This is a genomic window from Sphingomonas silueang (genome assembly GCF_040049155.1).
In the GTDB taxonomy this organism is placed as follows: domain Bacteria; phylum Pseudomonadota; class Alphaproteobacteria; order Sphingomonadales; family Sphingomonadaceae; genus Sphingomonas; species Sphingomonas silueang.
This window is the reverse complement of the sequence record NZ_JBDZDK010000002.1, coordinates 57,004-111,764: the sequence shown is the minus strand read 5'-3', so window position 1 is coordinate 111,764 and position 54,761 is coordinate 57,004. Positions and strand designations below refer to the sequence as shown.

The following is a 54,761-nucleotide window of genomic DNA, read 5'->3' as shown; positions in this document are numbered from 1 at the left end:
CATAGGCGAGGCCGTCCGCCAGCTTCAGCGCCGTCTCGAAACTCTCGGCAAGGCGCGTCGCGGCATCGGGGTTCACCACCAGCCGGTCGACGACGATCTCGACGTCGTGCTTGAACTTCTTGTCGAGCGCGGGCGCGTCCTCGATCAGATGGACCTCGCCGTTCACCCGCACCCGCTGGAACCCGGCCTTCTGCCATTCGGCCAGCTCTTTCCGAAACTCGCCCTTGCGCCCGCGCACCACCGGCGCGAGCAGCAGCAGCCGCGTCCCCTCGGGCAGCGCCAGCACCCGGTCGACCATCTGGCTGACCGTCTGCGCGCTGATCGGCAGGCCGGTGGCGGGCGAATAGGGCACGCCGACCCGCGCCCAGAGCAGGCGCATATAGTCGTAGATTTCGGTCACGGTCGCGACGGTCGAGCGCGGGTTGCGGCTCGTCGTCTTCTGCTCGATCGAGATGGCGGGGGACAGGCCCTCGATATGCTCGACATTGGGCTTCTGCATCAGCTCGAGGAACTGGCGTGCATAGGCCGACAGCGATTCGACATAGCGCCGCTGCCCCTCGGCATAGATGGTGTCGAAGGCGAGGCTCGACTTGCCCGACCCGGACAGGCCGGTGATGACCGTCAGCGTATCGCGCGGGATGTCGATGTCGACGCCCTTGAGGTTGTGCTCCCGCGCGCCGCGGACGGAGATATGGGTCAGGCTCATGCGGTCCGTTCTATCTTCGTTCTATTGGATTGGCAGAGCCGGAGATGGGGGCGGCAGCGCCCGGTTTCGAGGGGCCGCGCTTGCCGCGCCATTCGAGCGAGCGGCGGTCGAGTTCGGCCATGTCCTCGGTGCCCGCGATCGCCGCCTCGCCCAGCGCCACCGCCCGCGCGAGCGCCGCCGGATCGGCATGGGCATAGGCCGGGCGGCCCGCGACATGATCGTACCAACGCCCGCCGAACGCATTGTCGAGCAGGATGCGCTGGAAACAATGGTCCGCCCGCACCGGCCAGCCGCGCGCGGACGCCAGCGCGGGCAGTTCGCGCCGCGTCAGCTCCAGCCAGCGCGCCCGCACCGCATCGCCGCTCACGCGGGCAGGTCGACCGAGATGCGCCGCCAGCGCGCCTCGACGAAGCTGTAGATGCCGAAGGCGACGAAGCCGAGGCCCGTGGCGGTCAGCAGCCATTGCCCGCCGGTCTGGCGCTGGAGCGTGGCCAGCGCATGCGCCATGCCGCCCGCCTCGTCGGCATCGGCGACCCATGCAGCGGTCGCGAAGAACAGCGCGATCAGCGCGAATACCAGCGCCCGCGCGCCGTATCCGATCCGCCCGATGGTACAGACATGCTGCGGCACCGGCGTCCCGTGCGACAATTCGCGGGCGAAGCTGCCGTCCCATGCCTTCTTCGCCTGTTGCAGCGCCGCGCCGACCAGGCCTGCGGCGACCAGCGCCACCAGCACCCGCCCCATCGGCCGGTCGAGCAGCCATGCGGTCCAGTCGTGCGCGCTTTCCTCGCCGCCTACCCGTCCGCTTGCGCTGCGGCTGTGCAGCGCCAGCCGGGCGGCGGTCCATGCGAGCGCGACATGCGCGATGCCGCTGACCGCATGGCCCGCGCGGCGGAGGGCTCCCGACGCATCGTTCGCCCGCGCCTCGGGATCGGTGAGCGCCTCCACCAGCCGCCACAGCGCATAGCCCGCCAGCCCCGCCGCCATCGCCGCCAGCACGACTTCGCCGAACGGTTCGTCGGCGAGGCTGGCGATCGCGCCCTGATTGTCACCGATCTTGCCGCCGCGCAGCGCGGCGTCGATCGCGAACCAGCCGACCAGCAGATACACGATCCCGCGCGCGGCGAAGCCCAGCCGGGCGAGCAAGGTGGCACCGGTGCGGGTCGTCATGGGGCGGGGCTTTCAGAATCGTTGCGCGGTGCCAACAACCTGCAATGCCAAGGGTTCCGCCGCTTGCGGTTCGATCCCGTCGAGCGCGAGGCTGATCGACCGTCGCTGGGATCAGGCGCCTCATCCCCGCCCGAACGGCAGCAACGCCTCGTATACCTCGCGCGGCGGCTTGTCCGCCAGCCGTACCCCCTGCCGCAGCAGGAAGGCGTGGCGGACGATCTCGCCCTGCTGCTCGATGCCGTAGGCGTCGAACGGCTTGCCCGGCACGATCGTGTAGCGATAGGTGCAGAACGGGTGCCGCATCAGCGGCAGCCAGTAGCGGCCCCGGTGCTGCGTCTGGTGGACGTGCATCATCTCGTGCAGGAACAGCGCGGCCAGATCGCGCCCGGCGCGGGCGAAATCGTCGCGGTAGAGTGTGCCCTGCGGGTGGAAATGGATGCAGCCGGTCGGGGCCATCGCGACCTGCTTCGGCTGGAAGAACGCCCATTTGGCGTTGGCGACCCGCGCCCGGTCGTAATCGATCGTGTCGCCGAAGATGGTGCGGGCGAGTTCGACCTCGCCCGGCGTCAGCGCCCGTTTCGTCACGGCGCGGGATCGCCCGCGCCGACGAGCTTCGCATCGACCCAGATCTCGTCCCCCGAGCCCAGCCGGAACTTCAGCATGACCTTGCCGCCGGGGCGCAGGTCACCGGTCAGGTCGAACAGCATCGCGTGCAGCCCACCGGGGGCCAGCGTCACCGTTTTCCTGCTCGGGATCGGCAGGCGTTCGATCGGGCGCATCGTCATCGCGCCGTGATCGGTCGCCATGCTGTGGTGCAATTCGATCCGTCGCGCCGCCGGACTGGCGATGGCCGTGAGTACCGCGGGCTGGTTGCCCCCATGGATCGTGGCATAGGCGGCGGCGGGACGGCCCGGCACGGCGGGCAGGCGCACCCATGCGTCTTCGATTTCCGTGCCCCGCGAGCATCCCGTCGCCAGCAGCCCGCCCGCCAGCACTGCCCTCCACCGTGTCTTCACGCGCACGCTCCCGTTTCGATACGGTTCCCTATGCGGCCCACAATCTTGCGGCAAGGCGAACCCTGCCTATATCCGCCGACGTAACAACCCGTCGGCGTCTCCCCGGACGCACGGGTTTCCGGCATATTTCCAACCTTGGGGGCCAATGAGGGACCATGGCTAAAATTATCGGCATCGATCTGGGCACGACCAACAGCTGCGTCGCGGTGATGGAGGGCGGCAGCCCGAAGGTCATCGAGAATGCGGAAGGCGCGCGTACCACGCCGTCGATCGTCGCCTTCGCGAAGGACGGCGAGCGGCTGATCGGTCAGCCCGCCAAGCGGCAGGCGGTGACGAACGGCGACAACACCATCTTCGCGGTGAAGCGCCTGATCGGCCGCCGGTTCGACGATCCCGTCACCAAGAAGGACACCGAACTGGTGCCCTACACCATCGCGCGCGGTCCGAACGGCGACGCATGGGTGAAGGCGGGCGGCGAGGAATATTCGCCGTCGCAGATCAGCGCGTTCATCCTGCAGAAGATGAAGGAAACGGCGGAGTCGTATCTCGGCGAGACCGTGACCCAGGCGGTCATCACCGTTCCCGCCTATTTCAACGACGCCCAGCGTCAGGCGACCAAGGACGCAGGCAAGATCGCCGGCCTCGAAGTGCTGCGCATCATCAACGAGCCGACGGCAGCCGCGCTCGCCTATGGTCTCGACAAGGACAATAACAAGACGATCGCGGTCTATGACCTCGGCGGCGGCACCTTCGACATCTCGGTGCTCGAGATCGGCGACGGCGTGTTCGAGGTGAAGTCGACCAACGGCGACACCTTCCTCGGCGGCGAGGATTTCGATGCCAAGCTCGTCCAGTATCTGGCCGACGAGTTCAAGAAGGCCGAAGGCATCGACCTGACCAAGGACAAGCTGGCGCTCCAGCGGCTGAAGGAAGCCGCCGAAAAGGCCAAGATCGAGCTGTCCTCGACCCAGACGACCGAGGTGAACCTGCCGTTCATCACCGCCGACGCGACGGGTCCGAAGCACCTCGTCAAGTCGATCACCCGCGCCGATCTGGAGCGTCTGGTCGAGGATCTGGTGAAGCGCACGCTCGAGCCGTGCAAGAAGGCGCTGGCCGATGCGGGCGTGCAGGCGAACGCGATCGACGAGGTCGTGCTGGTCGGCGGCATGACCCGCATGCCCCGCGTCCGCGAGGTCGTGAAGCAGTTCTTCGGCAAGGAGCCGCACACCGGCGTGAACCCCGATGAGGTGGTCGCGATCGGCGCCGCGATCCAGGCGGGCGTGCTGCAGGGCGACGTCAAGGACGTGCTGCTGCTCGACGTGACCCCGCTGAGCCTCGGCATCGAGACGCTGGGCGGCATCATGACCCGCATGATCGATCGCAACACGACGATCCCGACCAAGAAGTCGCAGGTCTATTCGACCGCCGACGACAATCAGCAGGCGGTGACGATCCGCGTGTTCCAGGGCGAGCGCGAGATGGCCGCCGACAACAAGATGCTCGGCCAGTTCGATCTGGTCGGCATCCCGCCCGCGCCGCGCGGCGTGCCGCAGATCGAGGTCACCTTCGACATCGACGCCAACGGCATCGTCAACGTGTCGGCGAAGGACAAGGGCACCGGCAAGGAGCAGCAGATCCGCATCCAGGCTTCGGGCGGCCTGTCGGACAGCGACATCGACCAGATGGTCCGCGACGCCGAGCAGTTCGCGGAAGAGGATAAGAAGCGCCGTGCGTCGGCGGAGGCGAAGAACAACGCCGAATCGCTGATCCACACGACCGAGCGCCAGCTGGCCGACAACGGCGACAAGGTGGACGCATCGCTCAAGGCCGAGATCGAGGCGGCGATCGCCGACACCAAGGCGGCGGTCGACAGCGGCGACAGCGAGCGCATGACCGAGAAGAGTCAGGCGCTGGCGCAGGTCGCGATGAAGCTCGGCCAGGCGATCTACGAGAAGCAGCAGCAGGCGGAAAGCGCGCCCGCCGCCGATGCGGCCTCGGCCAAGACCGACGACGTGGTCGATGCCGAATTCTCGGAAGTCGACGACAGCCACAAGGCGTAAACCAACGCCCCTCCCTCTCCCCCTCGGGGGAGAGGGCCGGGGAGAGGGGGTGTCGGGCGGGTCGTTTTTCAGGCAACCCCCTCTCCCAACCCTCTCCCCTGAAGGGGAGAGGGCTATTTGATGACCACCGAAGTCGATTTCTACGAACTGCTCCAGTGCGAGCGCACCGCCGATGCCGCGACGATCAAGTCGGCGTATCGCAAGCTCGCGATCAAATATCACCCGGACAAGAACGCGGGCTGCAAGGACAGCGAGGCAAAGTTCAAGGCGATCAACGAAGCCTATGACTGCCTGAAGGACCCGCAGAAGCGCGCGGCGTACGACCGCTACGGCCATGCCGCCTTCCGTCAGGGCGCGGGCGGCCCCGGCGGCGGGGCGCAGGATTTCAACGGCTTCTCCGACATTTTCGAGAGTGTTTTCGGCGAATTCATGGGCGGCGGGCGACAGGGCCGTGCCGGGCCGCGGCGTGGCGCCGACCTGCGCTACGACATGGAGGTGACGCTCGAGGAGGCCTATCATGGCCACCAGACCGAGATCACCGTCGACGTCTCCGCCCCCTGCGCTCCCTGCGGCGGCAGCGGCGCGACGCCCGGCACCAAGGCGCGCACCTGCCAGACCTGCGCGGGCCACGGCAAGGTGCGCGCGCAGCAGGGCTTCTTCGTCGTCGAGCGTGCCTGCCCGACCTGCCACGGCGCGGGACAGGTGATCGCCGACCCGTGCCCCGCCTGCCACGGCGAAGGCCGGGTCGAACAGACCAAGACGTTGCAGGTCAACGTGCCACCCGGCGTCGACGAGGGCACGCGCATCCGCCTGACCGGCGAAGGCGAGGCGGGCGCGCGCGGCGCACCTTCGGGCGACCTCTACATCTTCCTCCACGTCAAGCGGCACGCGATCTTCGAGCGGGACGGCACCACGCTCTATGCCCGCGCGCCGATCAGCTTCACCACGGCGGCGCTCGGCGGATCGATCGACATTCCGGGGCTCGACGGTGCGAAGCACAGCATCCGCATCCCGGCGGGCATCCAGTCGGGCAAGGAACTGCGCCAGCGCGGCGCGGGCATGCCGGTGTTGCAGGGCCGCGGCCACGGCGACCTCGTGATCCGGATCGAGGTGGAGACGCCGACCCGCCTCTCTGCCCGCCAGCGCGAACTGCTGGAGGCGTTCCGCGAAACCGAAACCGGCGAGGAATGCCCCGAATCGAGCGGCTTCTTCGGTCGGCTCAAGACCGCCTTCGGTGGCTGAATGGCGTAGCGCGACGGCGGGGGACGCCCCTGCCGTCGCCGCGCTCGCCCGCGCCGCGCTGGGCGACTATGGCGAGGCGGCGGAACTCTATGCCGAACGCATCGCGCTGGCCCCCGCCGGGTGCCATGTGCTGACGGCGGGCGACCGGATCGTCGGGCACTGCATCAGCCATCCGTGGCGACGCTTCGCACCCCCGGCGATGCACGCACTGCTGGGCGCGATCCCCGACGACGCCGACTGCTGGTACCTCCACGACGTCGTCGTCGCGCCCGAGGCACGGGGGCAGGGCGCGGTCGAGCGGCTGCTGCCCGTACTGGCGGACGCCGCCCGCGCCGCCGGCATCGGCACGCTGGCGCTGATCGCGGTCGGCGGGGCGGATCGCTACTGGGCCAGGCTGGGCTTTCACGCCGCCGGGGGCGGGGCGACAGGCTTCGGGCCGGACGCCCGGTATATGGAGCGTCCGGTTGCGGACGCCTGACGCCGTTCATCGTGCCGAAAGGTTCCCGCGCGAACGCCGTGGTTGACTCGAAACCGTCACCTTCCTAAAGCGCGCGTGCCTTGGCGGGCTCGCCATCCGGCGTATTTCCGGCCCGGCCGAAAGGTCATGGGGAGGGATGATGGCGGAGAACGAGCCCGGACTGGACCCCTTGCCCGAAGACGCCCGGATCACCTCGCTCGACGCGCGGCTGAAGCAGGCGAAGACGGACGAGGCGGTCAGGACCGGCGGGGCGCGCGACGACGCGGGCGAGCGGAATTATCGCCTGGGCAACCGCGTGCTGGCCGAACTGATCGGGGGAATGGTCGGGGGAGCGGTGATCGGGGGAACCCTCGACTATCTGCTCGGCACCTCGCCTTGGCTCCTGCTCGTGCTGCTCTCTCTGGGGATCGTCAGCGCGTTCAGGAATATCATCAGGATTTCCAATCGGCGTCCGGACTGACGGTTTTCGGGCGCCTTGGCATATCGGGGCGAAGCGACGTGGCTGAGGCAGGCAAGATCGATCCGATGCACCAGTTCGAGGTGCAGACGATCTTCAACATTCCGCTCGGCGACCATGTCCTGCCGTTCACCAATTCGGCGCTGTGGATGCTGGTCGCGGCGGCGGCGCTGTTCGTGTTCATGATCGGCGGCATGAAGCAGGCACAGGTGCCGGGCCGCTGGCAGATGGCGGTCGAGGGCTTCACCGGCTTCATCGACAAGCTGCTGGCGGCGAACATCGGGCATGAGGGGCGCAAGTATCTGCCCTACGTCTTCTCGCTGTTCATGTTCATCCTGTTCGCCAACGTCGTCGGGCTGCTGCCCTTCGGCCTCGTCGGGCTGCACCCGTTCACCGTCACCAGCCACTTCACCGTCACCGGCGTGCTGGCGATCGCCAGCTTCTCGATCGTGCTGGTCGTCGGCCTGTTCAAGCACGGCCTGCGCTTCTTCAGCCTGTTCGCGCCCAAGGGCACGCCGATCCCGGTGCTGATCCTCGTCGCGCCGATCGAGTTCGTGTCGTTCATGGTGCGCCCGTTCAGCCTCGCGCTGCGGTTGTTCGTCGCCATGACCGCGGGCCACATCCTGCTGAAGGTGCTGGCCGGGTTCATCATCAATTCGACCGCGGCGGGCGCGGGCGTCGGCCTGCTGGTCAGCCTGCCCAGCTTCGCGCTGATGGTCGGCGTCTCGGCGCTCGAAATGCTGGTCGCGGGCGTGCAGGCCTATGTCTTCGCGCTGCTGACCTCGCTCTACATCAACGATGCCGTGCACCTGCACGACCATCACTGATCCCAACCCAACCAACTGATTTTTCCAAGGGAGTTTTCGACATGGAAGCAGACTCGATCAAGCTGCTCGGCGCCGGTCTGGCCGCGATCGGTGCGGGCCTCGCAGCACTCGGCGTGGGCAACGTGTTCGCCGCGTTCCTCCAGGGCGCGCTGCGCAACCCGTCGGCAGCGGCCGGCCAGCAGGGCAACATGTTCATCGGCTTCGCCGCCGCCGAACTTCTCGGCCTGCTCGCGTTCGTCGTCGCGGTGCTGCTGATCTTCGTCGCGTAACTTGCCGCGACGCCCGGCGTGGGGATGGTCCCGCGCCGGTTCGCCGGTTCCGCGAACGGAACCGGCTTCGGTCGGGCCGCGGGTCCGGCCGACCAGATAATACGGGACGTTTCATGCCGCAAATCGAGCAGCTTGCCGCGACGTGGGGGTCGCAGGTCTTCTGGCTGGTGCTGACCTTCGGCATCGTCTTCCTCGTCGTGGGCCTGGGCATGGTGCCCAAGGTGCAGGGCACGGTGGACAAGCGCGACCAGGGCATCGCCGCCGATCTCGCCGCCGCCGATGCGGCCCGCGCGCAGGCCGATGCGACCGAGGCGGCATGGCGCACCCGCGAGAACGCCAGCCGCGAGGCGGCGCAGAAGCTCCTCGCCGACGCCCGCGCGCGCGGTGCGGCGGCCGCGGCCGAGCGGATCGCCGCCGCCAATGCCGATGTGCAGGCGCGCGTCGCGCAGGCCGAGGCCGACATCGCCGCGCAGAAGTCCGCCGCGATGGACGAGATCGAAACCGTCGCGGTACAGGCGACCCAGGCGATCGTCGAGCGCGTCGCCGGGCTGCACGTCAGCGACCAGGACGCGCACGGCGCGGTGAAGGCGGTGCTCCATGGCTAATGCACGCATCGGCGGGGCCGCCGAGGAAAATCTGTCGCAGGTGGTCCATAACGAGGGCCTGCCGAAGACCGGCGCGGACGCGGTCGAGAGCGAGCACGGCGGCGTGACCGGGGTGCCGCATCAGGAACCGACCGCGCTGTTCCTCGACGCCACCGGCTGGGTCAGCGCGGCGATGCTGCTGTTCCTGATCGTGCTGGTGGTCAAGGGCGTGCCCGCCGTCATCGGCAAGCTGCTCGACGGGCAGATCGCCGCGATCCGCACCCGCCTCGACGAGGCGCGCGCACTGCGGGCCGAGGCCGAGGCGCTGCGCGACGAATATGCGTCGAAGATCGCCGGGATCGAGGCACAGGCCGCCGAGATGGTCGCCCATGCCGAGGCGGAGGCGCAGGGGTTGCTGGCCAAGGCGGAGGCCGACGCCGCCGACCTGACGCAGCGCCGCGCCAGGATGGCGAGCGACAAGATCGCCGCCGCCGAGCGCGCCGCCATCGCCGAGGTCCGCGCGACCGCTGCGGACGCCGCCGCCAAGGCCGCGGGCGTGCTGATCGCCGATCGCATGGCGGGCGGCGCCGATCGCGCGCTGGTCGACCGGACGATCGCGGGGCTGGGCGCCGGATCGGGTGGCGGTCGGCTGAACTGATCCCTTTCTCTTGTCGCGACGACGCCGCCCTGCCGACCGGCCGGGCGGCGTTTCGCGTTTTGCCGCAGCGTCTCTTCCGGGTTTCCGGCGTGCGGCCTGTATCCCGAGCCCGCGTGAAGGAGAACCGATATGGCATGGGCCATCTTGGGGGTCGCGGTGCTGTGCGAGATCGTCTGGGCGCTCAGCCTGAAATGGGCGGCGGGGCAGGGGACGCTCGCCGCATCGGCGGTGCCGATCACGCTGTCGTTCGTCAACATGGGGCTGCTGGCGCTGGCGATGCGCGGCATTCCGGCGGGCACCGCCTATGCGGTGTGGACCGGGCTGGGCGCGGTCGGGGTCATCATCGGCGGCACGATCCTGTTCGGCGAACGGATCGCGCCGATGCAGGCCGCCTTCATGGTGCTGACCGTCATCGGCGTGGTCGGCACCAAGCTGTTTGCGCAAGGGTAGGGCCGATCGGCGTTCGGGGAAGGTGCGGCATCTTCCCTTCCCGGAAGGATTCCTCCGCGAAAGTCGCGCGCTTGGTCCGAACCGGCCCCTACCCCGGCGAAGGCCGGGGTCCAGTTGGAAAGGCTTTTCCGTACCTTACCAACCTCCCCCCACTGGACCCCGGCCTTCGCCGGGGTACGGACGGGTGACTTCCGCAGAGGAATCCCGGAAGGGAGGGGGCAATCTGGTCCACCGTTCTGCCGAATGTCGATCGGCCCCAAGCCCCTGATTCGCCCGGTTCCGTCGCGCCGGGCGATGCTATAGCGTCGCCGCATGCGGGCGGTCCGGCCCGCATGGGGAGATGCCTGTGATGAAGTCCGTGTACGCCGCCCTGATCCTGCTCGCCGCGCCGGTGGCACTCACCGCGCAGACCTCGCCCGCCGCGCCTGCCGCCGCGCCGACGATCGACAGTTCGATCGAGACGATCGCCGCCGATCCGCGCGGCAAGGCGATCCTCGATGCGGTCTTTCCCAAGATGCTCGAGCATGAATCCTATCCGATGTTCAAGGGCATGACGCTGAAGCAGGTCCAGCCCTATGCCAACGGCCGCATCACCGACGAACAGGTGGCGAAGGTCGCCGTCGAACTGGCGAAGCTGAAGTAACATGGTGCGCGTCGGCCTGATCGGGTTCGGCCTTGCCGGCGCGTCCTTCCACGCCCCGCTGATCGCGGCGGTCGAGGGGATGGAACTGGCGGCGATCGCGACGTCGCGCCCGACCGATCGCTATCCCGCGGCGGTCCGCCATGCCGATCCCGCGACGCTGATCGCCGACGACAGTCTCGACCTCGTGGTCGTGGCGACCCCCAACGACAGCCATGTGCCGCTGGCGCAGGCGGCATTGGCGGCGGGGCGGCACGTCGTGGTCGACAAGCCGCTGGCGACCGACGACGGCGATGCGGTCGAGCTGGTGCAGCTCGCGCGCGGCGTCGGTCGGCTGCTCGGCGTGTTCCACAACCGGCGCTGGGACAGCGATTTCCTGACGGTCGAGGCGCTCTTGCGCGAAGGTCTGCTGGGCGAGGTGATGCTGGCCGAACTGCACTGGGACCGGTTCCGCCCCGCGATCAAGGCCGGATGGCGCGAGCATGGCGGCCCCGGCGGCGGGCTGCTGAGCGATCTCGGCCCGCACATGATCGATCAGGCGCTGCGGCTGTTCGGCATGCCCGATGCGGTGGCGGGCGACGTGGCGGTGCAGCGCGACGGCGCGCTCGCCGACGATTACTTCAGCATCACCCTGCGCTACGGCCATCGCCGGGTCGTGATCGGATCGGCCTCGCTGGTCGCCGCGCCGCGCCCGCGCTTCGCGCTGCACGGCACGAAGGGCAGCTTCGTCAAATACGGCATCGATCCGCAGGAGGCGGTGCTGCGCGCGGGAGGATCGCCGGACGATCCGGGCTATGGCATCGAGGAGGAAGCCGACCGGGGCGTGCTGACCGACGGCGCGGGCCATGCCCGGCGGATCGAATCGGCGCGCGGCGACTGGCGCGCCTTCTATGCCGGGATGCGCGACGCGATCCTGCACGGCGCGGCGGTGCCGGTCGATCCGGTCGATGCGGTGCGCGGCCTCCGGGTGCTGGCGGCGGCGCGGGGGTAACGACGCACGCGCGCCGCCGTCGGTCGCGACGGGATGTTAATCCCTTGTGGATAAAGGAACGACACGATGTTTCATCTGGTCGATCCGGCGACGCTGCGGCTCAGCAGCTTCCTGTCCAGCCTGGCGTTCGCGACCGTGTTCGCGGCGCTGGCGCGGGGGCGGCGCGATCCGTGGATGACGTGGTGGGCGGGGTCGTCGGCAGGCTATTGCGTCGTGCTGATCTGCTTCGACCTGACCGGGGGCGTGGTTTCCTCGCCATGGTCGGCGGTGATCGAGGGGATGATGGCGCTGTCCATCGCCATGGCCCTGTGCGGGGTGCGGCGGTTCGACGGCCTGCCTGCGTTCGCGTGGTGGATGTGGTTGCTGATCGTGGCGGCGACGGTGATACCGGCGGCGGCATGGCTGCTGCCCGCATCGATCGCGCCGGTGGCGGCGGAGCAGTTGTCGGCCCTCATGCTGGTGTCGTGCATGATCGCGTTCGGCCTGCCGATGGCGACCAGCCGGGCGATCGACGGAACCCGCCTCGGCCGGGTGGTCGCGGGGGGCGCGCTGATCGCCTATGTGCCCAGCTATGCGCTGGCGGCGCTGGGCGATGTCCTGTTCGGCAAGCCGATGGACCTGCTCGGCCTCATCCCGCTGGTCGCCGATCAGTTTCTGCTGGCGATCTGCAACCTCGCGCTGCTGTCGATACCGGGGCTTCGCGCCCGGATGCTGCTGCGCGAGGCGGCGCTGCGCGATCCGCTGACCGGGGCGTGGAACCGCGCGGGGCTGGCGGTGGGAGAGGCGGCGTTGCTGGTGCCGGGGCGGGTGGTGCTGCTGGTCGATGTCGATCATTTCAAGGCGGTCAACGATGCGCACGGGCACGACGTGGGCGACCGGGTGCTGCGCGCGATCGCCGACGGGCTGCACCGCGCCGTGGCGGGGGATTTCGTATGCCGGCTGGGCGGCGACGAGTTCCTCGTCGTGACCGATGCCGAGGATGCGGCGGCGGCGGCGGAGCGGGTGCGGACGCAGGCGGGCGGCCCGGTCGCCGGCTTGCCCGGCTGGGGGCTCAGTGTCGGGCTCAGCCGGATCGAACCGGGCGACACTGCGCTCGCCGGGGCGATCCAGCGCGCCGACCGGGCGATGTACCGGGCCAAGGCGGGCGGTCGCGGACGCATCGCCGCCTGATCGCCGAACCGGCTGGCGCGGGGGCGGGCGGCTCCCTAAATCGGGCGGGATGTCGGAAACACCCAACGCCCCCAATCGCTTCAACGAGGACAAGGCCAGCTTCACGGTGCGCGGATCGGACGCGCCGGACCTTGACGCCGGGGTGGCGGCGATCCGCAACGTGCTGGCCACGCTGCCGCTCCGGCCCGGCGTGTACCGGATGCAGGATGCGCGCGGCGAGGTGCTGTACGTCGGCAAGGCGCGCGCGCTGAAGAACCGCGTCGCCAACTACACGCAGGTATCGCGGCTGACGAAGCGGTTGCAGCGGATGGTCGCGCAGACCCGCTCGATGACCATCGTCACCACCAACAACGAGGCGGAGGCGCTGCTGCTCGAGGCGCAGCTCATCAAGCGCTATCGCCCGCCGTACAACGTGCTGCTGCGCGACGACAAGTCGTTCCCCTTCATCCTGCTGCGCGCCGACCATGAATTCCCGCGCATCCAGAAGCATCGCGGCGCGCGCCGCGCGAAGGGCAATTACTACGGCCCCTTCGCCAGTGCCGGATCGGTGACGCAGACGCTGAACGCGCTCCAGAAGCTGTTCCTGCTGCGCTCGTGCACCGACGGCTTCTTCAAGACGCGCGACCGGCCGTGCCTGCTGTACCAGATCAAGCGCTGTTCCGCGCCCTGTGTCGGGCGGATCGATGCCCCCGCCTATGCCGAGCTGATCGCCGATGCGAAGGACTTCCTCGCTGGCAAATCGACCAAGGTGCAGGCGAAGCTCGGCACCCAGATGCAGGCGGCGGCGGAGAACATGGACTTCGAGCTGGCGGCGGTGCTGCGCGATCGGCTGAAGGCGCTGACCTTCATCCAGGGCAGCCAGGCGATCAACGCCGACGGCATCGGCGACGCCGACGTGTTCGCGATGGCGTGCCTCGACGGGGTGATCGGCATCCAGGCGTTCTTCATCCGCGGCGGGCAGAACTGGGGCCACCGCAGCTTCTTCCCCGCGCACACCAGCGAGGTGCCGGAGGACGAGGTGTTCGCCGCCTTTCTGATGCAATTCTACGAAGAGGTGCCGCCGCCGCGCAACGTGTTCGTCGACCGCGACCTCGCCGAGGCGGAGGTGCTGGCCGAGGCGATGGCCGAGCGCGCCGGGTTCAAGGTCGCGCTGTCGGTGCCGCAGCGGGGCACGCGGCGGCGGCTGCTCGATCAGGCGAAGCGCAATGCGCAGGAGGCGCTGGAACGCCGCAACGCCGAATCGACGACGCAGGCGAAGCTGCTGCGCGAGGTGGCCGAGCTGTTCGATCTGGAAGGCCCGCCGAACCGGATCGAGGTGTACGACAACAGCCATATCCAGGGCACCAATGCGCTGGGCGCGATGGTCGTCGCCGGGCCGGAGGGGTTCCGCAAGGGCCAGTATCGCAAGTTCAACATCAAGCAGGCGCAGACCAACGACGACTTCGCGATGATGAAGGAGGTGCTCACCCGCCGCTTCGCCCGCGCGCAGGAGGAGAACCCCGACCGCGAGGTCGACCGCGACGGCAACGGCTGGCCGGACCTCGTGCTGATCGACGGCGGCAGGGGGCAGCTGAACGCGGCGAAGGCGGTGCTGGAGGATCTGGGGATCGAAGACGTCTGCATGGTCGGCGTGGCCAAGGGGCCGCATCACGGCCGCGACGGGCGCGAGGTGTTCCACCTGATGGACGGGCGCGAACTGATGCTGCCGGTCAATTCGCCGGTGCTGTTCTACCTCCAGCGGCTGCGCGACGAGGTGCACCGCTTCGTCATCGGCGCGCACCGCGACAAACGGTCGAAGGCGATCGGGGCCAGCCCGCTCGACGAGGTGCCCGGCATCGGCCCGGCGCGCAAGAAGGCGCTGCTGATGCATTTCGGTACCGCGCGCGCGGTGCGCAACGCCAGCCTCGCCGACCTGCAAAAGGCACCGGGCGTCAGCAAGGCCATGGCGCAGGGGGTGTATGACTTCTTCCATTCGCGGTAGGATGTCGCTGCAACGACGGAGGGTGGCATGGGCGCGGAAGGCAGGATCGACCCGGCGATGATCGCCGACGCGGAGTCGCTGGGGATCGACGTGGTCGCCGCGTGCGAGGCCGGGCTGGCGCAGGCGATCCGCCGGGTGCGCGAAGCGGAATGGCTGGCGCAGAATCGCGAGGCGATCGAGGCGTGGAACAGCTGGACGGAGACGAACGAACTGCCGCTGGCCGACCTCCGCCGGTTCTGATGGCCCGCTTCGATGTGATGCCCCGGCGACATGGGCAGTTGCTGGTCGTGGACTGTCAGGCGGACGTGCTGCGGCACCTGCCGACGCGGTTCGTCGTCCCGTTGCTCGATCCGGCGGAGATTCCCGCGCCTGTCACCCGACTGCATCCGTTAGTGGACGTTGACGGCAGGCGATGGGTGTTGGCGACGCACTTGGCCGCCGCCGTGCCGCTGCGTGAACTGGCCGCGCCGGTCGCATCGCTTTCCGCCGAGCAGGACCGGATCGTCGCGGCGCTCGACTTCCTGCTCAGCGGATTCTGACGCTCAGCTCCGGTCCGGCCATCGACCGGCGGATGAAGCGGCGAATCGTGCGCCAGCGCTTCGCCTCGTCGCGGTCGCCGCGGTCGGCGGCCTGGCTGCAATGACGGCCGGCAACCTCCGGGGCAGCGCGACCATGGCGGGCGACCAGGAAGATCGCCTCGATATGATCGTTGTCGTCCAGCATCTTCCTGTCCAAACGGTTAATGCCTGTCGCAACGGTGAACATTAACCGCCGTTCCCGTTTCGATCGGGTTCCCGTTCCGGAATTTGCGCAAATCGGGGAACGGCGTCGCGAAATTCCCGCAATACCGGGCGTCATCATGGTTAATATCGCGAATGTCCCCAGCGTACCGTCTATTTCGCCCGGTCGCGTCGGACGCCTACCGGATGTTTACCGGCTACGGTACAGCGATGGATCATGGCCACGCCCGTCTTCCTGACCATCGATACCGAACTGATGTGGCGGCATCATGCCGCCGGCATGGCGACGCAAGCGGTCGTCGCGCGCTCGCTCGATCCCGCCGGGGTCGGGGTGCGCTGGCAATTGTCGGTGCTGGCCGCGCACGGGCTGAAGGCATGTTTCTTCGTCGATCCGCTGCCGGTGGCGCTCTACGGCATGGATGCGATCGCGCCGACGATCGAGGCGATCCTGGCGGCGGGGCAGGAGGTGCAGCTCCATGCCCATCCCAACTGGATCGGCGCGGCGCTGCACGACGGCGGACAGGCGCATGGCCGGTTCGAGCTGATCGACCTGTCGACACCCGAGCAGCAGGCGGTGCTGGCCCGCGCGCGCGACCTGCTGACGGCCTGCGGCGCGCCGCCGCCGATCGCGTTCCGCGCGGGCAGCTATGGCGCGAACGACGATACGATCGATGCGCTGCGCGCGCTGGGCTTCGTCTATGACAGCAGCCACAACGGATCGGCGTATCCGTGGCCCAGCGCGATCGGCCTGTCGCCCGAACGCATCGCGCCGGTCGCGCATCGCGGGCTGATCGAGGTGCCGGTGACACTGATCGGCACGCCCGGCGGCGGGCGGCGGCATTTCCAGATCTGCGCGCTGTCGGTGTCGGAGATGCGCGCGGCGCTGCGCCATGCGATCGCGAACGATCATGCGGCGGTAACGATCGTCAGCCACGGCTTCGAGCTGGCGAACCGCGACGGCACCCATGCCAACCGCATCCACGTCCGCCGGTTCAGGGCACTGTGCCGAATGCTCGCCGAGCAGACGGCGACCTTGCCCACGGTGCATTTCGCGGATCGCCCCGCGCTCCGGCTCGGGCGCGACGACCGCCCGCTGCCGTCGCGCCGGATGCGCACCGGCTGGCGGCAGGCGCAACAGCTCTGGTCGAACCTTTTCGAGGAACGCCGCGCGTGACCGGTGCGGTCGCGTGGCCGATCCGCTTCCAGATCGGCGCGCGGACGCTGTTCGCGGTGCGGCGGCGGCTGGTGCGCGTGCCGCTCGATCTGCGCGCGGTGCTGGACGGGGTGGTGCCGGTGTTGCCGCCGCTGCCGCCGGGGGGGCATGGCTGGTCGATCACCTCGCTGCCTGCGCTGCACGAGGATGCGGTCCGGGCGCAGCGCGGCGGCATCGCCTTCGTGCGGCAACGCTACACCCGCTATCACACCGACCTGACGATCGGGCAGGCGGCGTGGATGGCGGGCCTGTCGGGCAACGCCCGCTCGTCGCTCAAGCGCAAGCGCAGGAAGCTGGCCGAGGCGAACGGCGGCATGATCGAGGTGCGCCGCTATCGCACGCCCGCCGAACTGGCGACGTTCCACCGCCACGCGCGTCGGGTCGCGGCGACGACCTATCAGGAAAAGCTGCTCGGCGCGGGCCTGCCCGACGATCCGGCGTTCCGTGCCGGCGTGGCGGCAAAGGCGGCGGCGGGCACCGCCTATGGCTGGCTGCTGTTCGTGCGCGGCGATCCGGTCGCCTATCTCTATTGCCCGCGGCACGGCGGCGACGTGCGCTACGACTATGTCGGGCACGATCCGGCATGGAGCGACTGGTCGCCGGGCAGCGTGCTTCACGCCGAAGCCTTCGCCGACCTGTTCGCCGACCGCCAGGCGCTGCGCTTCGACTTCACCGAGGGCGAGGGCCAGCACAAGCGCCAGTTCGCGACCGGCGGCACCGATTGCCTCGACCTGCTGCTGCTGCGCCCTACGCCCACGAACCGCGCGCTGGTGGCGGCGCTGGCGGCATTCGACGGCGCGGTGGAGACGGCGAAGCGGGTGCGGGACTGGCCGCTCGTCGGGCGGGTGGTGGACCGGGTGCGGCGGGGGTAGGGGGGCGCGCATGTGGCTATGGTTGCTGGCATTGCTGCTGGGGCAGGACGACGAGGTTGTCGTGACGGGGCAGCGACCGTCGATGACGCCGGGGCTGTGGCAGTTCGATCGGAGCGACACCAAGCGGGAAGGGATATCGGCAGCATCGAAGACGCGGGGCGGGGGGGCTTCGCAACCGCCCAAGGCCTATCGCTGGGGCTATTGCGTCGTATCGCCCGATATCCGGACCGCCTTGCCCTATGCGCTGGCGGGCAGTGGCGAATATCGCGGTGGGCCGGGGTGTCCCGCATTCCGGTTCACGATCGACGGCAACCAGATCGTGGCGAAACAGGAATGTCGTTTCCGCTGGGGTGAGACCGCGCATGTCCTGCGCGGAACGGCCAGCGGGGATCGGCTGTTGCTCCAATCGCGGATGACCTCGCCGCAGACGTCCTTGACCCTTACCCACAGCATCGAAGGCCGCCGCATCGGTGACTGTCCGCCCCGCCGCTGAACCATGCATCTGACCGCCACTGCCATCCTCCTGTCCGCTCGCGCGCATGGGGAGCATGGCGCGGTGGTGCGCGCACTCACCCCGCGCGACGGGGTGCAGCCCGGCTATGTCCGCGGCGGGCGCAGCCGGGCGCTGCGGCCGGTGCTGCAACCCGGCAACATCGTGCGCGGGGAATGGCGCGCGCGGACCGACACGCAGCTCCCGGCGCTCACGCTGGAACTGGTGACCAGCCGCGCGCCGCTGTTCGTCGAGCCGGTGGCGGCGGCGGCGATCGACTGGGTGTGCGCGCTGCTCGCCGCCGCGCTGCCCGAGGGGCAGCCCTACCCGCGCGTCCATGCCGCCGCCGAGGGACTGTTCGCCGCGATCGAGGCGGCCCCTGCGGCGCGCGACTGGATCGGCGCGCTGGTGCGCACCGAATTGCTGGTGCTGTCCGAACTCGGCTTCGGCCTCGCGCTCGACGAATGCGTCGTCAGCGGCGTGCGGGACGACCTGACCCATGTCAGCCCCAAAAGCGGCGGCGCGGTGAGCGCCGGCGCCGCCACCGGCCTCGAACACCGTCTGCTGCCGCTGCCCGCCTTCCTGCGCGACGGCGGCCCCGCCGATTGGGCGGCGGCGTTCGAGGGCCTTGCCCTGTCGGGCCATTTCCTGCGCCGCGACCTGCTGACCGGGCGGGCGGCGGTGGCGCTCGATGCGCGGGTGCGGCTGGTCGAGCGGTTGAAAAGGGCGGTTGCATGAAGGGCACGGCTTGGGGCAAGCGGCTGCCGACACAGCAATCCGCGCAATTTCCGTGCGCGACAGGGATGGAACACGCATGGCGTTGATCGCGATACTGCCCGGCGACGGGATCGGACCGGAAGTGACCGCGGCGGCGCGTCAGGTGCTGGAGGCGCTCGACCTCGACCTGACGTTCGAGGAAGGCGCGGTCGGCGGCGCGGCCTATCGCGCCCACGGCCACCCGCTGCCGCCCGAGACGCTGGAACTCGCCGGGCGGGCCGATGCGCTGCTGTTCGGCGCGGTCGGCGATCCCGAATTCGACAATGTCGAGCGGGCGCACCGCCCCGAACAGGCGATCCTCGGCCTGCGCAAGGCGCTGGGCCTGTTCGCCAACCTGCGCCCGGCCAAGCTGTTCGCGGGGCTGGAGGACGCCTCGGCGCTCCGCCCCGAAGTCGCGGCGGCGATCGACATGGTGATCGTGCGCGAGCTGACCGGCGACGTGTACTTCGGGGCCAAGGGCCGCGGCACCACCGACGAAGGCCTGCGCGAGGGCCATGACCTGATGCGCTATGACGAGGCCGAAGTGGCGCGCATCGCCCGCGTCGCGTTCGAGACGGCGCGGACCCGCAACCGCCGCCTGTGCTCGGTCGACAAGGCGAACGTCCTCGAAACCTCGCAACTGTGGCGCGACGTGGTGATCGAGGTGTCGGCGGACTATCCCGACGTGGCGCTGACCCATATGTATGTCGACAATGCCGCGATGCAGCTGGTGCGCAATCCGGGGCAGTTCGACGTGATCGTCACCGGCAACCTGTTCGGTGACATTCTCTCCGATCAGGCGAGCATGTGCGCCGGATCGATCGGCATGCTCCCCTCCGCCGCGATCAATCAGGACCGGAAGGGCCTGTACGAACCGATCCACGGATCGGCCCCCGATATCGCGGGGCAGGGCAAGGCGAACCCGCTGGCGACGATCCTGTCGGCGGCGATGATGCTGCGCCACTCGCTGGACATGCCGCAAGCCGCCGACCGGATCGAGGCGGCGGTCACGGCCGTCCTGAAGGCCGGGCACCGCACCCCCGATCTGGGCGGCAGCGCTACGACGCAGGACATGACGAACGCGGTGCTGGCCGCGCTGTGACGCCGGGCCGCAACAGTATCCCCGCGGAGGCGGGAATCCAGGGTAACGAACGGCAGCGCCCGCGGTTCTGGACCCCCGCCTGCGCGGGGGTACGGTAGCGCGGCGATGACCTCGCTCGACCTCGCCGTCGTCGTGCCGGTGTTCAACGAACGCGCCAACGTGCCGCTGCTGGTCGCAGCGCTCGACCGCGCGCTGGCCGGGCTGGCGTGGGAAGCGATCTTCGTCGACGACGACAGCCCGGACGGCACCGCCGATGCCGTGCGCGCCGTCGCCCGCCGCGATCCGCGCATCCGCGTGCTCCAGCGCATCGGACGGCGCGGCCTGTCGACCGCCTGTATCGAGGGGATGTGCGCCACCGCCGCGCCGCTCGTCGCGGTGATCGACGGCGATCTGCAACACGACGAGGCGCTGCTGCCGCGCATGGCGGAAGCCCTGCAAGCCGACCCCTCGCTCGACCTCGTGATCGGATCGCGCTTCGTGACCGGCGGCGGCACCGGCGCATGGGATGCGGATCGCGTCGCCAAGTCGGCGCTCGCCACCCGCCTGTCGCGCCGCGTGCTGAAGGCCGACCTGTCCGATCCGATGAGCGGCTTCTTCATGGTCCGCGCCGCCGTGGTGCGCGGCATCGTGCCGCGTCTGTCGGGGATCGGGTTCAAGATCCTGCTCGACATCCTCACCGCCGCGCCGCGCCCGTTGCGCTTCGTCGAACTGCCCTATGTGTTCCGCACCCGCGCGGTGGGGGAGAGCAAGCTCGATCATGTCGTCGCGCTCGAATATCTGATCGCGCTGTACGACCGGATGGCCGGGCGGGTGGTGCCGGTGCGCTTCGTGCTGTTCTCCGCGATCGGGGCGCTGGGGGCCATCGTGCATCTCGCGGCGCTCGGGCTGCTGCTGGAGGCGGGCGCGGGGTTCGTCGCCGCGACGATCGTGGCGACCATGGTCGCGATGACCTTCAACTTCTTCCTCAACAACCTGCTGACCTATCGCGACCGGCGGCTGCGGGGGGCAAGGGCGCTGTTCGACGGCTGGGTATCGTTCTGCGCGGTGTGCTCGGTCGGCGCGGTGGCGAACGTCGGCGTCGCGGCGTTCCTCTACGACGTGCGCGGCGGGGCATGGGCGCTCCCGGCGCTTGCCGGTATCGCCGTCGGCGCGGTGTGGAACTTCGCGCTGTCGTCGCGCTTCACCTGGGGCCGCTACGGGCGGCGGGCGGGGTGATGTTCCAGACCGAACCCCGACCGTTCATCCCGAGCGAAGTCGAGGGACGTGCCCCGGGCGTTGCGCAGGGTGTCTCGACTGCGCTCGACACGAACGGTCTGGCCGGCCCGAGACACCCTACCGCCAGCTGTCGAACCACATCCAGCGATTGAACGCCTGCGGCCCGCCCAGCGGCGCGGCGCTGATGACGGGATGGAAATACACGAACAGCGCGATCACCAGATAGGCGAACCATTCGTCGGCATGCCGCCACCGCCCCCGGCCAAAGGCATGATACGCCGCGCCGATCGCCACCGCCAGCAAGATGCTGGACAGGTGGTAATAATAATAGAATCCCAGCGACTTGGGGATCACTGCCCATATCGCGACCGATCCGATCCACAGCAGCGCCACGCCCGTCAGCGCTGCCGACCGCCGCCGCAGCCCCGCCCACAGGCACATCGCGACCGCGACCAGCCCGCCCCACATGACCGCCGGATTGCCGATCAGCAGCACCCCGCGCTGCACGCCGTCGTCGGGCTCGTAGAAATACCAGATCGGCCGGATCAGCAACGGCCAGCTCCACCAGCTCGACTGATAGGGGTGGGGGGCCAGTACCTGCGTCTGCCGCTGGTACATCTCCCACTGGAACGGCAGCAGCCGCGCGAACGTCATCGGTTCGCTCGCGTAGAAGAACGCCGGGGCGAAGGTCGCGAAATAGGTGGCGATGCTGACCCCGAACAGCAGCACCAGCGCCGGGACCAGCCCGACCCCCGGCCAATAGCGCCGCCCCCCGGTCTTCCCCCACAACACCAACAGCCCGGCCCCGGCGACATAGGGCACCGCCGCCCATTTGACCGCGACCGCCAGCCCGAACAGCACCGCCGCCAGCGCCAGTCGCGCGATGCCGCCCCGCCGCATCGCCCATAGCAGCGCGGCGATGGCGAGCGTGGTGAACGCCCCCAGATACACTTCGAGCATCGCGGTGCGCGCCTCGACGAGGATCGTCTGGTTGAGCAGCGCCATGCCCGCGCCGAACGCCGAGACGTGCGTCCGCCGGAACAGCAGCTGGAGGATCGCGAACACCCCCAGCACCGTGGCGGTGCCCGCCAGCGTGCCGAAGCTGCGCCAGCCCCACGGACTATCGCCGAACAGCCATATGCCCAGCGCGATCAGTTCCTTGGCGAGCAGCGGATGCTCGATGTTCACCGGCCCGGCCAGCGCCAGCAGCGTGCGCGCGGCGGGCACGTAATGCACCTCGTCGAACGACAGCCTGCCCGGTCGGCCCAGCCCCCACAGGAACAGCACCTGCGCCGCGATGCCGATCAGCAGGGCGGTGGTCCATGGTCGATCGCGCAGGCGGGAGAACATGGCCGCGCGGTGTAGCGGAACGGGGGGCGGGGGCAAGGGCGACCATGCTCCCCTCCCTGACAACGGAGGGGCCGGGGGTGGGTAGGCCCGCGAGGGAACGTAACGCCCTCCGACTACCCCCGCACGATCCGCAGATACGCATCGAGCACCGCCTGGTTCGCGGCATCCCATTGATAGCCCTGCGCCGCGTCATGCCCGGCGATGCCCATCTGCCAGCGCAGCGACGCATCCTCGCACAGCCGCGCGATGGCATCGGCATAGGCGGGCACGTCGCGCGGCCCCACGAGGAAGCCGGTACGCCTGTCCTCCACCAGCCCCACCGCGCCGCTCGCCCGTGCCGCGACCACCGGCACGCCCGCCGCCATCGCCTCCAGCGTGACGTTGCCGAACGTCTCGGTGATCGAGGGGTTGAAGAACACGTCCATCGACGCGACCGCGCGGCCCAGATCGTCGCCCGCCTGGAAACCCGCGAACACTGCATGCGGCACCGCTTCGGCGAACCAGTCGCGCGCCGGGCCTTCGCCGATTACGAGAATGCGGTGCTTGACGCCGCGCCGCTGCAATTCGGCGGCGACCTCCGAAAAGACGTCCAGCCCCTTTTCCAGCACCAGCCGCCCGAGGAAGCTGATCGCTACCTCATCGTCACCGATGCCCAGCGACCGCCGCCAGTCGAGGTCGCGCATCGACGGGTGGAACCGTTTGTGGTCCACCCCGCGCGACCAGATGCCGATCGGCGCGGTCACGCCCCATTCGCGCAGCAGCTCGGCCATGCCCTGTCCCGGCACCATCACCTGATCCGCGCGGTTGTAGAACCGCTTGGACAGCGCGACCGCGACGGGTTCGAGGAAGCCGATGCCGTAATATTGCGGATAGGTCTCGAACCGGGTGTGGAGCGAGGCGAGGGTGGCCACGCCCTTGTCCCGGCCCCATGTCAGCGCGCGGTGGCCGAGGATGTCGGGCGCGGAGACATGGACGACATTCGGGCGGAACGCCTCCAGATCGGCACGGGTCTTCGCCGTCAGCCCGCGCGCCAGCTTGTATTCGCCGCGTCCGCCCGGCATGCCGAAGGCGGGCACGCTCACCAGATCGCCGGTGGGGGGAAAGGCGGGCCTGGCGACGGTCGGCGAATAGACGCGCAGCGTCACGCCGCGGTCGAGCAGGTGGCGCGCCAGCCGGTTCAGCGCCTGATTCGCGCCGTCGCGCACGTAATTATAGTTTCCGCTGAACATGGCGACGCGGAGTTCGGAAGGCTTCATGGCCGCGCCATAGCGCCGGAACGCCGCGTACGCCACCGGAACGCTCCACCCCGTCCGGCGGTTGACCCGCCCGACAACAGGAGCGGCAGATGAGCGACAGCTACAAGAAGGGCCAGACGGTGAAGTGGTCGTGGGGCAACGGCACCGCCGAGGGCAAGGTCGAGGAACGCTTCGACCGCCGCGTCCAGCGCACGATCAAGGGGTCGAAGATCACCAAGAACGGCACAAAGGACAACCCGGCCTATCTGATCGAACAGGAAGACGGCACCAAGGTGCTCAAACGCGGCAGCGAACTCGACTAAAGCTCCTCCCCGGCATGGGGAGGGGGACCAGCCGCAGGCTGGTGGAGGGGGGCATCCGCATACGGAACGGTTCCGCATGGGGCGATCCCCCTCCACCATCGCCTTCGGCGACGGTCCCCCTCCCCGTGCCGGGGAGGATCGGGCATATTCCCCTTTCGTTCCGCATCTGCTACCCCCTCGCCCATGGCAAAACCCCAGAAGCGCTATGTCTGCCAGCAATGCGGATCGGTCTCGTCCAAATGGGCGGGGCAGTGCGCCGACTGCGGCGACTGGAACACGCTGGTCGAGGATGCGGGGGCGGTCGTCACCCCCTTTTCGGCGCGGCACAATCTGCAAAGCGGCGGGCGGCCGATCCTGCTGTCGGGGCTGGATACCGAGATCGCGCTGCCCGAACGGCTGACGACCGGCATCGCCGAACTCGACCGCGCGCTGGGCGGCGGCTTCGTCGAGGGATCGGCGACGCTGATCGGCGGCGACCCCGGCATCGGCAAGTCCACGCTGCTGTTGCAGGCCGCCGCGAAACTGGCGCTGGCGGGCAAGTCGGTCGCCTATGTCTCGGGCGAGGAAGCGGCGGATCAGGTGCGGCTGCGCGCCCGCCGCCTCGGCCTCGGCACTGCGCCGGTGCAGCTCGCCGCGGCGACCTCGGTGCGCGACATCCTGACCACCTTCGGCGGCAGCGCCGCGCCCGACCTGCTCATCATCGATTCGATCCAGACGATGCACAGCGACCTGATCGAGGGCGCGCCGGGCACCGTCAGCCAGGTCCGCGCCTCCTCGGGCGAACTGATCCGCTTCGCCAAGGAACGCGGCACCGCCGTCGTGCTGGTGGGCCATGTCACCAAGGACGGGTCGATCGCCGGTCCGCGCGTGCTCGAACACATGGTCGACACGGTGCTGGCGTTCGAAGGCGAGCGCAGCCACCAGTATCGCATCCTGCGCGCGGTCAAGAACCGCTTTGGCGGCACCGACGAGATCGGCGTCTTCGCGATGGAGAGCGAGGGGCTGTCGGAGATCGCCAACCCCTCGTCGCTGTTCCTGACCAGCCGCGACGAGAATGTCACCGGCACCGTCGTCTTTCCCGCGCTGGAGGGCACGCGGCCGGTGCTGGTCGAGGTGCAGGCACTGACCGTGCGCCTCGCGTCCGGCGCGACGCCAAGGCGCGCGGTGGTGGGCTGGGATTCGGGGCGGCTGGCGATGATCCTCGCGGTGCTGGAGGCGCGCTGCGGCCTCGCCTTCGCGACCGCCGAAGTCTATCTCAACATCGCGGGCGGCTATCGCGTCACCGATCCCGCCGCCGACCTCGCGGTCGCCGCCGCGCTGGTGTCGGCGCTGTCCGAACGCCCGATCCCGTCGGACGCGATCGTGTTTGGCGAGATCGCGCTGTCGGGCGAGGTCCGCCCGGTCGCGCACGGCGCGCTCAGGCTCAAGGAAGCAGGCAAGCTCGGCTTCGCCCGCGCGCTCGTCCCCGCCGCGCAAGGGGCGGAGGGCAGGGCGGTGACGCTGTCCGGCTTCAAGGACCTGCCGAGGTTCGTCGACTATATGCTCGGCCGATAAAGCTCCTCCCCGGCACGGGGAGGGGGACCATGCGCAGCATGGTGGAGGGGGGCGCTCCGGACGTTACTGCTGCGTATGTGGACAGCCCCCTCCACCACGCCCTAGGGGCGCGGTCCTCCTCCGCGTGCCGGGGAGGAGCTTGCACGCCGTCCCGCGACCGGCCATACCCCGCCCCATGGGTCTCACCTCGCTCGACATCGCGGTCCTCCTCACCGTCGGGGGCGCGGGCGTGCTCGGGTTCCTGCGGGGCTTCGTCACCGAAATATTGTCGCTCGGCGCATGGGTGCTGGTCGTCGTGGCGCTCAAGCTGTTCCACACGCCGCTCGCCGCCGCGCTGGTCGGCCCCACCGGCACCGCGGGCGGCGCGGCGACGCTCGCCTTCGCGCTCATCAGCGGGGTCGGCTATTTCGGCGGACGGCTGGTCGCGAATGCGATCGGCAGCCGGACCCGTGCCTCGGTGCTCGGCCCCGTCGACCGCGCGCTCGGCCTCGGCTTCGGCGCGCTCAAAGGGCTGATCCTCGCCAGCCTCGCCTTTCTGCTGCTGCTGCTGGCGGCGGACTTCATCGGCGGCGGACCCACCCGCCGCCCGCTGTGGATTAAGGACGCGCGGACCTATCCGCTGCTCAACGCCACCAGCGCGGGCGTCGCCGATTTCGTCGCGCGCCGCCGCCGGGGCGAGCCGGTGTTCGGGGAATAGGGCGTTATCCGATCGGCCCATGCTGCCGATTCCCGTTCGTCCCGAGCGAAGTCGAGGGACGTGCCCCAAGCGTTACGCCCGGTGTCTCGACTGCGCTCGACACGAACGATCGGGAGCCGGATGACGCTTCGTCATTCCCGCGCAGGCGGAAATCGATAGACGCCGCTGTCTCGCCTTCGGCTTCGTCGCGCCCGAAACCATCTATCGACTCGCAACCGTCACGATCCCGCCCTACATCCGGTCGCGTGACCGCGCTCTACAACACCGAAATCCTCCGCCTAGCCGCCGAAACCGCGCGCGCGACGCGCCTCGCCGACGCCCATGCCTCCATCGAGAAGCGATCGCCGGTCTGCGGCAGCCGCGTGACCGTCGACATCGCGCTCGGCCCCGATGCCCGCGTCGCGGCGGTCGGCATGCTGGTGCGCGCGTGTGCGCTGGGGCAGGCGTCGTCGGCGCTGCTCGCGCGCGGGATCGTCGGGCGCACCCCCGCCGAACTGGCAACGGCACGCGACACGCTCGCCGCATGGCTGGCGGGGGAGGGCGACGCGCCCGACTGGCCCGGCCTGACGCTGTTCGATCCCGCCCGCCCGCACAGCGCGCGCCACGCCTCGATCCGCCTCGCCTTCGAGGCTGCGGCAGAGGCCGCTGCACAGGCCGCGCACGAACGGGCTGCCGTCTGATGGAGGAGCACGGCACCGCCTCGCTCCTCCACGATTTCGCGCCGCTGCTGGGCGCGGCGCTGGTGTTCGTGCTGATCTTCCGCAAGCTGGGATTGGGCGCCACGCTCGGCTATCTCGTCGCCGGGTCGGTGGTGGGGCCGCAGGTGCTGGGGCTGGTGGGCGATGCGGAGGCGAAGCTCGGCATCGCCGAACTGGGCATCACCCTGCTGCTGTTCCTCGTGGGCCTCGAACTATCGCCGACCCGCCTGTGGCGGATGAAGCAGGACATCTTCGGGCTGGGCCTGCTCCAGGTCGCGCTGTGCGGCGTGGCCGTCACCGGTGTCGTCTGGCTCGCCACCCATTTCAGCTGGGCGGCGGCGATCGCGCTCGGCCTGCCGCTGGCGCTGTCCTCGACCGCGCAGGTGCTGCCGATGCTGCAATCGGCGGGCCGCATGAAGACCCCGTTCGGCGAGCGTGCCTTCGCGATCCTGTTGTTCCAGGACCTGTCGATCGTCCCGCTCATCACCATCACCGCCGCATTGTCACGCAACCCCGCCGATGCCGGTGGTCCGCCGGGGTGGCAGCTGGGGCTGTGGACGCTGGGCGCGGTCGCCGGACTGATCCTTGCCGGGCGCTTCCTGCTGCGCCCCATGTTCCGCCTGATCGGCAACATGGGCGAGCGCGAGATGTTCGTCTTCGCCGGGCTGTTCACCGTCATCGCCAGCGCGGCGGTGATGGAGGCGCTGGGCCTGTCGACCGCGCTCGGCGCGTTCGTCGCGGGCGTGATGCTCGCCGACAGCCCGTACCGCCACGAGCTGGAGGCCGATGTCGAGCCGTTCCGCTCGATCCTGCTCGGCCTGTTCTTCCTCGCGGTCGGCATGATGCTCGATCTCGGCGCGATCGCCGAGCGCCCGGTGTTCGTCGTGGGGCTGGCGCTGGCGCTCATCGCGACCAAGGGGCTGGTGATCTTCGCGCTGGGGCGGCTGTTCGGCATGCCGTGGCGCGGCGCGCTGGCGCTGGGCCTGCTGCTCAGCCAGGGCGGCGAGTTCGGCTTCGTCCTGTTCGCACAGGCGCAGAACGCGCTGCTGATCGCGCCCGAGGCGGCGAGCGTGTTCGGCGCGATCGTCACCCTGTCGATGGCGACCACGCCGTTCCTGATGATGGCCACCCGCAAGTTCCGCGCCGAGCCGGAGCAGCGCGAGGGCGGCACTCCCGAAGGCCCGCGCCACGACGGGGCGAGCGCGGTCGTCGTCGGCTATGGCCGCTTCGGCCAGACGGTGGCGCAGATGCTGCTGGCGCAGGGGATCAGCGTCACCGTGATCGACCGCGATGTCGAGATGATCGAGATCGCCGACAGCTTCGGCATGAAGGTCTATTACGGCGACGGCAGCCGGATCGACCTGCTGCGGCTGGCCGGAGCGCAGGATGCCGAGCTGCTGCTGTTCTGCACCGACGGCGACCAGTTCGAGCGCGAAGCGATCGAGGCGATCCATCAGGCGTTCCCCAACCCCGGCATCTTCGTGCGCGCGTTCGATCGCCGCGCGGTAGTGAAGCTGGCGGGCGCGCCGGTCGAGGGCGTGTTCCGCGAGGTGCTCGATTCGGCGGTGACGATGGCGCGCGCGGCGATGGCCTGCGTCGGCGTCGACGACGGCGAGATCGACCGGACCGAAGACCTGTACCGCAAGACCGACGCCAGGCGCCTGTCGCAGCAGAGCGAGACGGGCGACCTGCGCACGGGGCGCGAGATGATCTTCACCCACGCCCGCGTCGCCGCCGCTCCCGGCACGGTGGCGGAGGATGCGGGGAAGGGCTGAGCGAACCGGCCGCTACCTGCCGCGCCCGGCACCCGTACGGGCGTTCGACCGGGGCCGGATCGACAATCCTGCCATTCCGCTCCAGTCGATGATTCCGTTGCGAAAGCCCCGCTTTCGTGTCCCGGCGAAGGCCGGGGTCCAGTCAGGGGGCGTCGGTCAGGTCCGTCGATCGGCGCTTCGGCTACGGCACGGACGCCGACGCTCAGCGCCGCCCGGGGATCAGCGCGCGGACGATCGGCTCGTTCCAGCGGTTCCGGTCCATGTCCCATGCGATGAAATCGCTGTCGAATTGCCAATAGGCCCAGCCGAAGCCCGCCGCCTCCGCCTCGCGCGCGACGGCATCGGTATAGCGCACGCGCATGTCGAGCGGCGCGCCGCCCCGGTCATAGGCGCCGAACTCGCCGAGCAGGACCGGGCGATCGTTGGCGCGTGCCCATGCCGCCACCTGTGCGAAGTCGGCGCGGATGCGGCTGCGTTCCTCCGGCAGCCACGACACGCCGCGCACGTCCTTCATGTCGGACCATGGCGCGCCCTGATGGGTGAAGCGGAACGGTTCGTAATAATGGAACGTCACCACGATGTTCCGGTCGTTCGCGGGCAGGCGAAGGTTCTTCAACTCGTTGAGGTTGTTCCACATCGCGGGGCCGATGATGACCTTGCGCGTCGGGTTGGTCCTGCGCACGACGGCGAGCAGTTCGGCGAGCAGCGCGTTCCATGTCGGCCCGTCGACCTGCTTGTTCGGTTCGTTCAGCAACTCGAAATAGACGCTGCCAGGCTGGCGGGCATAGCGCGCGGCGACCTGATCCCAAAACTCGCGCAGGCGGGGCCGACACCGCGCGACATCCTCGCCGCAGGGAACGAAATCATGTTCGTCGAGGATCACCTTCAACCCGGCGGCGCGGGCATTGGCGACGATCCAGTCGACCCGTTTGAACCATGCGTCCTTCAGCCTGCCGTCGGCATCCATATGGTCGAACGCCTGAAGGTTGACGCGGATGAAGTCGAACCCCGCGCGGCGGATTTCGGCGAAATGCCGCTTCCGGAAACGTGCCTTGGCGGGATCGTTCCAGATCGGGTCATAGCCGAGCACGTTGATCCCGCGGCGAAGCTCCGGCGTCGGCAGCCGCTGCTGCGCCACGGCCACGCCCGACAGTCCGCACAGCAGCAGTATCGCCGCAACCATTGCTTGCCGGATACGCATGTTCACGACCTCCCCCATTATCCTGTCCGCCCGCTGCCGGATCGGTGCCGATCGTACAGCAAGGGCGCATCGGGCGCATCGGGCGCATCGTGTTTCGCGGCCGTCATCCCCGCCCGCCGCGTCGTCGCGCTTGCGGCAGCGGGGCGGGCCGGGGCAATGGTGGCCGACACATTGGAGTCGCCGCGATGAACCTCCTCCTGCTTGCCGCCGCCCTGTCGGGCGCGATGGCCGTCGCCGCCGGGGCGTTCGGCGCGCATGGCGCGTCCAGCCCCGCCGCCGCCGAATGGCTGCGGACCGGCGCACAGTATCAGCTGGTCCATGCCGTCGCGGCGATCGTCGCGCTGCAACTGGGCACGCGCGGGCCGGGCTGGGCGTTCGTCGCGGGCGGGTTGCTGTTCGGCGGCTCGCTCTATGCGATGGCACTCGGCGGTCCGCGTGGGATTCTGGGGCCGGTCACGCCGCTCGGCGGGCTGGCGATGATCGTCGGCTGGCTATGGCTGGCGTGGCAGGCGCTCCGGCGCTGACGCCGATTCAGGCAGCGGCGAAGGTCAGCGCCTCGATCTTGTTGCCGTCGGGATCGCGGACGAACGCGGCGTAGTAATGCGCGTCATATTCGGGCCGCAGCCCCGGCGGGCCGTCCGCCGATCCGCCATGCGCCAGCGCCGCCGCGTAAAAGGCATCGACCGCGCCGCGATGCTCGACCTCGAACGCGACATGCACGCCGTTGCCGCTCGACGCGGCCCGTCCGTCCGCCGGGCGGTTGAGCGAGAAGCAGGTGATCCCCGCGCCATATCCGATCGCCTCCGGGTGATCGAGCGTCGGCAGCAGCCCGACCGTCCGCAGCACCGGGTCATAGAAGGCGCGGGCGCGTGCCAGATCGTTGGTGCCGAGCGATACATGGTGCAGCATAGGTGCTGAACCCGGCAACTTCGGGTGCGTTCCCGCCAACTTCCACGCCCGATCTGTCACCTACGAACCGCGGAATAGCGCGCCTTTTCTGCGGAAACGGCCCACCGGACGCGATGGTCCGCGCAACCTTCGCCAACTTCGGCAGCTATTGCCCGAACCGCCCCGATCCCGCCTGCCGCACCGCTTCGCGTGCCGCCGCCAGCAGCGCGCCCGCCTTCGCCTCGCACTCGCGCTGTTCATAGGCGGGGTCGCTGTCGGCGACGATGCCCGCGCCCGACTGGACGTGCATCACCCCGTCCTTGATGACGGCGGTGCGCAGCACGATGCACGAATCCATCGACCCGTCCGGGCTGAAATAGCCGACCCCGCCCGCATAGGCCCCGCGCTTGTCGCCCTCCAGCTCGGCGATGATCTGGCAGGCGCGGACCTTGGGTGCGCCGGAGACGGTGCCCGCCGGAAAGCCGGCGAACAGCGCGTCGAGCGCATCGGCCTTCGGGTCGAGCGTGCCGACCACGTTCGACACGATGTGCATGACATGGCTGTAGAATTCGACGGCATAGCTGTCGGTCACGCGCACGCTGCCCGGTGCCGCCACCCGGCCCACGTCGTTGCGGCCCAGATCGAGCAGCATCAGATGCTCGGCGCGCTCCTTGGGATCGGCGAGCAGGCTGGTCCGGTTCGCCTCGTCCTCCGCCGCCGTGGCGCCGCGCGGGCGGGTGCCCGCGATCGGGCGGATCGTCACCTCGCCGTCGCGCAGCCGCACGAGGATCTCGGGGCTCGACCCGGTCAGCGCGAAGCCGGGCAGGTCGAGGTGATAGAGGAACGGCGACGGGTTGATCCGCCGGAGCGCCCGGTACAGCTCGAACGGGGCCAGCGGAAACGGCACGGTAAACCGCTGTGCCAGCACCACCTGAAAAATGTCGCCCGCCGCGATATATTCCTTCGCCGCCGCGACCATCGCGCCATAGCGCCCCTCGGGCAGCGTCGGCGCGAGCGCGAGATCGGGCATATCGGCCAGCCGCGCCGGGGCGGGCAGGGCGGCGGCATCCAGCGCGGCACAGGTCGCCTCGATCCGCTCCGCCGCGGCTTCCGCGCTCGCCCCCGGCCATACGGGCGCCACGACGAACAGCGTGTCCGACAGCCGGTCGAACACCAGCAGCACCGTCGGCCGCACGAACATCATGTCGGGCAGCCCCAGCGGATCGTTCGCTGCCGCGGGCAGCGTCTCGACCAGCCCGACCGTCTCATAGCCGAAATAGCCGACGAGACAGGCCAGCGCGCGCGGCAGTTCGGACGGCACCTCCATCCGGCAGGCGGCGACCAGCGTGCGCAGCGCCGCCAGCGTCGGTTCGGCGCAGGGGGTGAAGGCGGTGCGGTCGGTCAGCCAGCGATCGTTGATCGCCGCTTGCCCACCGACGCCCCGGAACACGAGATCGGGGGCAAGGCCGAGCAGGCTGTAGCGCCCGCGCACCGACCCGCCCTCGACCGATTCGAGCAGGAAGTCGCCGCGCTCGGCCACCATCAGCTTCAGCGCGGCGGCGACCGGAGTCTCGGTATCGGCGACGCGGGCGGTCCACAGCAAGGCGGGCCGCCCCGCCGCGAGCGCCGCCTGCGCCGCCGCGAGCCCGTGGACGTCGCTCACTGCGCGGTGGGGGCGGCACCGCCCGCCAGCTCGCCGCGCACGCGGTTGATGGCGGCGGCATTGCGCTTCACGCCCACCTGACGCTGCACCGCCTCGACGAACTGTTCGGCATATTCATTGCCGGTCAGCCGCCCCAGCTCGCGCCCGACGCCGGTGATCGCCTGCGCATCCTTCGACGCATCGCCGCGCTGGATGCCGTCCAGATACACCACAATCCAGCCCGATCCGTCCGGCGCGGCGGTCAGCCGGGCCTTCTTCGGCGCCATCGAGAACAGCAGCGACAGCGCGGGCGGCACCTGTCCGCCCAGCTGCGACAGCTGCTGGCGCGAGGCGCCGAGCGGGCGGGGCGCGGGCAGGCGCGCGCCCGACTGCTGCACCGCCGTGCCGATCGGCGCACCGCCGTTGACCTTGGTCACGATCGCCTGCGCGATGGCGCGCGCCGCCTTCATCGCCTGATCCTGGCGATACTGGCCGATCACCTGGTCGCGGATCTCGGCCAGCGGGCGCGGCGCGGCGCGGGTCACGTCGCCGGTCGATACCAGCGCGAAGGTGCCGTCCGATCCGGTCTGCACCAGTTGCGGCGCGTCGCCCGCCTCGGCGGCGAACGCCGCCTGCACGATGGGGGCGAGCGTCGGGTCGGGCTGGGCGGGCTTCAGCGGATCGATGCCCTGCGCCGTCACCGGCGGGGTCGCCTGCGCGGTCAGCCCGGCATCCTTCACGATCTCGTCGAAGGTCGCGCCGTCGGTGATCCCGCCGTCGATCTTCTCCTGCACCGCGCCGAGGGCGGTCGCGCCCTTGGTCCTGGCCAGTTCGGCGACCAGTTCGGGGCGCGCCTGTTCCAGCGTCTTGCCGGGCACCTGCTTCACCGCCTCGACCTTCGCCACGACGAAGCCGAGCGGCCCGCGCACCGGCCCGACGACCGCGCCCTGCTGCGCCGCGAACGCGGCATCGGCCACCGCTGCGGAGGTGCGGGTGGCAAGCTGCTGCTTCGTCTGGTCGGTCAGCGTGGTCGCTTCCAGCCCGGCGGCGGCTGCTGCGGCGGTGATCGCCTGTCCGCCGCGCACGCCCTGCGCGATGCGGTTCGCCGCCGCCTGATCGGCGACGACGACCTGCGCCACGGTGCGGGTCTGCGACGGGGCGAAGCGCTGGGCATTGGCGCGGTACGCCGCCTGCACCTCCGCATCGGTCGGCTGGCTCTGCGCCGCGACGCTGGCCGGGGTCACGATCGCATAGCGGACCACCCGGCGTTCGGGGATGGTGTAGCGCGCGCGATTGGCGGTGTAATAGGCCTGCAACTGCTCGTCGGTGGGGGCGGCTGGCGCGGGCAGCGCGGCTACGGGCACGAACGCGACCTGGCCCGAACGCGCCTCCTTCGACAGCGAGGCATAGGGCAGCGCGATCTGGTTGGGCAGGAAGCTGCTCTCGATCGTGCGGGCGAGCATCAGCCTGGTCAGCGTGGCACGGCGGATATCGTCGCGCAGCTGCGCCTGGGTGATCCGCGCGCGGGCCAGCGCCTGCTCGAACGTGCGCTTGTCGAACTTGCCGTCCAGCCCCTGGAACGCCGGGATGCTGGCGATCTGCCCGTCGACATAGCGGTCGGACACGACCAGCCCATGGTCGCGCGCGAACTGCATCAGCGCCGCGTCGCTGATCGCGCGGTCGAGCGATCCGTCGAACCCGCCTGCCGCCATATACTGCGCGACGTCGAGGCCCGGCTGCCGCTGCGCCGCGACCTGAACGTCGTTGCGCACCCGTTCGATCAGTTGCGCATCGGTGATCTTCGTATCGCCGACGGTCGCGACGGTCGCGCCGTTTGCGCCGCCCGACGGGCGCAAGCCGTTGAGATCGGCCATGGCGAAGCCGACGGCGATGACCGCCAGTAGCGCGAGGCCGACGAAGATGCCGACCTTCGACTTGGTCATGCGCCTGAAGAAACCGAGCATCCGTGCAACCGATCGAAAGACTGTGAACCGCGTCGCTTTAGAAGCGCTGCGCCGTCGCTTCAAGGTTGCGCGCGGCCGGGAAGCCGCTATCGGGCGTATAACACGTAAAACACCGCGGGAGCGCATGGGGATGATTCGTCGCAAGCTGGTAGCGGGTAACTGGAAGATGCATGGCCTGCGCAGTGCGCTGGGCGAGATCGCGGCGATCGATGCCGCCGCCGCCGCCGCGCCGCAGGTCGATGTGGCGCTGTGCGTGCCCGCCACGCTGGTCCACCCCGCCGCGGAAGTCGCGCGCAAGGTGAAGATCGGCGGACAGGACGTGCACGCCAATGATCGCGGCGCGCACACCGGCTGCGTCTCGGCGGAAATGCTGCGCGAGGCGGGGGCGAGCGTCGTGATCGTCGGCCATAGCGAGCGCCGTACCGACCAGAACGAGACGAGCCACGACGCCTGGGCCAAGGCGGCGGCGGCGCGGCGGCACGGGCTGGACGTCATCCTGTGCTGCGGCGAGACCGAGGCGGAGCGCGACGCGGGCCGCGCCGAGCGCGTCGTGCAGGCGCAGATCGAGAAGTCGGTGCCCGAAGGGGCAAGCGGCGACTGGTTCACCCTCGCCTATGAACCGCGCTGGGCGATCGGCACCGGCCGCACCCCGTCGCCCGAGGAGATCGCACAGGTCCATGCGATCGCGCGTGCCAAGCTGCGCCAGATGGTCGGCGATGCGGCGGACGGTATCCGGCTCCTCTACGGCGGGTCGGTGACGGGGGCGAATGCCGCCGCGATCCTGTCGATCGAGGATGTCGACGGCGCACTGGTCGGCGGGGCCAGCCTGACCGCCGGGAAGTTCGTGCCGATCATCGAGGCCGCGGCCCGGCTCGGCTGAGCGCGCATCGCCGGGCCACGCATCCTTGCGGTCGGCAAGGCGTTGGGATGTCAGGCGGACCGCAGCGGCGGTAAGCCGCGGTTCAGCGGCGCCATGCTATGGCGTGGTCGTTCGCCAGCACAGGAACCCGTATCATGCGCCTGCCCCCCGCCTGTTCCCTCCTTCTCGTCGCCGCCGCATGCGGTGCCGCGCCCGCCATGGCACAGGATCGCGCCGCCGCGGGCGAGGCGGCGCTCGCCCGGATCACCGCCGATCGCACGGTCGGCAAGCCGGTGTCGTGCATCAACCTGCGCGATATCCGCTCGAGCGAGATCGTGCCCGACACCGCCATCGTCTATCGCATGCACAACGGCACGCTGATGGTGAACCGGCCCAACGGGGCGGGGATGCTGGATCGGGACAACATCCTCGTCACGCGGACGATCGGCACGCAATTGTGCTCGATCGATATCGTCAATCTGATCGACCGCACGTCGCAGTTTCCGCGCGGGTCGGTGGGGCTGAGCGAGTTCGTGCCCTATTCGCGCAGCCCCCGCCCGCGCGGCTGAGGCCACTTGCGTCCGCCGCGGGCTTCGCCCATATGGCGCCTGGGAGTCGGGCGGACGATGCCGTCGCCAACCCGGTCAGGTCCGGAAGGAAGCAGCCGCAACGATTTCGCAGCGGGTCGTCCGGCTCCCACCCATCCTATTTCGGCGCGGCGAGCGTGAGTGCGGTTTCGACCAGCCCCATGAACCGTAACTGGTCGACGTCCCTCGCGGTATCGTTCCACGTCGCCGACAGCGCGTACCAGCCGCCGTCCTTGCCTTGCAGCAGGAAGTTCATCGACAGGACGCCGGGTTCCGACCCGCCCTTGTAGCCGACATAGCGCCATGCGGCTGCCGGACCGGGCAGGCCGGGGTTCTTCGACAGCACCGCGCGCAGATCGGCGCCGCCCGGCCCGTCGCTGTGCCGCCGCAGCCAGTCGAACGTGCGGATCAGGTCGTTCGGGCTGGCGAACCACTCGATCTGCTCGATCGCGACGGGCTTCTTGTCCTGAAACAGGTCGCGCACGATCGCCGATACCGGCGTGGCAGCGACCTTGCCCGCCAGCATCCGCCGCCGTCCCGCCGGGTCGAGCGCGGCATATTCGCGCCCCAGCGCCGCGCCGTCCACGCCCTTCAGCTTGAACGCCTCCAGCGTGCCAAGGAAGGGCCGGTTGCGCCCGCCGCCGTCGGTCATGCCCACTACCGGCAGCATCGCCTCCACCTTGTCGCGGCCCAGATCGAACAGCAGGATGTCGGTCGCGCTGTTGTCGCTGACCGAAATCATCCGCTCGGCCAGTTCGCGGTACGACACCCGCGTGCCCTTGGGCTGCCGGGTATAGGCCCCACCGGGCAGCGGCGCGCCGTCGAGCGTTACCGTATCGCTCCACCTGCGCTCGCCCGCCGCGATCGATCGGGCGAGTTCGGCGAGGATCACCAGCTTGAACGCCGACCCGATCGCCAGCGGACGGGCCGCTTCATGGGCCTGCGCCGTGACCGGCGCTCCGTCGCCCAACCGGGCGAACGCGAAGCCGGTCGCACCGGGCAATGCCGCCAGTTGCGCGACCACCGCGTCGATCGAGGCCGCGGCAGCACCGCGTGGCTGCGCGCCCTTCAGCAACAACCCCGTGATCGCATGCGGCGCGGCCGGATCGACGGTGAGATCGGCGTTCAGCGTACCGCGCTCGAACCCGAAGCGGACGCGCGCCGACCATGGGCCGGTCGGCGCGATCGATTCGACTCCGGTCGGCTTGCCCAGCGATGTGGCGAGTTGCGCGTTGATCGCATCGATCTGCGCCTTGGGAACCCTGGCGCGAAAATCCGGGGCGAAGAGCGTGTCATATGTGCCTTCGCCCCCCAGGAACCGTGCCGCCTCCTCGGCGCGCGCCCGGAACGCCGGATCGGTCCTAACGGCCTCCGTCACCGCCGCCGGTGGCACGGGTACCGAGGCCGCGGCCTGGAGCGCAACGAGGATGAGCATCGTTCAGACCGTCGGGCTGGTCGGTTTCGGGGCGGCGGCACCCGCCGATGCCGACGGCTCTACCGACAGGTCGGTCATCTCGACCCGCGATACCGCCGAACGCTGCAGGAAGCGCGATCCGCTGATCTCCACCAGCGGCGCGGTCTTGGTGTAGCGTTCGACGCGGAACACGCCGGGCTGGCCGTCGACCAGCGTCAGCGGGGCATAGCGACGGGTACGGATCGACTTGAGCACCGCTTCGTCCCAGCCGCCGCTGAACGCATCGCTGGTACGCACGACCTCGATGTCCTGCGGCAACCCCTTGGCATCGATATAGAAGGCGACATCGACCCACTGGTCCTCCACCCGATCGGCGGAGGCGAGCGTCGTGACCGATCCGCTGTCCCGGCCGGTACGGGCGTTGTTGAGATCGACGCCCTCGCCATAGAGCAGCGTCGGCCGCGCGGTGGGGGTGCCCCCCTGGAGCGAGGCAAGCATCTGCGCCAGCTGTTCCGGCTTGGCGTTGCGCAGTTCGAGCCGCTTCAGCCCGGTGCGCGCGGCATCGGCGAACACCGCCAGTTCGGGCGCGGTGCTGGCGGCAAGGTCGCGCAACACGGCGCGGGCACGGACGGTATAGGGGTAATCGGCGCGCGCCAGCGACGACAGCACCATGCCATGGCGGAACCGGGCATAGCCCTCCACCTTCTTGTAGCCCGCCGCCTGCGCCGCCCTGGCGATATCGCGATAGTTCGCCTCGGCGATCTCGAACGCGCCCTGCTTGGCATAGACGTCGGCCAGTTCGATCCGCCCGACCAGCACATCGGCCTGGGTGTCGCCCAGCCCGGCGCGCAGCGCCTGCACCATGTCGGTCGCGCTCGACCGTTCCTGCTGCACCTCGCCCAGATTGGCCGACAGGCGCGAATGGGCGCGGAACAGCCCGGCTACCTCGCGCGGCAGTTCCTTCGCATGGCCGCGGTTGCGCCGGATCCCCGCCGCCGCGACGTTCTGCGCATTCTCATACTGGCCCGCGACGAACAGATTCTCGGTATGGGCGAGCGTGGCGGCGATGTCTTCCTTCGGCGGGCACCGCCGCGCGAGGCAGGCATCGAGCGCGTGCTTCGTATCGCTGAGCCGCACGCCGGTGACGACGATTTCGGGTTCCTTCGGCGGCGGCGCTTCCTGCGCTGCGGCGGGCGCGGCGAAGGCCAGAAGCGAAGCGAGTATCGGCTGCATCGTTGCGGATCCTTTGCATCGGGTCCCATCCCCATTCGCGAAGGTGCGCCGCGCGATGTCAGGCGTCAATCACCTCGTCGTCCAGCCGCGCCGCATTTTCCTGAATGAAGGCAAAACGGTGCGCGGGATTGGTGCCCATCAGCCGGTCGACCAGATCCTTCACCGCCGCACGCTCCTCATATTCCTTTGGCAGGGTGATGCGGATCAGGCTGCGGCTCTTCGGGTCCATCGTCGTCTCGCGCAGCTGGCCGGGGTTCATCTCGCCCAGCCCCTTGAAGCGGGCGACCTCGACCTTCTTGCCGCGAAAGGCGGTCCGCTCCAGCTCGGCGCGGTGCGCATCGTCGCGGGCATAGAGCGACTTCGCGCCGTGCGTCAGCCGGTAGAGCGGCGGCTGCGCCAGATACACATGCCCGCGCCGCACGATGTCGGGCATCTCTTGAAAGAAGAACGTCATCAGCAGCGTCGCGATATGCGCGCCGTCGACATCGGCGTCGGTCATGATGACGATGCGTTCGTAGCGCAGCGCATCGGGCTGGCAATCCTTGCGCGTGCCGCAGCCCATCGCGAGGATCAGGTCGGCGATCTCCTGATTGGCCAGTATCTTTGCGCTGGTGGCGGAGGCGACGTTCAGGATCTTGCCGCGGATCGGCAGGATCGCCTGCGTCTTGCGGTCGCGCGCCTGCTTGGCCGAACCGCCCGCCGAATCCCCCTCGACGATGAACAGCTCGGTGCCCTTGGGATCGTCGGAAGCGCAGTCGGTCAGCTTGCCCGGCAGCCGCAGCTTGCGCGACGAGGTGGCGGTCTTGCGCTTGACCTCGCGCTCCGCCTTGCGGCGCAGGCGCTCGTCCATCCGGTCGAGCACCAGCCCCAGCAGCGCCTTGCCCCGTTCCATATTGTGGCTGAGGAAATGGTCGAAATGGTCGCGCACCGCCTTTTCGACGAGGCTCGCCGCCTCGACGCTGGTCAGGCGATCCTTGGTCTGGCTCTGGAACTGCGGATCGCGGATGAAGACCGACAGCATCAGCTCGCAGCCCGTCGTCACATCGTCGGCGGTCAGATCCCTGGCGCGCTTGTTGCCGACCAGATCGGCGAAGGTGCGCAGGCCGCGGACCAGCGCCTGCCGCAGCCCCTGTTCGTGCGTGCCGCCGTCGGGGGTGGGGATGGTGTTGCAGTAATAGCTGTAGCTGCCGTCGCTCCACAGCGGCCATGCGACCGCCCATTCGACCCGGCCCGCCTCGCCGGGGAAATCCTGTCGTCCGGTGAAGAAATCGGCGGTGGCGCATTCGCGCCCGCCGACCTGTTCGCGCAGGTGATCGGCGAGGCCGCCGGGGAACTGGAACACCGCTTCGGCAGGCACGTCGGTCCCGGCGACCAGCTCGGGCGCGCATTTCCAGCGGATTTCGACGCCCGCGAACAGATAGGCCTTGGACCGCACCAGCTTGTGCAGCCGTGCGGGCTTGAACTGGAGGTCGGCGAAGATTTCGGCGTCGGGGGTGAAGGCGACCAGCGTGCCGCGCCGGTTGGGGGCCGCGCCGACGTGTTCGAGCGGGCCGAGCGTCTGCCCCTGCGAGAAGCGCTGGCGATACAGCTGCCGGTCGCGCGCGACCTCGACCACCGTATCGACCGACAGCGCGTTCACCACCGAGATGCCGACGCCGTGCAGCCCGCCCGAGGTGGCATAGGCCTTGCCCGCGAACTTGCCGCCGGAGTGCAGCGTCGAGAGGATCACCTCCAGCGCCGACTTGTCCGGGAACTTCGGGTGCGGATCGACCGGGATGCCGCGCCCGTTGTCGATGATGGTCAGGCGGTTGCCGACGTCCAGCTGCACCTCGATCCGGGTGGCGTGGCCCGCGACCGCCTCGTCCATCGCATTGTCGAGCACCTCGGCGGCAAGGTGGTGCAGCGCGCGCTCGTCGGTGCCGCCGATATACATGCCGGGGCGGCGACGGACGGGCTCCAGCCCTTCGAGCACCTCGATCGAGGAGGCGTCATAGGCGGGCGGGGTGGGGGAGTTCGCGTCGAACAGATTGTCGGCCATGGCGGCGGTATAGAACGAAACGGGGCCATGGGGGAAGGTGTCGGGAGGGCGAGATGCCGCACGCCTATTCCTTAGTCACCCCGGACTTGTTTCGGGGTCCACGGTTCCGCATGCGATGCCTCCAGCGCCTCCGGCCGCGCCGCTAGAGGCGAGGTGGACCCCGGAACAAGTCCGGGGTGACGAAGGGGGTGCGTGGGGACGTCACGGGCGAAGCCCGTGCCGTCGGTCGCGGCCCTAGGCCGCGCCGGCCGGTTGATCGCCGGAGCGCGATCGAGCTTCGCTCGACCTTGCGCGATCAACGAACCCTAGGCCCGCCATAGGGCAGCGGCGGCGGCGGGCGACGGTCGCGGCGGGGGAGCTGCGCCTGATAGGCATGGCCGCAATGCGCCACGCAGTACGGGAAGCCCGGATTCACCTTTTCGCCGCAGAAGTGGAAATCCGGCTCGCCCGGATGGCCGATCGGCCATTTGCAGATGCGGTCGTTCAGGTCGAGCAGCGTCGTCTTGCCCGCGATCGCATCGCTGGGCCGCGCGGGCACGAGGCGGCGGGGCGGCGCGGGGGTGAGCGGGGCGGACTGCTCGCCCGGATTCTGGCGCAGGAAGCCGCCGGGGCCCACCGAGCGCAGCACCGGCGCGTCGGCGCGCGGCGCGGGCGCAACGGGTGCTTCGTCCGCTTCCGCTTCGTCGTCGCCGTCGGCCTCGACCGGCAGCGGCGTGAAGGGATCGTCGTCGACCGCTTCCGCAACCGGGGCGGGGGGCGGCGGCGCCACCGGCTCGGGCGCGGGCGGCGGGGGGGGCGGCGCGGCCACCACCGGTGCGGGTGCAGGAGCAGGTTCGGGTGCAACCGGGGTCGGCGCAGGCGCGGGCGCGGCGGCAGCCGCCGCCGTCTTGTCCGCCGAGCGCACCGGCGACGGGCGCGATTGCAGGCCCAGGCGATGCGCCTTGCCGATCACCGCATTGCGGCTGATCCCGCCCAGTTCCTCGGCGATCTGGCTGGCGGTCATTCCCGATTCCCACATCTTGGCCAGCGTCGCGATGCGTTCTTCGGTCCAGCTCATGCCCGTACTCGTCCTTCGTTCGTTGCGCCTCGGGGAAGCCATCGTCCTTGCCGCCGCGCCCGCCAGCGATTAGGCGACGCAGCCATGCAGGAACAATCCCCGTTGCGCGCAAAAATCACTCTGCCCGACCCCGGCGTGCCGGTCATACGGAACGTCAACTGGGGCGGATTGCGCACCCTCTATATCAAGGAGGTGCGCCGCTTCTTCAAGGTGCAGTTGCAGACGATCTGGGCACCCGCCGTCACGACGCTGCTGTTCCTCGTGATCTTTTCGGTCGCGATGGGCGGGGCGGGGCGCACCGTGCTGGGCGTGCCCTTCCCCGATTTCGTGGCGCCCGGGCTGATCGCCATGGCGATGCTGAACAACGCCTTCGCCAATTCCAGCTTCGCGCTGCTGGTCGGCAAGATCCAGGGAACGGTGGTCGATTATCTGATGCCGCCGCTGTCGACCGGCGAGCTGCTGGCCGCGCTCGTCGGCGGTGCGGTGACGCGCGCGTTCCTCGTCGGGATCGTGCTGTGGTTCGCGATGCTGCTCTACCCCGGCGTGCATGTGATGCCGCGTCATCCCGGCGCGGTGCTGTGGTTCGGGCTGTTCGGATCGGTGTTCCTGGCACTTGCGGGGGTGCTCACCTCGATCTGGGCGGAGAAGTTCGACCACGCCGCCGCGATCACCAATTTCGTGATCGGGCCGCTGACGCTGCTGTCGGGCACCTTCTATTCGGTCGAGGCGCTGACCCCGCTGTTCCGCTCGATCAGCCATCTGAACCCGTTCTTCTACATCATCTCGGGCTTCCGCTACGGATTCCTCGAACGCGCCGACTCGCCGGTGCTGGTCGGCGGGGCGGTGATCCTGCTGGTCGATATCGCAATGGGCGTAGGCGCCTATGCGCTGCTGCGTTCGGGGTGGAAGCTCAAGAATTGACGGCCACCCCCAATGGGCAGTACAGCGCCCCTCCGGGCGGCCCGGTTGGCCGCCCTTTTGCGTTTTTCCGCGCCTGATATTTCTCAAGGAGGAGCAGTTCGATGACGACCCCCGCGCTCATGCCCGTCTACCCACGGTGCGGCGTGCGTCCGGTCCGAGGCGAGGGCTGCTACCTGTACGGCGAGGACGGCACGCAGTATCTGGATTTCGCCGCGGGGATCGCGGTCAACGCGCTGGGCCACGGCCACCCGCATCTGACCAAGGCGATCCAGCAACAGGCCGCGACGCTGATGCACGTCAGCAACCTCTACGGCAGCCCCCAAGGCGAGGCGCTGGCGCAGCGGATCGTCGACAACAGCTTCGCCGACACGGTGTTCTTCACCAATTCGGGCGCGGAGGCGGTCGAGTGCGCGATCAAGACCGCGCGGCGGTTCCACTTCGCCAACGGCAACCCCGAGCGCAACACGTTGATCTGCTTCAACCAGGCGTTCCACGGCCGCACGCTCGGCACCATCTCGGCGACCAACCAGTCGAAGATGCGCGACGGGTTCGAGCCGCTGCTGCCTGGCTTCAAATATGCCGAGTTCAACGATCTCGAAGGCGCGCTGGCGCTGATCGACGATCACACCGCCGGGTTCCTCGTCGAGCCGGTGCAGGGCGAGGGCGGCCTGCGCACCGCGACGCCGGAGTTCCTGACCGGCCTGCGCAAGGCGTGCGACGAGCACGGCCTGATGCTGGTGCTGGACGAGGTGCAGTGCGGTTACGGCCGTACCGGCACGCTGTTCGCGCACGAGCAGTATGGCGTGACGCCCGATATCGTCTCGGCGGCGAAGGGCATCGGCGGCGGCTTCCCGTTCGGCGCGTGCCTTGCCACCGAGGAAGCGGCCAAGGGCATGGTGTTCGGCACCCACGGTTCGACCTATGGCGGCAACCCGCTCGCCATGGCGGCGGGGCAGGCGGTGCTCGACTTGATGCTGGACGACGGCTTCTTCGCGCATGTGAAGGCGATGGGCGACCGGTTGCGCGGCGCCCTCGAACAGATGATCCCGAACCACGATCACCTGTTCCAGGAGGTCCGCGGCATGGGGTTGATGCTCGGCGTCAAGCTGAAGTCGGACAGCCGCCGCTTCGTCGCGCACCTGCGCGATCAGCACCAGCTGCTGACGGTGGCCGCGGGCGACAATGTCGTGCGCATCCTGCCGCCGCTGGTGATCGACGAAAGCCATATCGCGGAAGCGGTGGAGAAGCTGTCGGCGGCGGCGCGGGTGTACGTGCCGGTGACCGACGATTGATATGAAGCTCCTCCCCGCTCGCGGGGAGGGGGACCATGCGAAGCATGGTGGAGGGGGATCGCCCCATAGCGCAGCGTGGGTGGAGGTCCCCCTCCACCGTCCTGCGGACGGTCCCCCTCCCCGTGCCGGGGAGGATTTACCCAAGATGCGCCATTTCCTCGATCTCGCCTCGGCCGGTGCCGACGGCATCGCCGCGATCCTGAACGATGCGCTGGCCGCCAAGGCGGCGCGCAAGGGCTGGCCCAAGGGGCGTGCCGATGCCGATGCGCCGCTCGCCGGGCATACCCTGGCATGCGTGTTCGAGAAATCCTCGACCCGTACCCGCGTGTCGTTCGACATGGCGATGCGCCAGTTGGGCGGCAGCGCGCTGGTGCTCGATGCGGGCACGACCCAGCTCGGGCGCGGCGAGACGGTGGCGGACACCGCCCGCGTCCTGTCGGGCTATTGCGACGCGATCATGGTGCGCACCGACGATCCCGCCAAGCTGGACGAGATGGCGCGCTATGCCAGCGTGCCGGTCATCAACGGGCTGACCGACCATTCGCACCCGTGCCAGATCGTCGCCGACCTGCTGACCGTGATCGAGGCGGGCAAGGCGCTGCCCGGCCTGAAATGGGCGTGGCTGGGCGACGGCAACAACGTGCTGCATTCGATCGTCGAGGCGGGCGCGCTGATGCACTTCGACGTCGTCGCCGCCTGTCCCGAGGGCTATGATCCCGCGCCGGAGGTGATCGAGGCGGCAGGTGCCCGCGCGCGCATCACCCGCGATCCGGTCGCGGCGGTGCGGGATGCGGACGTGATCGTCACCGACACCTGGGTATCGATGGGACAGGCGCATGCCGAGGCCAAGCTGGCGGCGATGGCCCCGTACCAGGTGACGACCGGGCTGATGGCGCATGCGAAGCCGGATGCGGTGTTCCTCCACTGCCTGCCCGCGCATCGCGGCGAGGAAGTGACGCCCGAGGTCATCGACGGGCCGCAGTCGCTGATCTGGCCGGAGGCGGAGAATCGCCTCCATGCGCAGAAGGCGATCCTGCGCTGGTGCCTCGGCCAGATCGGCTGATTGCCTTGCGGGGCGGATATTTCCGCCCCCGCATCGCCACATTCGCTTCCTAACGAAGCGGCCATGGCATTGATCGATACCTTCCTCGCCCGCACCGTCCGGCGTGGTACGCTCGCCCTGACCCATGCCGATGGACGCAGCGTCACCTTCGGCGCCCCCGACCCCGCATTTCCCGACGTCGCGATCCGCTTCACCACCCCCGGCGCCGCCGGACGGATCGTCCGCCACCCCGCGCTGGGCGCGGCGGAGGCGTTCATGGACGGCGAGCTGGTGATCGACCGCGGCGATATCCGCGACCTGATCGAGCTGCTGACCGGGAACACGCCATGGGGCCGGGGCGGCGGGCTGAAGCCCTCGCTGCCGATCCGGTTGTTCGACGCGGTGCGCCACCGGGTGGACCGGGTGAACATGGCGCGTCGGTCGAAGCGCAACGTCGCGCATCACTACGACCTGTCCGACCGGCTCTACGCGCTCTTCCTCGACAGCGACCTGCAATATAGCTGCGCCTATTTCACCGACGCCGACAACGGCCTTGAACAGGCGCAGGCGGACAAGAAGGCGCATATCGCCGCCAAGTTGGGCGTCCGGCCCGGCATGCGCGTGCTCGACATCGGCTGCGGCTGGGGCGGGATGGCGCTGTACCTGCACCAGAAGACCGGCGCGGAGGTGCTGGGCGTCACCCTGTCCGAAGAGCAGATCAAGGTCGCCCGCCGTCGCGCCGAGGAGGCGGGCGTCGCCGACAAGGTGAAGTTCGAGCTGATCGACTATCGCGCGGTGACGGGGCGGTTCGACCGCATCGTCTCGGTCGGGATGTTCGAGCATGTCGGGCCGCCGCAATACGGTACCTTCTTCCGCAAGTGCCGCGACCTGCTGACCGACGACGGCGTCATGTTGCTCCATACTATCGGGCGGATGGGGGTGCCGGGCGTCACCGACACCTTCACCACCAAGTACATCTTCCCCGGCGGCTACAACCCCGCGCTGTCGGAGATCGTGCGCGGCTATGAGGGCACCAAGCTGATCGCCAGCGATATCGAGGTGCTGCGCGTGCATTACGCGCTGACGATCGATCACTGGTACGCCCGCACCGTGGCGGCGAAGGACGCGATCGTCGCGCTGTACGACGAGCGCTTCTACCGGATGTGGACCTTTTACCTCGCGGGCGCGGCGGCGGCGTTCCGCCACGGCGGGATGGTCAATTACCAGGTGCAACTGACCCGCAACCGCTGGGCGCTCCCGCTGACGCGGGATTACATGGTCGAGGAGGAGCGGCGGTTGCGGGGGTGACGCTCAGCCGATCGTGACGCCGACGACGCGCCAGTCGTCCTGTTCCTGATCCAGCGTCACCGTCTCGACCTGCGGTTCGGCTTTCCCGGCGAAGCGGGTGCGGAACTTGACCACCTGATAGCCATAGGGCGGGGCGGGGAGATATTCCTCGCCGATCAGCTCGCGCGACTGCACTTGGCCGAGCGGGGTGCGGACCTTCTCCGACACCTTTGCCCACACCTCGGCCGTGTTCAGCTTGCGGAAGGCGACGCCGAACAGCCGGTAGCTGTCGTCCCAGCGTCCCTGGTCGACCAGTAGCAGGAAACGTTTGGCAGCTTCGGGGGCTGGGGTGGCCGGCAGGGTTGCCGGCGGGGGCGGCGGCGTTTGCTGCGTTGCAGGGGACAGGGTCAGGGCCAGCAGGCCGAGCATCAGGGGCATGACGATCGCTCCGATGAGGAAACGGGAGCGGCGTCGTGCCGTCCCGACGCCGACGATCGGCGCGGCACCGGGATCGACGGAGGCGGGCGACACGTCATCCCCGCTTAGTCTGTCCGCAGACTTTTCGGGGGCCGCTTCCTCCGCTGCCAGCAGCAGCCGGGCTGCCTCGCGGCTGCTCGATACCGCCAGCTTGCGCCGCGCGTCGCGCAGGCGTTCGTTGATCGTGTGCACCGACAGGCCGAGCGTGGTCGCGATCGACTTCACGTCGTGCCCGCGCACGATCAGCCGCAGCGTCTGCTTTTCCTTGTCGGTCAGCGCCTCGACGCCGCCGGTTGCGTGGCTTGCCATGGCGGTTGGCGCTAGGGTTCGACGCAAGCGGCCGCTACCCCCAAAAAATTGGGGGAGGGGCGCCAAGGCTCAATCCTCGCCGAAGCGATCCTCGACCAGCTGCACCAGCTGCCCCACCACCGCGTCCGCACCGTCGCCCGCCGCGCTGATCGTGATGTGGTCGCCCTTGGCCGCACCGAGCATCATCAGCCCCATGATCGACGTGCCGGTGACGCGCGATCCGTCCTTTTCCACGCTGACCTCGATCGGCTGCGCGGCGGCCAAGGTCACGAACTTGGCGGAGGCGCGGGCGTGGAGGCCACGGCGGTTGGTGATCTGCACGGTGCGGCTGACGCTCATGCCGCCGCCTCGCCCAGCACTTCGGATGCGACCGAGATATACTTTCGCCCCGCCTCGCGCGCGGCGGCGACGGCTTCCACGACCTTCATCGCCTTGCGCGCGCCGCCGAGGCGGATCAGCATCGGCAGGTTGATGCCTGCGATCACCTCTATCCGGCCCGCTTCCATCAGCGAGATGGCGAGGTTGGAGGGGGTGCCGCCGAACAGGTCGGTCAGCACGATCACCCCGCGCCCGGTATCGACCTGGTGAATCGCGGCGGCGATGTCGGCGCGGCGCTCCTCCATATCGTCCTCGGGGCCGATGCACACCGTGGCGATCCGCTCCTGCGGCCCCACGACATGTTCCATCGCCCGCACGAACTCCTCGGCGAGGCGCCCGTGCGTCACCAGTACCAGGCCGATCATGTCCGTCGTCGTTCCCACATGCCTCATGGCGCCTGTACCGCGCCGTCCAGCGAATCCTGCGGCGCGGTGCCAAGGTCGCGATGTGCTATGGTGGGCGAAAATCCGCGTTCGCGCAACCATGCCCCCATGCGTTCGGCGACATGGACCGAGCGGTGCCGCCCGCCGGTACAGCCGAACGCGACCGTGACATAGGATTTGCCCTCCGCCCGGTAGCGCGGGAGGAGCGTCGCCAGCATCGTCTCGATCGCGGCCATGGCGGCGTCATAGGCCGGGTCTGCCATGACATAGGCGGCGACGGCGGGATCGCGCCCGGTGCCGGGCTTCAGTTCGGGGTCCCAGTGCGGATTGCGCAGGAACCGCATGTCGAGCACGATATCGGCATCGCGCGGCACCCCGCGCGAGAAGCCGAACGACATGACGCTGAGTACCGGCTCGCCCCCGCCGTCGGGGGTGAAGGTGTCGCGGACCCAGTGGGCAAGGTCGCTGGCGGAGAAGGCGGTGGTATCGACCAGCCGGTTGGCGAAGTCGCGCAGCGGCCCCAGCAGCGCGCGTTCCTGCGCGATACCGTCCATCGCCGGGCGATCCTGCGCCAGCGGGTGGCGGCGGCGGGTTTCGTTGTAGCGGCGCTCCAGTTCGACCGACGTGCAGTCGAGGAACAGGATGCTCAGCCCCATGTCGGGCCGGTCGGTGATCGCCTGCACGATCTGTTTCGCGTCGAACCCGCGCGTCTGCGGCCCCAGCCCGACCGCGAGCGGGCGTTCGGTGTCGCGCGTGCCGATCGCCAGCAACCCCTCGAGCAGGCGCAGCGGCAGGTTGTCGACCACTTCCCAGCCGAGATCCTCCAGCGTGCGCAGCGCGGTGGACTTGCCCGCGCCCGACATGCCGGTGACGAGCAGGATCGGGGAACGGGTCATGACGCTATCCTTGCCATCAACAGCTCCACCTTGAGCGGCGCCGACGCCTCGCGCAGCGCAAGTGCGGCATATGCCACGGAAACGCCGTGCAGGTCGATCGTGTCCGCCGTCGGCAGCCGCGGCGGCGCATCGGCGGCGGCGATGTACAGTACGACCGGCACCGGCGCGACATGTGGCAGCGCGACGATGCCGACGCCGCGCACCTCGATCCGCCCGGCGATCGTCGCGGGCGGTTCGGCGAGCAGCCGGTCGCCGTCGCGCGCCAAGGTGGTGTAGTCGTCGCTGACCAGCACCGCGCCGCGATCGATCAGGCGGAGGCTCAGGTCGGACTTGCCCGCCCCCGACGGCCCGGCGATCAGCACGCCGCGCCCCGCGATCGCCACGCAACAGGCATGGATCGGCGCAGCGTCCCTCATGGCGCGGGCGCGGCGGGAAGCTGGACGACGAAGCGTGCGCCCCCCTGGGCGTGCTTGCGGGATTCGACCGCGATCATGCCGCCATGCCCCTCCACGATCGTACGGGCGATGGCAAGGCCGAGCCCCGAATGCTGCCCGAACGCCTCGCCCCCCGGCCGCACCGAATGAAATCGGCGGAAGATCGCCTCGCGCTCCGCCTCCGGCACGCCCGGTCCTTCGTCCTCGACGTCGATCTCGACCAGATCGCCGTCGTCGCCGCCGCCGATCCGCACCGTGCCGCCCGGCGGCGAGAAGGAGATGGCGTTTTCGATCAGGTTCGCGAACACCCGCTCCAGCCGCGCGCCCTCGCCCAGCACCACCAGCGGGCCGTCCGCCTCGAACGCCAGCGTCACGTCGCGTTCGATCCCGCGATCGCTGCGATAGGCGACCAGCGACCCGATCAGCGCGGTCAGGTCGACGCGCTCGAACTTGGCGCGGGCGAGCTGCGCGTCAAGGCGCGAGGCATCGGATATGTCGGTGATGAGGCGGTCGAGACGGCGCACATCGTCCTGCACGATCGCCAGCAGCTGCGCCTGCAGCGCCGGATCGCGCACCGATCCCAGCCCGTCGACCGCCGATCGCAGCGAGGCGAGCGGGTTCTTCAGCTCATGCGTCACGTCGGCGGCGAACGCCTCGGTCGCGTCGATCCGGCTGCGCAGCGCGCCGCTCATGTCCGACAGCGCGCGGGCGAGCATGCCGATCTCGTCGCGGCGGCTGGGCAGGCGGGGGACCACGACCTCGCGGTCGCGGCCCAGCCGCACCCGGATCGCGGCACGCGCCAGCATCCGCATCGGCCGGACGATGGTGCGGGCGAGGAACAGCGACAGCAGCACCGACAGCAGCACCGCAACGCCCAGCACGATGCCCAGCCGCACCCGCTCCGAGCGTACCGTGCGCGTGATGTCGCGTGCGTTGACCGTGGCCATCAGCACCCGGTCCTCGGGCAGCGGCGCGGCGGCGGTGATGACCGGCGTGCGATCGGGCGCGCGCCACACGGTGGCGGCGGTGCCGCCGGTGGTGCGCACCGTCACCACGTCGGGCCAGCGCAGGCCGCGCCCCGGCGCGCGTTCGCGGTACAGCGGATCGCGTTCGTTGCCGACCACGGTATCGATCCCGGCGTCGAGCGCGCGCGCGGCATCCTGTTGCCAGCCGTCCTTGTCGGGATCGACCAGCTGGAAATTGCGCACCCCCAGCGCCCGGCTGTCGGCGACCAGCCGCCCGCGCCGGTCGTAGATGCGCAGCCGCACGCCGGACTGGCGCGCGAAATAGACCATCTCGTCGGTGCGTTCCTCCGGCGGAAGCAACGCCAGCGCTTCGGCGATCAGCCGCACCTCGCGCTCGGCCTGCGCCACCCGCCCGTCGACGATCCGCGCGCGATAGCTGTCGAGATAGAAGAACCCCCCCGCCAGCAGGGCGAGCGCGAAGATGTTGACGAACAGGATGCGCGGGGTGAGCGACACCCGCCCCGACCAGCGCAGCGACAACGCGCCTTCGTCGCGCGGCTGGGTGTCGATCGGGTCAGCGGCGGCCATCGGAACCGTCTCCCGTCGCGGACCGGCATCCTCGGGAAAAGTCGCTTCCACGTACCCCAGCGCAGGCGGGGGGCCGGGGGCCGGGGGCGCAAACGGTTGTTTTGCGTGGCTCTGGACCCCCGCCTGCGCGGGGGTACGGCAGGATCGGGGCCAGCCTTATGCTTTCGCACGGAAATCGTGGCAGGGATGTGGCGGGCGCAGCGCTCCCCCGCGGCCCAACCCAACCCGACCTCGCCCTGTCAGGGAGGGGCCGCGAAGGCGGCCTAATCGTCGGCGAAGCGATAGCCGGCACCATAGAGCGTCTCGATCGCGTCGAAATCGGGATCGACCTGGCGGAACTTGCGGCGCAGGCGCTTGATGTGGCTGTCGATCGTGCGGTCGTCGACATAGATGTCGTCGTGATAGGCGGCGTCCATCAACTGGTTGCGCGTCTTGACGATGCCGGGCCGGACGGCAAGCGTTTCGAGGATCAGGAATTCGGTGACGGTCAGGGTGACGTTGTCGCCGTTCCACGTCACGCGGTGCCGCGCCGGGTCCATCGCCAGCCGCCCGCGCTCCAGCACCGGCTGCGGGGCTTCGGTGCCCGCATCGCCCGGCTCCTGCGGCGGTTCGGTGCGGCGCAGGATCGCGCGGATGCGGGCGATCAGCAGCCGCTGCGAAAAGGGCTTGGCGATATAGTCGTCCGCGCCCATCGCGAGGCCCAGCGCCTCGTCCAGCTCGTCGTCCTTGCTGGTCAGGAAGATGACCGGCAGGTTGCTCTTTTCGCGCAGGCGGCGGAGCAGCTCCAGCCCGTCCATCCGCGGCATCTTGATGTCGAGCACCGCCAGATCGGGCGGATTCTCGGCGAACGCCTTCAGCGCCACTTCGCCGTCCGAATAGACGCGGGTGACGAACCCCTCCGCCTGGAGCGCGATCGAGACCGAGGTCAGGATGTTGCGGTCATCGTCGACCAGCGCGATCGTCGCGGTCATTGCATCAGCTCCATCGCCATGGACGCGGGTTAGGCCAAAGGGCGGGTCGGCTCAATGGGCTTGGCGGGCGCGGCACCCATCGATAGGGTCGCGCCCTGTTAAGGGGACTGGGATGACCGATACCGCGCCCAAGGGGCTGGCGCTGCTCCGCATGGGGCTCACCAATCGCAAGACGGGCATGATGCTGGCGTTCGGCTTTGCCGCCGGGCTGCCGTTCACGCTGCTGATCGGGACGCTCAACGCATGGCTGGGCGCGGTGGGGGTCAGCCTCGCCACCATCGGGCTGCTGTCGTGGATCGGCCTCGTCTATGCGTTCAAGTTCCTGTGGTCGCCGCTGGTCGATCGGCTGCGGCTGCCGCTGCTCGAACGGTTCGGGCGGCGCAAGTCGTGGATATTGCTGTGCCAGGCGGTGATGACCGCCACCTTTCTGCTGCTGGCCGCGACCGATCCGGTGGCGGGGATCGGCAGTTTCGCGCTGATCGCGGTGATCGGCGCCTTCGCCGCCGCGACGCAGGACGTGGTGATCGACGCATGGCGGATCGACGTGGCGGACGAGCACGCGACGCTGGGAATCCTGTCGTCCACGTACCAGCTGGGCCACCGGTCCGCCGCGCTGGTCGGCGGGGCGCTGGCGCTGGTGCTGGCGGCGCGGATCGACTGGCCGATGGTCTATGCGATCATGGGCGCGCTGATGGCGGTGCTGCTGGTCCTTACCCTGTTCGCCCCCGATACGCCGCGCCCGGTCGAACAGGAAGCGGCGACGGCGGTCGTCGGCCCGTCGTCCCGCGACAAGCGGATCGGCCTCGCCGTCGTCGGCCTGTGCTGGGGCTGGGCGATCCTCACCATTGCCGCGTTCATGATCCGCGCGCTGGCCGTCCCGGCGGGCACCCCGCCGCCGAGCGCGGGCGACTTCACCCGGCTGACCGGACCATGGATCATCGTCGCGACGATCGTCGTGCCCGCGATCGTCGCGGCATGGCTGCACGGACGGACGCAGGAAGCGGCACCTGCCAACCGGCTGGTGGAGCACGGCTATCGCGCGCTCATCCTGCCGCTCGGCGAACTGGTCGGTCGGCTGGGGGTCGGCGCGGTGATCGTGCTGGGGCTGATCCTCAGCTACCGGCTGTGCGATTCGATCTGGGGGCCGTTCGCCTATCCCTTCTATCTGGAGGAACTGCGCTACACCAACGACGAGGTGGCGTTCGCGTCCAAGATCTTCGGCATCGGCATGACGATCCTCGGCATCTCGCTCGGCGGCGTGCTGTTCGCGACACTGGGGCGGATGCCGACGTTGCTGCTCGGTGCGATCGTCGCGGCGGCGAGCAACCTGCTCTACGCCGATCTGGCGGCGGGTGCGCCGGTAATCGATGCGGTGGCGGGGGCGACCGGCCTGCTGAACCTCGGCGCCGATGCGCGGATGGTGCGGCTGCTGGTCGCGATCTCTGGCGAGAATATCGCAGGCGGCCTGGCGGGGGCGGCCTATGTCGCTTATCTCTCCTCGATCGCGAGCAAGGAGCATAGCGCGGTGCAATATGCGCTGCTGTCGTCGCTGACGCTGCTGGTCGGCTCGCTGGGCCGCGCGGGGCTGGGCGAGGCGGTGGAGCAGATGGGCTATGCGCCGGTGTTCCGCTTCACCGCCGCGCTGGGGCTGGTGGCGGTAGTGTTCGTGCTGCTCGAATGGGTCCGGTGGAAGCGCGAGACGCGGCGGGCGCCCTCAATCGGGTAGTTCGTCGTTCGCGGACAGCACGGTACCCGCCAGATAGAGCGATCCTGCGATCAGGATCGATTCGGGTGCGCGCGGGACCAGCCGGTCGAGCGCGTCCGCCGGGTCGGCGGCGACTTCGGCGGTGATGCCGAGGCTCCGTGCCAGCGCCGCCAGATCGGTCGGCGCATGATGGGCATGACCCGGCACCGGCAGCGCGACCAGATGGTCGACCACCTCCGCCAGATGGGTCAGGACCGCGCGCGCGTCCTTGTTGGCGAGCATGCCCAGCACCAGCGCCGACGGCTCGCCGCGGGCGATGCCCGGCCATGCGGCGGCGACTTCCCGCGCGGCCGATTCGTTGTGCGCGCCGTCGAGCCAGACGCCGTGGCGCGGATCGACCCGCCCGGTAAGCGGGCCACGCGCACGCAGGCGCTGCATCCGTGCGGGCCAGCGGGCGTTGGCGGCAGCGGCGACGATCGCCGCGTCGGGGACATCCAGGGCAGACTGGTGTCGCAGCATCGCGGTCGCGAGCGCGAGATTGTCGAGTTGATGCGGCCCGGCCAGCGCCGGTACGGGCAGGGTCAGTTCGCCGTCACGGTCGCGATAGGTCGTGCCGGTGACACGCCATGCATCGCCGCGCGGGTAGATCGGGGCACGTGCGGCGGTGGCAGCCGCCGCCACCCTTGCTGCGAGGTCGGGCGCATAGCCCTGCGTCACCAGCGGCACGCCGGGCTTGGCGATCCCGGCCTTCTCCGCCGCGATGCCGGGCAGCGACGTGCCGAGGAACGCCTCATGGTCCATCCCCAGCGCGGCGATCCCGCAGACGGCGGGGGCGGGGAGGATATTGGTCGCGTCGAGCCGTCCGCCCAGCCCCACCTCGATCACGCACGCATCGGCGGGGGTGCGGGCGAAAGCGAGGAAGGCGGCGGCGGTGGTGATCTCGAAGAAGCTCGCCCCGATCCCGTCGGCGACGTCGAGCACTTCGCCGAGCAGCGCGGCGAGCGCGGCATCGTCGATCAGCGTGCCCGCCAGCCGGATGCGTTCGTTGAAGCGGACGAGATGCGGGCTGGCATAGACATGGACGCGGTATCCCGCCGCCTCCAGCGCGGCGCGGAGATAGGCGCAGGTCGAACCCTTGCCGTTGGTGCCCGCGACATGGAACACCGGGGGCAGTGCAAGGTGCGGATCGCCCAGCCGGGCCAGCAGGCGGGTGATCCGCTCCAGCCCGAGGATGTCGGCACCCGGCGACAGCAGCGTCAGCCGGTCGAGCTGCGCCTGTACCGCCGGGTTCGTGGAAATCGCGAAATCGGGCATGTCTCAATCCTCCCCGGCACGGGGAGGGGGACCGCCGCGCAGCGGTGGTGGCGGGGGATCGCCCCGAAACGCTGCGCTTGCGGAAGCCCCCCTCCACCAGCCTGCGGCTGGTCCCCCTCCCCGTGCCGGGGAGGATCAACAGGTTACGCCGCCGCCTTCTGTCCCAGAAACTCGATCAGCTGCGCCAGTTCGGCGGG

59 protein-coding genes and 1 other RNA gene (2 of these 60 only partly in view) are annotated in these 54,761 nt (G+C 69.7%); 35 read left to right on the top strand and 25 right to left on the bottom strand.

The window, feature by feature from the left end:
* The 5 genes from uvrA to ABLE43_RS02545 all read right to left on the bottom strand — a co-directional run.
* Positions 1-706, bottom strand: partial view of an excinuclease ABC subunit UvrA gene (gene uvrA, locus ABLE43_RS02565; protein WP_348976911.1) — the start only. It extends 2,261 nt beyond the left edge of the window; only the first 706 of its 2,967 coding nucleotides appear in the window; it begins with the start codon at positions 704-706; the stop codon falls past the left edge of the window.
* Positions 707-716: 10 nt separating this feature from the next.
* A complete protein-coding gene (locus tag ABLE43_RS02560) occupies positions 717-1,073 on the bottom strand; it encodes a GCN5-related N-acetyltransferase (protein ID WP_348976910.1) in 357 nt (118 codons plus the stop codon).
* Complete coding sequence (locus ABLE43_RS02555; protein WP_348976909.1) at positions 1,070-1,876, bottom strand: DUF1206 domain-containing protein; 807 nt, start codon at positions 1,874-1,876, stop codon at positions 1,070-1,072. The genes ABLE43_RS02560 and ABLE43_RS02555 overlap by 4 nt, the downstream gene beginning before the upstream one ends.
* Before the next feature lie 120 nt (positions 1,877-1,996).
* The gene (locus ABLE43_RS02550; RefSeq protein WP_348976908.1) at positions 1,997-2,461 is read right to left on the bottom strand and encodes a vgr related protein; all 465 of its coding nucleotides are present in this window, start codon (positions 2,459-2,461) and stop codon (positions 1,997-1,999) included.
* Positions 2,458-2,892: a copper chaperone PCu(A)C gene (locus tag ABLE43_RS02545; protein WP_348976907.1), complete on the bottom strand. Its 435-nt coding sequence runs from the start codon at positions 2,890-2,892 to the stop codon at positions 2,458-2,460. Before ABLE43_RS02545 ends, ABLE43_RS02550 begins: the two co-directional genes overlap by 4 nt.
* A gap of 155 nt (positions 2,893-3,047) precedes the next feature.
* On the opposite strand from ABLE43_RS02545, the gene dnaK reads away from it, so the two are divergent.
* The 15 genes from dnaK to ABLE43_RS02470 all read left to right on the top strand — a co-directional run bounded on the left by dnaK (position 3,048) and on the right by ABLE43_RS02470 (position 15,238).
* Positions 3,048-4,952 (top strand): molecular chaperone DnaK, encoded by a 1,905-nt coding sequence (gene dnaK / locus ABLE43_RS02540; RefSeq protein ID WP_348976906.1) that lies wholly within the window; start codon positions 3,048-3,050, stop codon positions 4,950-4,952.
* A 120-nt stretch (positions 4,953-5,072) separates the two neighbouring features.
* Positions 5,073-6,194, top strand: coding sequence for a molecular chaperone DnaJ (gene dnaJ, locus ABLE43_RS02535; RefSeq protein WP_348976905.1), 1,122 nt, complete (start codon positions 5,073-5,075; stop codon positions 6,192-6,194).
* Positions 6,187-6,672, top strand: coding sequence for a GNAT family N-acetyltransferase (locus tag ABLE43_RS02530; RefSeq protein ID WP_348976904.1), 486 nt, complete (start codon positions 6,187-6,189; stop codon positions 6,670-6,672). The genes dnaJ and ABLE43_RS02530 overlap by 8 nt, the downstream gene beginning before the upstream one ends.
* A 139-nt stretch (positions 6,673-6,811) precedes the next feature.
* Positions 6,812-7,132 (top strand): AtpZ/AtpI family protein, encoded by a 321-nt coding sequence (locus ABLE43_RS02525; protein ID WP_348976903.1) that lies wholly within the window; start codon positions 6,812-6,814, stop codon positions 7,130-7,132.
* Positions 7,133-7,197: 65 nt separating this feature from the next.
* On the top strand, positions 7,198-7,956 hold the full coding sequence (locus ABLE43_RS02520) for a F0F1 ATP synthase subunit A (RefSeq protein ID WP_348977134.1): 759 nt from the start codon (positions 7,198-7,200) through the stop codon (positions 7,954-7,956).
* Between the two features lie 41 nt (positions 7,957-7,997).
* Entirely contained in the window at positions 7,998-8,225 is a 228-nt protein-coding gene (locus ABLE43_RS02515) for a F0F1 ATP synthase subunit C (protein ID WP_055759484.1), read from the top strand.
* A 113-nt stretch (positions 8,226-8,338) separates the two neighbouring features.
* Positions 8,339-8,830, top strand: coding sequence for a F0F1 ATP synthase subunit B family protein (locus ABLE43_RS02510; protein ID WP_348976902.1), 492 nt, complete (start codon positions 8,339-8,341; stop codon positions 8,828-8,830).
* Complete coding sequence (locus tag ABLE43_RS02505) at positions 8,823-9,467, top strand: F0F1 ATP synthase subunit B family protein (RefSeq protein WP_348976901.1); 645 nt, start codon at positions 8,823-8,825, stop codon at positions 9,465-9,467. Before ABLE43_RS02510 ends, ABLE43_RS02505 begins: the two co-directional genes overlap by 8 nt.
* A gap of 129 nt (positions 9,468-9,596) precedes the next feature.
* Positions 9,597-9,917 carry a DMT family transporter gene (locus ABLE43_RS02500; protein WP_348976900.1) on the top strand — a complete coding sequence of 107 codons (321 nt, stop codon included), beginning with the start codon at positions 9,597-9,599 and terminating at the stop codon, positions 9,915-9,917.
* 349 nt (positions 9,918-10,266) lie between these two features.
* Positions 10,267-10,560 (top strand): hypothetical protein, encoded by a 294-nt coding sequence (locus tag ABLE43_RS02495; RefSeq protein WP_348976899.1) that lies wholly within the window; start codon positions 10,267-10,269, stop codon positions 10,558-10,560.
* 1 nt (position 10,561) lies between these two features.
* Positions 10,562-11,548 carry an oxidoreductase gene (locus ABLE43_RS02490; RefSeq protein WP_348976898.1) on the top strand — a complete coding sequence of 329 codons (987 nt, stop codon included), beginning with the start codon at positions 10,562-10,564 and terminating at the stop codon, positions 11,546-11,548.
* A 66-nt stretch (positions 11,549-11,614) separates the two neighbouring features.
* Positions 11,615-12,718, top strand: a complete 1,104-nt coding sequence (locus ABLE43_RS02485) for a GGDEF domain-containing protein (RefSeq protein WP_348976897.1) — start codon at positions 11,615-11,617, stop codon at positions 12,716-12,718.
* A 49-nt stretch (positions 12,719-12,767) separates the two neighbouring features.
* A complete protein-coding gene (uvrC, locus tag ABLE43_RS02480) occupies positions 12,768-14,699 on the top strand; it encodes an excinuclease ABC subunit UvrC (protein ID WP_348976896.1) in 1,932 nt (643 codons plus the stop codon).
* 27 nt (positions 14,700-14,726) lie between these two features.
* Positions 14,727-14,939, top strand: coding sequence for a type II toxin-antitoxin system CcdA family antitoxin (locus ABLE43_RS02475; RefSeq protein WP_348976895.1), 213 nt, complete (start codon positions 14,727-14,729; stop codon positions 14,937-14,939).
* Entirely contained in the window at positions 14,939-15,238 is a 300-nt protein-coding gene (locus ABLE43_RS02470) for a CcdB family protein (RefSeq protein WP_348976894.1), read from the top strand. The genes ABLE43_RS02475 and ABLE43_RS02470 overlap by 1 nt, the downstream gene beginning before the upstream one ends.
* On the opposite strand, the gene ABLE43_RS02465 is transcribed toward ABLE43_RS02470, so the two are convergent.
* Positions 15,225-15,422, bottom strand: a complete 198-nt coding sequence (locus ABLE43_RS02465) for a hypothetical protein (protein WP_348976893.1) — start codon at positions 15,420-15,422, stop codon at positions 15,225-15,227. The genes ABLE43_RS02470 and ABLE43_RS02465 overlap by 14 nt on opposite strands.
* A 234-nt stretch (positions 15,423-15,656) precedes the next feature.
* On the opposite strand from ABLE43_RS02465, the gene ABLE43_RS02460 reads away from it, so the two are divergent.
* From ABLE43_RS02460 to ABLE43_RS02435, 6 genes are all read left to right on the top strand, one after another.
* Positions 15,657-16,613, top strand: a complete 957-nt coding sequence (locus tag ABLE43_RS02460) for a polysaccharide deacetylase family protein (protein WP_348976892.1) — start codon at positions 15,657-15,659, stop codon at positions 16,611-16,613.
* A complete protein-coding gene (locus ABLE43_RS02455) occupies positions 16,610-17,524 on the top strand; it encodes a GNAT family N-acetyltransferase (RefSeq protein ID WP_348976891.1) in 915 nt (304 codons plus the stop codon). The genes ABLE43_RS02460 and ABLE43_RS02455 overlap by 4 nt, the downstream gene beginning before the upstream one ends.
* Positions 17,525-17,534: 10 nt before the next feature.
* Positions 17,535-18,017 carry a DUF3617 domain-containing protein gene (locus ABLE43_RS02450; protein ID WP_348976890.1) on the top strand — a complete coding sequence of 161 codons (483 nt, stop codon included), beginning with the start codon at positions 17,535-17,537 and terminating at the stop codon, positions 18,015-18,017.
* A 3-nt stretch (positions 18,018-18,020) separates the two neighbouring features.
* Complete coding sequence (gene recO / locus ABLE43_RS02445) at positions 18,021-18,752, top strand: DNA repair protein RecO (RefSeq protein WP_348976889.1); 732 nt, start codon at positions 18,021-18,023, stop codon at positions 18,750-18,752.
* Positions 18,753-18,828: 76 nt separating this feature from the next.
* Positions 18,829-19,872, top strand: coding sequence for a 3-isopropylmalate dehydrogenase (gene leuB, locus ABLE43_RS02440; RefSeq protein ID WP_348976888.1), 1,044 nt, complete (start codon positions 18,829-18,831; stop codon positions 19,870-19,872).
* Between the two features lie 105 nt (positions 19,873-19,977).
* Positions 19,978-21,087 carry a glycosyltransferase family 2 protein gene (locus tag ABLE43_RS02435; protein WP_348976887.1) on the top strand — a complete coding sequence of 370 codons (1,110 nt, stop codon included), beginning with the start codon at positions 19,978-19,980 and terminating at the stop codon, positions 21,085-21,087.
* 117 nt (positions 21,088-21,204) lie between these two features.
* Here ABLE43_RS02435 and ABLE43_RS02430 read toward each other — a convergent pair whose 3' ends face one another.
* Both ABLE43_RS02430 and ABLE43_RS02425 read right to left on the bottom strand, forming a co-directional pair.
* Complete coding sequence (locus ABLE43_RS02430) at positions 21,205-22,437, bottom strand: phospholipid carrier-dependent glycosyltransferase (protein WP_348976886.1); 1,233 nt, start codon at positions 22,435-22,437, stop codon at positions 21,205-21,207.
* A 113-nt stretch (positions 22,438-22,550) separates the two neighbouring features.
* Positions 22,551-23,693, bottom strand: a complete 1,143-nt coding sequence (locus tag ABLE43_RS02425; RefSeq protein WP_348976885.1) for a glycosyltransferase family 4 protein — start codon at positions 23,691-23,693, stop codon at positions 22,551-22,553.
* Positions 23,694-23,782: 89 nt separating this feature from the next.
* Here ABLE43_RS02425 and ABLE43_RS02420 point away from each other — a divergent pair, with 89 nt between their 5' ends.
* The 5 genes from ABLE43_RS02420 (at position 23,783) to ABLE43_RS02400 (ending at position 28,719) form a co-directional block, all read left to right on the top strand.
* Positions 23,783-23,995 (top strand): hypervirulence associated TUDOR domain-containing protein, encoded by a 213-nt coding sequence (locus ABLE43_RS02420; RefSeq protein ID WP_348976884.1) that lies wholly within the window; start codon positions 23,783-23,785, stop codon positions 23,993-23,995.
* Positions 23,996-24,178: 183 nt separating this feature from the next.
* Positions 24,179-25,549, top strand: coding sequence for a DNA repair protein RadA (radA, locus tag ABLE43_RS02415; protein WP_348976883.1), 1,371 nt, complete (start codon positions 24,179-24,181; stop codon positions 25,547-25,549).
* 175 nt (positions 25,550-25,724) lie between these two features.
* Positions 25,725-26,246, top strand: coding sequence for a CvpA family protein (locus ABLE43_RS02410; RefSeq protein WP_348976882.1), 522 nt, complete (start codon positions 25,725-25,727; stop codon positions 26,244-26,246).
* A 245-nt stretch (positions 26,247-26,491) separates the two neighbouring features.
* On the top strand, positions 26,492-26,926 hold the full coding sequence (locus ABLE43_RS02405) for an iron-sulfur cluster assembly scaffold protein (protein ID WP_348976881.1): 435 nt from the start codon (positions 26,492-26,494) through the stop codon (positions 26,924-26,926).
* Positions 26,926-28,719, top strand: coding sequence for a cation:proton antiporter domain-containing protein (locus tag ABLE43_RS02400; RefSeq protein WP_348976880.1), 1,794 nt, complete (start codon positions 26,926-26,928; stop codon positions 28,717-28,719). The genes ABLE43_RS02405 and ABLE43_RS02400 overlap by 1 nt, the downstream gene beginning before the upstream one ends.
* Before the next feature lie 202 nt (positions 28,720-28,921).
* Here ABLE43_RS02400 and ABLE43_RS02395 read toward each other — a convergent pair whose 3' ends face one another.
* Entirely contained in the window at positions 28,922-29,920 is a 999-nt protein-coding gene (locus tag ABLE43_RS02395) for a glycoside hydrolase family 5 protein (protein ID WP_348977133.1), read from the bottom strand.
* Between the two features lie 185 nt (positions 29,921-30,105).
* On the opposite strand from ABLE43_RS02395, the gene ABLE43_RS02390 reads away from it, so the two are divergent.
* Complete coding sequence (locus ABLE43_RS02390) at positions 30,106-30,444, top strand: DUF423 domain-containing protein (protein WP_348976879.1); 339 nt, start codon at positions 30,106-30,108, stop codon at positions 30,442-30,444.
* 7 nt (positions 30,445-30,451) lie between these two features.
* On the opposite strand, the gene ABLE43_RS02385 is transcribed toward ABLE43_RS02390, so the two are convergent.
* The 3 genes from ABLE43_RS02385 to ABLE43_RS02375 form a co-directional block, all read right to left on the bottom strand.
* Complete coding sequence (locus ABLE43_RS02385; RefSeq protein WP_348976878.1) at positions 30,452-30,829, bottom strand: VOC family protein; 378 nt, start codon at positions 30,827-30,829, stop codon at positions 30,452-30,454.
* Positions 30,830-30,974: 145 nt separating this feature from the next.
* Positions 30,975-32,471, bottom strand: coding sequence for an anthranilate synthase component I (gene trpE, locus ABLE43_RS02380; protein ID WP_348976877.1), 1,497 nt, complete (start codon positions 32,469-32,471; stop codon positions 30,975-30,977).
* Positions 32,468-34,414 (bottom strand): peptidylprolyl isomerase, encoded by a 1,947-nt coding sequence (locus ABLE43_RS02375; RefSeq protein WP_348976876.1) that lies wholly within the window; start codon positions 34,412-34,414, stop codon positions 32,468-32,470. The genes trpE and ABLE43_RS02375 overlap by 4 nt, the downstream gene beginning before the upstream one ends.
* 130 nt (positions 34,415-34,544) lie before the next feature.
* On the opposite strand from ABLE43_RS02375, the gene tpiA reads away from it, so the two are divergent.
* From tpiA to ffs, 3 genes are all read left to right on the top strand, one after another.
* A complete protein-coding gene (tpiA, locus tag ABLE43_RS02370) occupies positions 34,545-35,294 on the top strand; it encodes a triose-phosphate isomerase (protein ID WP_348976875.1) in 750 nt (249 codons plus the stop codon).
* 134 nt (positions 35,295-35,428) lie between these two features.
* On the top strand, positions 35,429-35,842 hold the full coding sequence (locus tag ABLE43_RS02365) for a hypothetical protein (protein WP_348976874.1): 414 nt from the start codon (positions 35,429-35,431) through the stop codon (positions 35,840-35,842).
* Between the two features lie 39 nt (positions 35,843-35,881).
* Positions 35,882-35,976: signal recognition particle sRNA small type (ffs, locus tag ABLE43_RS02360), an RNA gene on the top strand.
* 2 nt (positions 35,977-35,978) lie between these two features.
* Here ffs and ABLE43_RS02355 read toward each other — a convergent pair.
* The 4 genes from ABLE43_RS02355 to ABLE43_RS02340 all read right to left on the bottom strand — a co-directional run bounded on the left by ABLE43_RS02355 (position 35,979) and on the right by ABLE43_RS02340 (position 41,602).
* Positions 35,979-37,295 carry a serine hydrolase gene (locus ABLE43_RS02355; protein ID WP_348976873.1) on the bottom strand — a complete coding sequence of 439 codons (1,317 nt, stop codon included), beginning with the start codon at positions 37,293-37,295 and terminating at the stop codon, positions 35,979-35,981.
* Positions 37,296-37,298: 3 nt separating this feature from the next.
* Positions 37,299-38,507, bottom strand: coding sequence for an energy transducer TonB (locus ABLE43_RS02350; RefSeq protein ID WP_348976872.1), 1,209 nt, complete (start codon positions 38,505-38,507; stop codon positions 37,299-37,301).
* 58 nt (positions 38,508-38,565) lie between these two features.
* Positions 38,566-40,545, bottom strand: a complete 1,980-nt coding sequence (gene parE / locus ABLE43_RS02345; protein WP_348976871.1) for a DNA topoisomerase IV subunit B — start codon at positions 40,543-40,545, stop codon at positions 38,566-38,568.
* Between the two features lie 295 nt (positions 40,546-40,840).
* Positions 40,841-41,602, bottom strand: a complete 762-nt coding sequence (locus ABLE43_RS02340) for a GcrA family cell cycle regulator (RefSeq protein WP_348976870.1) — start codon at positions 41,600-41,602, stop codon at positions 40,841-40,843.
* Between the two features lie 84 nt (positions 41,603-41,686).
* Here ABLE43_RS02340 and ABLE43_RS02335 point away from each other — a divergent pair, with 84 nt between their 5' ends.
* From ABLE43_RS02335 to ABLE43_RS02320, 4 genes are all read left to right on the top strand, one after another.
* Positions 41,687-42,523 (top strand): ABC transporter permease, encoded by an 837-nt coding sequence (locus ABLE43_RS02335; RefSeq protein ID WP_348976869.1) that lies wholly within the window; start codon positions 41,687-41,689, stop codon positions 42,521-42,523.
* A 101-nt stretch (positions 42,524-42,624) separates the two neighbouring features.
* Positions 42,625-43,815, top strand: coding sequence for an aspartate aminotransferase family protein (locus ABLE43_RS02330; protein WP_348976868.1), 1,191 nt, complete (start codon positions 42,625-42,627; stop codon positions 43,813-43,815).
* A 145-nt stretch (positions 43,816-43,960) separates the two neighbouring features.
* On the top strand, positions 43,961-44,878 hold the full coding sequence (gene argF, locus ABLE43_RS02325; protein WP_348976867.1) for an ornithine carbamoyltransferase: 918 nt from the start codon (positions 43,961-43,963) through the stop codon (positions 44,876-44,878).
* Positions 44,879-44,941: 63 nt separating this feature from the next.
* The gene (locus tag ABLE43_RS02320) at positions 44,942-46,165 is read left to right on the top strand and encodes a class I SAM-dependent methyltransferase (protein WP_348976866.1); all 1,224 of its coding nucleotides are present in this window, start codon (positions 44,942-44,944) and stop codon (positions 46,163-46,165) included.
* Positions 46,166-46,168: 3 nt separating this feature from the next.
* Here ABLE43_RS02320 and ABLE43_RS02315 read toward each other — a convergent pair whose 3' ends face one another.
* The 7 genes from ABLE43_RS02315 to ABLE43_RS02285 all read right to left on the bottom strand — a co-directional run bounded on the left by ABLE43_RS02315 (position 46,169) and on the right by ABLE43_RS02285 (position 51,545).
* Positions 46,169-46,930 (bottom strand): helix-turn-helix domain-containing protein, encoded by a 762-nt coding sequence (locus tag ABLE43_RS02315; protein WP_348976865.1) that lies wholly within the window; start codon positions 46,928-46,930, stop codon positions 46,169-46,171.
* Positions 46,931-46,999: 69 nt separating this feature from the next.
* Entirely contained in the window at positions 47,000-47,269 is a 270-nt protein-coding gene (locus ABLE43_RS02310) for an HPr family phosphocarrier protein (RefSeq protein WP_348976864.1), read from the bottom strand.
* Positions 47,266-47,673, bottom strand: a complete 408-nt coding sequence (locus ABLE43_RS02305; protein ID WP_348976863.1) for a PTS sugar transporter subunit IIA — start codon at positions 47,671-47,673, stop codon at positions 47,266-47,268. The genes ABLE43_RS02310 and ABLE43_RS02305 overlap by 4 nt, the downstream gene beginning before the upstream one ends.
* A 23-nt stretch (positions 47,674-47,696) precedes the next feature.
* Complete coding sequence (gene rapZ, locus ABLE43_RS02300; RefSeq protein WP_348976862.1) at positions 47,697-48,587, bottom strand: RNase adapter RapZ; 891 nt, start codon at positions 48,585-48,587, stop codon at positions 47,697-47,699.
* Positions 48,584-49,003 (bottom strand): HPr kinase/phosphorylase, encoded by a 420-nt coding sequence (locus tag ABLE43_RS02295; RefSeq protein WP_348976861.1) that lies wholly within the window; start codon positions 49,001-49,003, stop codon positions 48,584-48,586. The genes rapZ and ABLE43_RS02295 overlap by 4 nt, the downstream gene beginning before the upstream one ends.
* On the bottom strand, positions 49,000-50,574 hold the full coding sequence (locus ABLE43_RS02290) for a sensor histidine kinase (RefSeq protein ID WP_348976860.1): 1,575 nt from the start codon (positions 50,572-50,574) through the stop codon (positions 49,000-49,002). The genes ABLE43_RS02295 and ABLE43_RS02290 overlap by 4 nt, the downstream gene beginning before the upstream one ends.
* 263 nt (positions 50,575-50,837) lie before the next feature.
* Positions 50,838-51,545: a response regulator gene (locus ABLE43_RS02285; protein WP_348976859.1), complete on the bottom strand. Its 708-nt coding sequence runs from the start codon at positions 51,543-51,545 to the stop codon at positions 50,838-50,840.
* Between the two features lie 112 nt (positions 51,546-51,657).
* Between ABLE43_RS02285 and ABLE43_RS02280 the strand changes: the two genes are divergently transcribed.
* Positions 51,658-53,271: an AmpG family muropeptide MFS transporter gene (locus ABLE43_RS02280; RefSeq protein WP_348976858.1), complete on the top strand. Its 1,614-nt coding sequence runs from the start codon at positions 51,658-51,660 to the stop codon at positions 53,269-53,271.
* Here ABLE43_RS02280 and ABLE43_RS02275 read toward each other — a convergent pair.
* Positions 53,260-54,564: a bifunctional folylpolyglutamate synthase/dihydrofolate synthase gene (locus ABLE43_RS02275; RefSeq protein ID WP_348976857.1), complete on the bottom strand. Its 1,305-nt coding sequence runs from the start codon at positions 54,562-54,564 to the stop codon at positions 53,260-53,262. The genes ABLE43_RS02280 and ABLE43_RS02275 overlap by 12 nt on opposite strands.
* A gap of 143 nt (positions 54,565-54,707) precedes the next feature.
* Positions 54,708-54,761 carry the 3' portion of an acetyl-CoA carboxylase, carboxyltransferase subunit beta gene (gene accD / locus ABLE43_RS02270; RefSeq protein ID WP_348976856.1) on the bottom strand. The gene runs 798 nt beyond the window's last position, so the window shows 54 of its 852 coding nt (coding positions 799-852); its start codon lies beyond the right edge, outside the window; it ends in the stop codon at positions 54,708-54,710.

Bases quoted from the DNA above. Each gene is read 5' to 3' on its own strand.
- ABLE43_RS02555 (WP_348976909.1), bottom strand. From the start codon at position 1,876: ATGACGACCCGCACCGGTGCCACCTTGCTCGCCCGGCTGGGCTTCGCC.
- dnaK (WP_348976906.1), top strand. From the start codon at position 3,048: ATGGCTAAAATTATCGGCATCGATCTGGGCACGACCAACAGCTGCGTC.
- dnaJ (WP_348976905.1), top strand. From the start codon at position 5,073: ATGACCACCGAAGTCGATTTCTACGAACTGCTCCAGTGCGAGCGCACC.
- ABLE43_RS02525 (WP_348976903.1), top strand. From the start codon at position 6,812: ATGGCGGAGAACGAGCCCGGACTGGACCCCTTGCCCGAAGACGCCCGG.
- ABLE43_RS02520 (WP_348977134.1), top strand. From the start codon at position 7,198: ATGCACCAGTTCGAGGTGCAGACGATCTTCAACATTCCGCTCGGCGAC.
- ABLE43_RS02515 (WP_055759484.1), top strand. From the start codon at position 7,998: ATGGAAGCAGACTCGATCAAGCTGCTCGGCGCCGGTCTGGCCGCGATC.
- ABLE43_RS02510 (WP_348976902.1), top strand. From the start codon at position 8,339: ATGCCGCAAATCGAGCAGCTTGCCGCGACGTGGGGGTCGCAGGTCTTC.
- ABLE43_RS02505 (WP_348976901.1), top strand. From the start codon at position 8,823: ATGGCTAATGCACGCATCGGCGGGGCCGCCGAGGAAAATCTGTCGCAG.
- ABLE43_RS02500 (WP_348976900.1), top strand. From the start codon at position 9,597: ATGGCATGGGCCATCTTGGGGGTCGCGGTGCTGTGCGAGATCGTCTGG.
- ABLE43_RS02495 (WP_348976899.1), top strand. From the start codon at position 10,267: ATGAAGTCCGTGTACGCCGCCCTGATCCTGCTCGCCGCGCCGGTGGCA.
- ABLE43_RS02490 (WP_348976898.1), top strand. From the start codon at position 10,562: ATGGTGCGCGTCGGCCTGATCGGGTTCGGCCTTGCCGGCGCGTCCTTC.
- ABLE43_RS02485 (WP_348976897.1), top strand. From the start codon at position 11,615: ATGTTTCATCTGGTCGATCCGGCGACGCTGCGGCTCAGCAGCTTCCTG.
- uvrC (WP_348976896.1), top strand. From the start codon at position 12,768: ATGTCGGAAACACCCAACGCCCCCAATCGCTTCAACGAGGACAAGGCC.
- ABLE43_RS02475 (WP_348976895.1), top strand. From the start codon at position 14,727: ATGGGCGCGGAAGGCAGGATCGACCCGGCGATGATCGCCGACGCGGAG.
- ABLE43_RS02470 (WP_348976894.1), top strand. From the start codon at position 14,939: ATGGCCCGCTTCGATGTGATGCCCCGGCGACATGGGCAGTTGCTGGTC.
- ABLE43_RS02465 (WP_348976893.1), bottom strand. From the start codon at position 15,422: ATGCTGGACGACAACGATCATATCGAGGCGATCTTCCTGGTCGCCCGC.
- ABLE43_RS02460 (WP_348976892.1), top strand. From the start codon at position 15,657: ATGGCCACGCCCGTCTTCCTGACCATCGATACCGAACTGATGTGGCGG.
- ABLE43_RS02450 (WP_348976890.1), top strand. From the start codon at position 17,535: ATGTGGCTATGGTTGCTGGCATTGCTGCTGGGGCAGGACGACGAGGTT.
- recO (WP_348976889.1), top strand. From the start codon at position 18,021: ATGCATCTGACCGCCACTGCCATCCTCCTGTCCGCTCGCGCGCATGGG.
- leuB (WP_348976888.1), top strand. From the start codon at position 18,829: ATGGCGTTGATCGCGATACTGCCCGGCGACGGGATCGGACCGGAAGTG.
- ABLE43_RS02435 (WP_348976887.1), top strand. From the start codon at position 19,978: ATGACCTCGCTCGACCTCGCCGTCGTCGTGCCGGTGTTCAACGAACGC.
- ABLE43_RS02430 (WP_348976886.1), bottom strand. From the start codon at position 22,437: ATGTTCTCCCGCCTGCGCGATCGACCATGGACCACCGCCCTGCTGATC.
- ABLE43_RS02425 (WP_348976885.1), bottom strand. From the start codon at position 23,693: ATGAAGCCTTCCGAACTCCGCGTCGCCATGTTCAGCGGAAACTATAAT.
- ABLE43_RS02420 (WP_348976884.1), top strand. From the start codon at position 23,783: ATGAGCGACAGCTACAAGAAGGGCCAGACGGTGAAGTGGTCGTGGGGC.
- radA (WP_348976883.1), top strand. From the start codon at position 24,179: ATGGCAAAACCCCAGAAGCGCTATGTCTGCCAGCAATGCGGATCGGTC.
- ABLE43_RS02410 (WP_348976882.1), top strand. From the start codon at position 25,725: ATGGGTCTCACCTCGCTCGACATCGCGGTCCTCCTCACCGTCGGGGGC.
- ABLE43_RS02400 (WP_348976880.1), top strand. From the start codon at position 26,926: ATGGAGGAGCACGGCACCGCCTCGCTCCTCCACGATTTCGCGCCGCTG.
- ABLE43_RS02395 (WP_348977133.1), bottom strand. From the start codon at position 29,920: ATGCGTATCCGGCAAGCAATGGTTGCGGCGATACTGCTGCTGTGCGGA.
- ABLE43_RS02390 (WP_348976879.1), top strand. From the start codon at position 30,106: ATGAACCTCCTCCTGCTTGCCGCCGCCCTGTCGGGCGCGATGGCCGTC.
- ABLE43_RS02385 (WP_348976878.1), bottom strand. From the start codon at position 30,829: ATGCTGCACCATGTATCGCTCGGCACCAACGATCTGGCACGCGCCCGC.
- ABLE43_RS02375 (WP_348976876.1), bottom strand. From the start codon at position 34,414: ATGCTCGGTTTCTTCAGGCGCATGACCAAGTCGAAGGTCGGCATCTTC.
- tpiA (WP_348976875.1), top strand. From the start codon at position 34,545: ATGATTCGTCGCAAGCTGGTAGCGGGTAACTGGAAGATGCATGGCCTG.
- ABLE43_RS02365 (WP_348976874.1), top strand. From the start codon at position 35,429: ATGCGCCTGCCCCCCGCCTGTTCCCTCCTTCTCGTCGCCGCCGCATGC.
- ABLE43_RS02355 (WP_348976873.1), bottom strand. From the start codon at position 37,295: ATGCTCATCCTCGTTGCGCTCCAGGCCGCGGCCTCGGTACCCGTGCCA.
- ABLE43_RS02350 (WP_348976872.1), bottom strand. From the start codon at position 38,507: ATGCAGCCGATACTCGCTTCGCTTCTGGCCTTCGCCGCGCCCGCCGCA.
- parE (WP_348976871.1), bottom strand. From the start codon at position 40,545: ATGGCCGACAATCTGTTCGACGCGAACTCCCCCACCCCGCCCGCCTAT.
- ABLE43_RS02340 (WP_348976870.1), bottom strand. From the start codon at position 41,602: ATGAGCTGGACCGAAGAACGCATCGCGACGCTGGCCAAGATGTGGGAA.
- ABLE43_RS02335 (WP_348976869.1), top strand. From the start codon at position 41,687: ATGCAGGAACAATCCCCGTTGCGCGCAAAAATCACTCTGCCCGACCCC.
- ABLE43_RS02330 (WP_348976868.1), top strand. From the start codon at position 42,625: ATGACGACCCCCGCGCTCATGCCCGTCTACCCACGGTGCGGCGTGCGT.
- argF (WP_348976867.1), top strand. From the start codon at position 43,961: ATGCGCCATTTCCTCGATCTCGCCTCGGCCGGTGCCGACGGCATCGCC.
- ABLE43_RS02320 (WP_348976866.1), top strand. From the start codon at position 44,942: ATGGCATTGATCGATACCTTCCTCGCCCGCACCGTCCGGCGTGGTACG.
- ABLE43_RS02315 (WP_348976865.1), bottom strand. From the start codon at position 46,930: ATGGCAAGCCACGCAACCGGCGGCGTCGAGGCGCTGACCGACAAGGAA.
- ABLE43_RS02310 (WP_348976864.1), bottom strand. From the start codon at position 47,269: ATGAGCGTCAGCCGCACCGTGCAGATCACCAACCGCCGTGGCCTCCAC.
- ABLE43_RS02305 (WP_348976863.1), bottom strand. From the start codon at position 47,673: ATGATCGGCCTGGTACTGGTGACGCACGGGCGCCTCGCCGAGGAGTTC.
- rapZ (WP_348976862.1), bottom strand. From the start codon at position 48,587: ATGACCCGTTCCCCGATCCTGCTCGTCACCGGCATGTCGGGCGCGGGC.
- ABLE43_RS02295 (WP_348976861.1), bottom strand. From the start codon at position 49,003: ATGAGGGACGCTGCGCCGATCCATGCCTGTTGCGTGGCGATCGCGGGG.
- ABLE43_RS02290 (WP_348976860.1), bottom strand. From the start codon at position 50,574: ATGGCCGCCGCTGACCCGATCGACACCCAGCCGCGCGACGAAGGCGCG.
- ABLE43_RS02285 (WP_348976859.1), bottom strand. From the start codon at position 51,545: ATGACCGCGACGATCGCGCTGGTCGACGATGACCGCAACATCCTGACC.
- ABLE43_RS02280 (WP_348976858.1), top strand. From the start codon at position 51,658: ATGACCGATACCGCGCCCAAGGGGCTGGCGCTGCTCCGCATGGGGCTC.
- ABLE43_RS02275 (WP_348976857.1), bottom strand. From the start codon at position 54,564: ATGCCCGATTTCGCGATTTCCACGAACCCGGCGGTACAGGCGCAGCTC.